At 50.2% G+C, this 41,409-nt stretch carries 42 protein-coding genes and 1 tRNA gene; 14 read left to right on the top strand and 29 right to left on the bottom strand.

Features of this window, described 5'->3' with window-relative positions:
- The coding region (locus KU392_RS14395) for an ESPR domain-containing protein (RefSeq protein ID WP_217735448.1) at positions 1-1,589 on the bottom strand (1,589 nt) is incomplete at its 3' end.
- Positions 1,590-2,426: 837 nt separating this feature from the next.
- Here KU392_RS14395 and KU392_RS12345 point away from each other — a divergent pair.
- Together KU392_RS12345 and KU392_RS12340 are read left to right on the top strand one after the other, a co-directional pair.
- Entirely contained in the window at positions 2,427-3,530 is a 1,104-nt protein-coding gene (locus tag KU392_RS12345) for a branched-chain amino acid aminotransferase (protein ID WP_169295425.1), read from the top strand.
- A 60-nt stretch (positions 3,531-3,590) separates the two neighbouring features.
- Entirely contained in the window at positions 3,591-4,136 is a 546-nt protein-coding gene (locus tag KU392_RS12340) for a hydrolase (protein WP_169295426.1), read from the top strand.
- 88 nt (positions 4,137-4,224) lie between these two features.
- Here KU392_RS12340 and KU392_RS12335 read toward each other — a convergent pair whose 3' ends face one another.
- From KU392_RS12335 to KU392_RS12325, 3 genes are all read right to left on the bottom strand, one after another.
- Positions 4,225-4,632, bottom strand: a complete 408-nt coding sequence (locus KU392_RS12335) for an FKBP-type peptidyl-prolyl cis-trans isomerase (RefSeq protein WP_169295427.1) — start codon at positions 4,630-4,632, stop codon at positions 4,225-4,227.
- Positions 4,633-4,705: 73 nt separating this feature from the next.
- Positions 4,706-5,824 carry an alkene reductase gene (locus tag KU392_RS12330; protein WP_217735447.1) on the bottom strand — a complete coding sequence of 373 codons (1,119 nt, stop codon included), beginning with the start codon at positions 5,822-5,824 and terminating at the stop codon, positions 4,706-4,708.
- A gap of 130 nt (positions 5,825-5,954) precedes the next feature.
- A complete protein-coding gene (locus tag KU392_RS12325) occupies positions 5,955-6,092 on the bottom strand; it encodes a hypothetical protein (protein ID WP_217735446.1) in 138 nt (45 codons plus the stop codon).
- 137 nt (positions 6,093-6,229) lie between these two features.
- On the opposite strand from KU392_RS12325, the gene KU392_RS12320 reads away from it, so the two are divergent.
- Complete coding sequence (locus KU392_RS12320; protein ID WP_246587467.1) at positions 6,230-6,526, top strand: two pore domain potassium channel family protein; 297 nt, start codon at positions 6,230-6,232, stop codon at positions 6,524-6,526.
- A 63-nt stretch (positions 6,527-6,589) separates the two neighbouring features.
- Here KU392_RS12320 and KU392_RS12315 read toward each other — a convergent pair whose 3' ends face one another.
- From KU392_RS12315 to prpC, 4 genes are read right to left on the bottom strand one after another with little or no spacing between them, the layout of a single operon-like run.
- On the bottom strand, positions 6,590-7,450 hold the full coding sequence (locus KU392_RS12315) for an isocitrate lyase/PEP mutase family protein (RefSeq protein WP_169295431.1): 861 nt from the start codon (positions 7,448-7,450) through the stop codon (positions 6,590-6,592).
- A 52-nt stretch (positions 7,451-7,502) separates the two neighbouring features.
- On the bottom strand, positions 7,503-8,693 hold the full coding sequence (prpF, locus tag KU392_RS12310; RefSeq protein ID WP_169295432.1) for a 2-methylaconitate cis-trans isomerase PrpF: 1,191 nt from the start codon (positions 8,691-8,693) through the stop codon (positions 7,503-7,505).
- Between the two features lie 19 nt (positions 8,694-8,712).
- Positions 8,713-11,313, bottom strand: a complete 2,601-nt coding sequence (gene acnD, locus KU392_RS12305) for a Fe/S-dependent 2-methylisocitrate dehydratase AcnD (RefSeq protein WP_217735445.1) — start codon at positions 11,311-11,313, stop codon at positions 8,713-8,715.
- Between the two features lie 22 nt (positions 11,314-11,335).
- Positions 11,336-12,490, bottom strand: a complete 1,155-nt coding sequence (prpC, locus tag KU392_RS12300) for a bifunctional 2-methylcitrate synthase/citrate synthase (protein WP_217735444.1) — start codon at positions 12,488-12,490, stop codon at positions 11,336-11,338.
- A gap of 189 nt (positions 12,491-12,679) precedes the next feature.
- On the opposite strand from prpC, the gene KU392_RS12295 reads away from it, so the two are divergent.
- Positions 12,680-14,146, top strand: a complete 1,467-nt coding sequence (locus KU392_RS12295; protein WP_169295435.1) for a short-chain fatty acyl-CoA regulator family protein — start codon at positions 12,680-12,682, stop codon at positions 14,144-14,146.
- Between the two features lie 63 nt (positions 14,147-14,209).
- Here the strand turns inward: KU392_RS12295 and arsH are convergent, their stop codons facing one another.
- The 5 genes from arsH to KU392_RS12270 form a co-directional block, all read right to left on the bottom strand.
- The gene (gene arsH, locus KU392_RS12290; protein WP_169295436.1) at positions 14,210-14,953 is read right to left on the bottom strand and encodes an arsenical resistance protein ArsH; all 744 of its coding nucleotides are present in this window, start codon (positions 14,951-14,953) and stop codon (positions 14,210-14,212) included.
- The gene (gene arsC, locus KU392_RS12285) at positions 14,937-15,359 is read right to left on the bottom strand and encodes an arsenate reductase (glutaredoxin) (RefSeq protein WP_169295437.1); all 423 of its coding nucleotides are present in this window, start codon (positions 15,357-15,359) and stop codon (positions 14,937-14,939) included. The genes arsH and arsC overlap by 17 nt, the downstream gene beginning before the upstream one ends.
- A gap of 39 nt (positions 15,360-15,398) precedes the next feature.
- A complete protein-coding gene (arsB, locus tag KU392_RS12280; RefSeq protein ID WP_169295438.1) occupies positions 15,399-16,427 on the bottom strand; it encodes an ACR3 family arsenite efflux transporter in 1,029 nt (342 codons plus the stop codon).
- Between the two features lie 77 nt (positions 16,428-16,504).
- Positions 16,505-16,831 carry an ArsR/SmtB family transcription factor gene (locus KU392_RS12275; protein WP_169295439.1) on the bottom strand — a complete coding sequence of 109 codons (327 nt, stop codon included), beginning with the start codon at positions 16,829-16,831 and terminating at the stop codon, positions 16,505-16,507.
- Positions 16,824-16,985 (bottom strand): hypothetical protein, encoded by a 162-nt coding sequence (locus KU392_RS12270; protein ID WP_246587466.1) that lies wholly within the window; start codon positions 16,983-16,985, stop codon positions 16,824-16,826. The genes KU392_RS12275 and KU392_RS12270 overlap by 8 nt, the downstream gene beginning before the upstream one ends.
- Positions 16,986-17,341: 356 nt before the next feature.
- Here KU392_RS12270 and KU392_RS12265 point away from each other — a divergent pair, with 356 nt between their 5' ends.
- The 4 genes from KU392_RS12265 (at position 17,342) to pyrF (ending at position 20,875) form a co-directional block, all read left to right on the top strand.
- Positions 17,342-17,629, top strand: a complete 288-nt coding sequence (locus tag KU392_RS12265) for a co-chaperone GroES (RefSeq protein ID WP_169295440.1) — start codon at positions 17,342-17,344, stop codon at positions 17,627-17,629.
- Between the two features lie 79 nt (positions 17,630-17,708).
- Positions 17,709-19,355 carry a chaperonin GroEL gene (gene groL / locus KU392_RS12260; RefSeq protein WP_169295441.1) on the top strand — a complete coding sequence of 549 codons (1,647 nt, stop codon included), beginning with the start codon at positions 17,709-17,711 and terminating at the stop codon, positions 19,353-19,355.
- Between the two features lie 302 nt (positions 19,356-19,657).
- The gene (locus KU392_RS12255; RefSeq protein WP_169295442.1) at positions 19,658-20,047 is read left to right on the top strand and encodes a diacylglycerol kinase; all 390 of its coding nucleotides are present in this window, start codon (positions 19,658-19,660) and stop codon (positions 20,045-20,047) included.
- A gap of 6 nt (positions 20,048-20,053) precedes the next feature.
- Positions 20,054-20,875, top strand: coding sequence for an orotidine-5'-phosphate decarboxylase (gene pyrF, locus KU392_RS12250; RefSeq protein ID WP_217735443.1), 822 nt, complete (start codon positions 20,054-20,056; stop codon positions 20,873-20,875).
- 25 nt (positions 20,876-20,900) lie between these two features.
- On the opposite strand, the gene KU392_RS12245 is transcribed toward pyrF, so the two are convergent.
- The 6 genes from KU392_RS12245 to ribBA all read right to left on the bottom strand — a co-directional run bounded on the left by KU392_RS12245 (position 20,901) and on the right by ribBA (position 25,271).
- Positions 20,901-21,413 (bottom strand): CinA family protein, encoded by a 513-nt coding sequence (locus KU392_RS12245; protein ID WP_169295444.1) that lies wholly within the window; start codon positions 21,411-21,413, stop codon positions 20,901-20,903.
- A gap of 78 nt (positions 21,414-21,491) precedes the next feature.
- The gene (locus KU392_RS12240; protein ID WP_169295445.1) at positions 21,492-22,052 is read right to left on the bottom strand and encodes a phosphatidylglycerophosphatase A family protein; all 561 of its coding nucleotides are present in this window, start codon (positions 22,050-22,052) and stop codon (positions 21,492-21,494) included.
- Between the two features lie 45 nt (positions 22,053-22,097).
- Entirely contained in the window at positions 22,098-23,072 is a 975-nt protein-coding gene (gene thiL / locus KU392_RS12235; RefSeq protein WP_217735442.1) for a thiamine-phosphate kinase, read from the bottom strand.
- A 6-nt stretch (positions 23,073-23,078) separates the two neighbouring features.
- The gene (nusB, locus tag KU392_RS12230; RefSeq protein WP_169295566.1) at positions 23,079-23,525 is read right to left on the bottom strand and encodes a transcription antitermination factor NusB; all 447 of its coding nucleotides are present in this window, start codon (positions 23,523-23,525) and stop codon (positions 23,079-23,081) included.
- A gap of 26 nt (positions 23,526-23,551) precedes the next feature.
- The gene (gene ribH / locus KU392_RS12225) at positions 23,552-24,088 is read right to left on the bottom strand and encodes a 6,7-dimethyl-8-ribityllumazine synthase (protein ID WP_169295447.1); all 537 of its coding nucleotides are present in this window, start codon (positions 24,086-24,088) and stop codon (positions 23,552-23,554) included.
- A 34-nt stretch (positions 24,089-24,122) separates the two neighbouring features.
- The gene (gene ribBA, locus KU392_RS12220; RefSeq protein WP_169295448.1) at positions 24,123-25,271 is read right to left on the bottom strand and encodes a bifunctional 3,4-dihydroxy-2-butanone-4-phosphate synthase/GTP cyclohydrolase II; all 1,149 of its coding nucleotides are present in this window, start codon (positions 25,269-25,271) and stop codon (positions 24,123-24,125) included.
- A 430-nt stretch (positions 25,272-25,701) separates the two neighbouring features.
- Here ribBA and KU392_RS12215 point away from each other — a divergent pair, with 430 nt between their 5' ends.
- The 3 genes from KU392_RS12215 to KU392_RS12205 all read left to right on the top strand — a co-directional run bounded on the left by KU392_RS12215 (position 25,702) and on the right by KU392_RS12205 (position 29,578).
- Entirely contained in the window at positions 25,702-26,184 is a 483-nt protein-coding gene (locus KU392_RS12215) for a MarR family winged helix-turn-helix transcriptional regulator (RefSeq protein ID WP_217735441.1), read from the top strand.
- Positions 26,185-26,239: 55 nt separating this feature from the next.
- Positions 26,240-27,778: a glycerol-3-phosphate dehydrogenase gene (glpD, locus tag KU392_RS12210; protein ID WP_217735440.1), complete on the top strand. Its 1,539-nt coding sequence runs from the start codon at positions 26,240-26,242 to the stop codon at positions 27,776-27,778.
- Between the two features lie 90 nt (positions 27,779-27,868).
- Positions 27,869-29,578 carry a CYTH and CHAD domain-containing protein gene (locus KU392_RS12205; RefSeq protein WP_217735439.1) on the top strand — a complete coding sequence of 570 codons (1,710 nt, stop codon included), beginning with the start codon at positions 27,869-27,871 and terminating at the stop codon, positions 29,576-29,578.
- A gap of 181 nt (positions 29,579-29,759) precedes the next feature.
- On the opposite strand, the gene ftsY is transcribed toward KU392_RS12205, so the two are convergent.
- A complete protein-coding gene (gene ftsY / locus KU392_RS12200; protein WP_217735452.1) occupies positions 29,760-30,884 on the bottom strand; it encodes a signal recognition particle-docking protein FtsY in 1,125 nt (374 codons plus the stop codon).
- 441 nt (positions 30,885-31,325) lie between these two features.
- Between ftsY and rsmD the strand changes: the two genes are divergently transcribed.
- The 3 genes from rsmD to KU392_RS12185 all read left to right on the top strand — a co-directional run bounded on the left by rsmD (position 31,326) and on the right by KU392_RS12185 (position 32,989).
- Positions 31,326-31,913 carry a 16S rRNA (guanine(966)-N(2))-methyltransferase RsmD gene (gene rsmD, locus KU392_RS12195; RefSeq protein ID WP_217735438.1) on the top strand — a complete coding sequence of 196 codons (588 nt, stop codon included), beginning with the start codon at positions 31,326-31,328 and terminating at the stop codon, positions 31,911-31,913.
- 42 nt (positions 31,914-31,955) lie between these two features.
- The gene (coaD, locus tag KU392_RS12190) at positions 31,956-32,465 is read left to right on the top strand and encodes a pantetheine-phosphate adenylyltransferase (RefSeq protein WP_169295454.1); all 510 of its coding nucleotides are present in this window, start codon (positions 31,956-31,958) and stop codon (positions 32,463-32,465) included.
- A gap of 278 nt (positions 32,466-32,743) precedes the next feature.
- Complete coding sequence (locus KU392_RS12185; protein WP_169295455.1) at positions 32,744-32,989, top strand: YfhL family 4Fe-4S dicluster ferredoxin; 246 nt, start codon at positions 32,744-32,746, stop codon at positions 32,987-32,989.
- Positions 32,990-33,061: 72 nt separating this feature from the next.
- Here KU392_RS12185 and KU392_RS12180 read toward each other — a convergent pair whose 3' ends face one another.
- The 9 genes from KU392_RS12180 to KU392_RS12140 all read right to left on the bottom strand — a co-directional run bounded on the left by KU392_RS12180 (position 33,062) and on the right by KU392_RS12140 (position 41,215).
- Entirely contained in the window at positions 33,062-33,451 is a 390-nt protein-coding gene (locus tag KU392_RS12180) for a hypothetical protein (RefSeq protein WP_217735437.1), read from the bottom strand.
- A 46-nt stretch (positions 33,452-33,497) separates the two neighbouring features.
- A complete protein-coding gene (locus KU392_RS12175; protein ID WP_217735436.1) occupies positions 33,498-36,233 on the bottom strand; it encodes an AsmA family protein in 2,736 nt (911 codons plus the stop codon).
- Between the two features lie 100 nt (positions 36,234-36,333).
- On the bottom strand, positions 36,334-37,425 hold the full coding sequence (ychF, locus tag KU392_RS12170) for a redox-regulated ATPase YchF (protein ID WP_169295459.1): 1,092 nt from the start codon (positions 37,423-37,425) through the stop codon (positions 36,334-36,336).
- 99 nt (positions 37,426-37,524) lie between these two features.
- Positions 37,525-37,893 carry a glycine zipper family protein gene (locus KU392_RS12165; RefSeq protein WP_169295460.1) on the bottom strand — a complete coding sequence of 123 codons (369 nt, stop codon included), beginning with the start codon at positions 37,891-37,893 and terminating at the stop codon, positions 37,525-37,527.
- A gap of 9 nt (positions 37,894-37,902) precedes the next feature.
- The gene (locus KU392_RS12160; RefSeq protein ID WP_169295461.1) at positions 37,903-38,661 is read right to left on the bottom strand and encodes a CPBP family glutamic-type intramembrane protease; all 759 of its coding nucleotides are present in this window, start codon (positions 38,659-38,661) and stop codon (positions 37,903-37,905) included.
- A gap of 2 nt (positions 38,662-38,663) precedes the next feature.
- Positions 38,664-39,263 carry an aminoacyl-tRNA hydrolase gene (pth, locus tag KU392_RS12155; RefSeq protein ID WP_217735435.1) on the bottom strand — a complete coding sequence of 200 codons (600 nt, stop codon included), beginning with the start codon at positions 39,261-39,263 and terminating at the stop codon, positions 38,664-38,666.
- A gap of 123 nt (positions 39,264-39,386) precedes the next feature.
- On the bottom strand, positions 39,387-39,980 hold the full coding sequence (locus tag KU392_RS12150) for a 50S ribosomal protein L25/general stress protein Ctc (RefSeq protein ID WP_169295463.1): 594 nt from the start codon (positions 39,978-39,980) through the stop codon (positions 39,387-39,389).
- 103 nt (positions 39,981-40,083) lie between these two features.
- Positions 40,084-41,034 carry a ribose-phosphate pyrophosphokinase gene (locus tag KU392_RS12145; RefSeq protein ID WP_169295464.1) on the bottom strand — a complete coding sequence of 317 codons (951 nt, stop codon included), beginning with the start codon at positions 41,032-41,034 and terminating at the stop codon, positions 40,084-40,086.
- Positions 41,035-41,138: 104 nt separating this feature from the next.
- Positions 41,139-41,215: transfer RNA gene (locus KU392_RS12140), tRNA-Gln, on the bottom strand.
- Positions 41,216-41,409 lie beyond the last annotated feature (194 nt).

Below are 41,409 nucleotides of genomic sequence, written 5' to 3'. Positions count from 1 at the left end.
CCGCCCAAGAGGCCGCCTGAAGCAGCAGCACCCGTTCCGGGATTGCCGGTTGAGCCACCTAACAGGCCACCCAACAAGCCACCCCCTTGACCACCACCGGTTAAACCGCCTGTCAGGCCGCTTAACAGATTATTAACAGTACCAACAACAGGGGTAAGTGCGCCTTGATCGCCAACCAGGGTATTAACCAAACCACCTACGGGTGCCAATGGGCCATTGGCAGATGTCAAATCGTTAACCAGACCGGTAACAGGAGCCAAAGCGCCGGTTTGAGGATCAACCAGACCATTTACCAGACCACCTACCGGTGCCAGGGCGGTATTGTTTACCAGCCTGCCAACGGTTCCCTGGACATCGGTAATTACGCCGTCACCGGCACTGCCACCACCCAGCAAACCACCGTTGCCACCGGTCAAACCACCCAGCAAGCCGCCCAAGAGGCCGCCTGAAGCAGCAGCACCCGTTCCGGGATTGCCGGTTGAGCCACCTAACAGGCCACCCAACAAGCCACCCCCTTGACCACCACCGGTTAAACCGCCTGTCAGGCCGCTTAACAGATTATTAACAGTACCAACAACAGGGGTAAGTGCGCCTTGATCGCCAACCAGGGTATTAACCAAACCACCTACGGGTGCCAATGGGCCATTGGCAGATGTCAAATCGTTAACCAGACCGGTAACAGGAGCCAAAGCGCCGGTTTGAGGATCAACCAGACCATTTACCAGACCACCTACCGGTGCCAGGGCGGTATTGTTTACCAGCCTGCCAACGGTTCCCTGGACATCGGTAATTACGCCGTCACCGGCACTGCCACCACCCAGCAAACCACCGTTGCCACCGGTCAAACCACCCAGCAGTCCCAGAACAGGGTCAAGCGGGCCGCCTTGGGCACCACCGGTTAAACCACCGGTAACACCACTTAACAACCCATTGACTGTTGCCACCACAGGCGTTAAGGCGCCTTGCTGACCAACCAGACCATTAACCAGACCACCAACAGGTGCCAGTGCACCAGAGGGTGAGGTCAGGTTGTCAACCAGGCCGGTTACCGGTGCCAATGCGCCGGTTTGCGGATCAATAAGACCATTGGCAAGACTGCCTACAGGAGACAGGACGGTATTGTTAACCAAGGTACCAACAGTACCTTGTACATCGGTAATCACGCCGGTACCGGTAGCACCTGTTGCACCGCCCAATCCACCTACCAGGCCCAGAACGGGATCAAGCAGGCCACCCAAACCGGCACCAGCTCCTTGACCGCCGGTTAAACCACCAACGACACCCAGCACTGGATCAAGTACGCCGCCAAGAAGATTGGTTGCTGTTGCCCCCTGGGAGCCGGTTAATCCACCGACAATTCCCATAACGGGTGACAAGGCTGCTGTGGTAGACAGATTTGCAACATTATTGATATTTGGATTTGACTGGGCATTGGCTACACCACCGGTGATGCAAAAACCCAAAATACCAGCCGCCACTGTTTTGAACAGAATACTGCCGCTGCGTTTTCCTTTGGTTTTGGTTTTTTCAGATACGGCAACGTAGGCGCCTGTATGTTCATTCCAAACAGACTTGTAGATATGGTTCATTTGTAGCGCTCTCCAAACAATATATAGAAGTACCGCATCTATACTCATCATCTTTTGATTGCCTAACAAATAACGACGTTGCTATAGCAAAAACAGAAAACAAACTGAATGCGGCCAATATTAAAAAAATAGAAAAACATGTAACTTTGGGGAGACACGATAACACCAGATGATTACTTTAGAAACATTCTCATTCTTTAATCAAACCCCTATTGTTTTGATTAAAATATTAAATATTATTAATTAATAAACAAATAGTTTTAATAATTATTTTTCAAAAACCAAAAAAGTAACAATTTAATTCTATAAACATCAAATCATTGAATTTTGGAAAACAATTAACCCCTTATTTTTAAAGTATCTACAAGATATTTTTCTCTTTAAACAAAATAAGTGGCAGCAAGTTCTTGTGAACAACGCATACGACAGGATTTATTTTTCATGAAATTTTGTAAATAATTGTAATGATGTTGTTTTGATGCATTTTTTTCATTTTATTAATCAAACTTAACATTTCATTAAGAAATTTTATGTGAAGTAAATTACCATTTTTCATTTAAAAAACAGGATGTTCTAGCATAAATACCGCACATTCCCCCTATGAAAATAATGTCAATAGGCAATCCCCCTGAAAACAGAAAAAACCAATAATGAGTACACCGTTATACGGGTAATTTTCATACTTTCCACATCCACGGAATTCGAGTTTGACGGTTGCGGCATATATTGCTTGTCGTCAGTCATTTAACCCCTATAATTAACGTTGTTATCATTTTGTCATACACGGCGGGAACAAATACTGCCGCCTGACCCATTTATACACAAGCCTCATTCATCATGAACACTACTTCTGAACATCAAGTTGAATTTACAATTAACCGCAATGCCAATCCATTACCAGAGGCAGAGCGTAATGCCATTTTACAAAACCCGGGTTTTGGCAAGTATTTTACCGATCACATGGCAACCATTGACTGGACTCACGAACTGGGCTGGCACGATGCCCGCATTGTGCCTTATGGTCCTTTACAATTGGACCCGGCAGCTTCCGTTCTGCATTACGCGCAAGAAATCTTTGAAGGTTTAAAAGCTTATCGTCACGCAGATGGCTCTGTCTGGACTTTCCGCCCCGAAGCTAACGCCCTGCGCTTTCAACTGTCTGCCCGTCGCCTGGCTTTACCTGAACTGCCTGTAGATCTGTTCATTGAGTCATTGAAACAACTGATTAGCGTAGACAAGGCCTGGGTGCCCAGCGCGCCTGAGACCAGCGCCTATATCCGCCCGTTCATGATTGCCAACGAGAGCTTCCTGGGAGTTCGCTCCGCAGAGCGTGCCGCCTATCATGTTATTGTCAGCCCTGCCGGCTCCTATTTTGCCAAAGGTATGCAGCCTATTTCCATCTGGCTGGCTTCCGAATTTTCCCGTGCCGGCAAAGGCGGCACCGGAGAAGCAAAATGTGGTGGCAACTACGCCGCTTCTTTACTGCCTCAACAGGAAGCCTATGCCAATGGCTGTTCACAGGTCCTTTTCCTGGATGCCGAAGAGCACACTTATCTTGAAGAACTGGGTGGCATGAATATTTTCCTGGTTCGCAAAGACGGTACACTCATCACTCCCAAACCCTCTGGCAGCATTCTTAAAGGCATTACCCGCGCCAGCCTGATTCAGCTGGCTCAAGACATGGGCATGAAAGTGGAAGAGCGCAGAGTAGCATTGCAAGAATGGCAAGACGGCATCAATTCCGGTGAAATTACCGAAGCATTCGCCTGCGGTACCGCTGCTGTGATTGCACCGATCAGTGCCCTGAAAAGCAGAGACTTCATTATTGGTGACGAGAACGCACCAGCAGGTGAAGTAACCATTGCCTTACGTAAAAAACTAACCGGTATCCAGTATGGCCTTGAAGAAGACACTCATGGCTGGCTGACCCGCCTGGCCTGATTTCACCGGCGATACCCATCCAACCCGGTGACCGGCACACGCGTTTATCAAGGAGACCACATGCGCATCAAGGCATCAGAATCATTATTACTGGTTATTGATATTCAAAGCCGCATGCTGCCGGCCATTGATAACGGGCAAGAAGTGCTTGCCCAGGCTACCTGGATGGTAGATGTGGCCCAAGCCATTGGCATCCCCGTTCTGGCAACAGAACAGTACCCCAAAGGCCTGGGTCGCACTGAATCCAATCTGCTTTCACGCCTGCCCGAACAGCAGGTACTGGAAAAAATTCATTTTTCGGCCGTAACAGGCCAAGGCCTGCTTAACACCCCTTTTTCAACACGCAGGCAATGGGTTGTTGTTGGCACCGAAGCACATGTATGCGTCCAGCAAACCGCGCTTGACCTGCTGGCGGCCGGCAAAGAGGTTTTTATTGTGGACGAGGCAGTTGGCTCACGCAAACCTCGCGATAAAGCCCTGGCCCTGCAACGCTTGCGGCAAAACGGGGCTGAAGTGGTGTCGCGGGAAATGGTGGCTTTTGAATGGCTGGAAGAAGCCAACACGCCCCTGTTCCGGGACGTGCTGAAGCGTTTTATTATACTTTAGCCTATCCTTCCCCGACCAAGCTCAGCGGCTTCGCCTAAAGGTTGCTGCGCAACCAAATCACTTGGACGAGGTTTGTCGAGCATTCCGATCAATTGACTTTTAGCAGTTCAACTTCAAATTTCAAATCGCTATTAGGCGGTATGACACTGCCAGCACCACGCTCGCCGTAAGCTGAACGCGAAGGACAGAACAGGACGGCAGAGCCGCCTTCTTTCATTTTCTGCAAGCCTTCAGTCCAGCACGGAATAACCCGGCTTAAAGGAAATGAAATAGGTTCGTTACGCTTGTAAGAAGAGTCGAATTCCGTGCCATCAAGCAGGGTGCCCCGATAATGCACCTTAACGGTATCGGTTGATTTAGGACTGATACCATCACCCACTTTGGTATGCTCAACCCTGACACCATTTGACAGGGTATCTACGGCAACGGCTTGCGCCATAGCGGCACCAGTGCCCAACAAAGCGCTGACCGCAAATAGAATCAAAGATTTTTTCATATAAAACAGCCTGTAAATTTTTATTAAAAACACGTTTTTGCCCGCTCCCAAACCCGCAGAGCACGCCTGCCACTTAATCGGCAGCCTGATCGGCAATTTCCTCATATACCGGATAATCAGTATAACCTTCCTGGCCACCACCATAAAATACAGCCGGATCAAACGCTGTTAATGGCCAGCCATTTTTCAGTCTCGCCACCAAATCGGGGTTGGAAATAAACGGGCGCCCAAAAGCGACCAGATCAATCAGGCCTTCCTGCAGATCCCTTTCACCTTCTTCCTTGGTGTATTCACCCGCCATAATCAGGGTACCCGTATAGGCTTTACGGAAGGCTTCAAGAAATGCTTTGCCATTGGTATTATTGATAATGGCCTTGCGGTTGCTAAGATGCACGTATGCCAGGTTTTTTCCCGAAAGCAGGCGGGCCAATTCAAGCCATGTTTGCGCTTCATCATCAAACACCGGCATATCAAAACCCCGGTTAAACGGCGACAGCCGGATACCCACACGCGAACTGCCGATTGCCGCCACAACCGCATCAACCACTTCCAGCACAAAAGTCAGGCGCCCCTCGACAGAGTTGCCACCATAACGATCCTCACGGGTATTAATGCCCGCATTAATGAACTGCTCAATCAGATAGCCATTGGCACCATGAATTTCCACGCCGTCAAAACCGGCCTCAACCGCATTGGCGGCAGCTCTGGCAAAATCCTGCACCACTGCCGCTACCTCTTGAGTCGACAAAGCGCGTGGCTGGCTGGCCTGAACCCTGGCAGCTTGGCCCTGTTCATCATAAGCAAACGCCGTGGTGTTTTCTGCCTTTTTATTACTTGCACCAACCGGTGCTGCACCATTTTCCTGCAACGAAACATGAGAAATGCGACCGACATGCCAGAGCTGGCAGAAAATTTTTCCGTCTTTTTCATGCACAGCGCGGGTCACTTGCTTCCAGCCTTCAACTTGTTCAGGACTGTATATGCCCGGCGTAAACAAATACCCGGCACCCTGACGGGAAATGGGCGAACCCTCGGAAACAATAAGCCCTGCACCGGCCCTTTGCTGGTAATACAGGGCAGTTTGCGCATCTGCAACCGTATTAACCGCCCTGGAACGGGTCATGGGTGCCATCACGATACGATTTTTCAAATGCAGACCAGCCAAATCATAGGCCGAAAAAAGATCACTCATTGATTCAATTCCATTAAAAGCTGAAAAATAACGTGACTGAACATACCAGGAGCGTTCGGAACCTCCCAAGACATCCAATCTTTTACCAATACGCTTAGACTACCATTTTTAAAGCCTAAGAGACAGATTATTAAAAAGGCAGAGGCGAAACATCCGCACCAAAATCATTCAACCAGCCCATGCCTCTTACCTGCCAACCGGCAACAAGGCAAATTCCCTGGCATAATGTATTGACAGGCTCGGACACGGTTAGTAAGATCACAGCCATTACAAGCCCCGAACAAGATGCATCCGGGGAAGCGCCCTGCACACTAACAATGCTTATTCGCATATCCCCACTGTTTTAAAATAATGTACGAATCAAAAAGCCAACCTTTGTTACCGGCACGACATTTCAGACACCGCATGCTGACACACGTCTTTTATGCTCTGCTTGTTATGATTGTTACCTTGGCAATCGGTGTGTTTGCCCATCTTTTGCTAGAGCAGGTAAGCTGGCATGAAGCCTTGCTTAATACGGCTTTCATTATTGGCGGCCTGGGTCCATACATCGTGCCCGAAAGCATTGCCGGCAAACTGTTCTTTGCCTTCTACAGCATGTTTGTCGGATTGGTGTTTATAGGAACGCTGGGCATCATTCTGGCCCCTTTGGCCCACCGTCTTATTCATAAATTCCATCTGGATGATGACGAGGATCTTTAACCGGACCACACATTCTGTCTGCCGGCCACAAATAAAAAACCTGGCCAACAGGCCAGGTCTTGTTCAGGAGTAGCGCTTTTCCAGCTCGTCCCATTCAGGCTTGTTCACCAGGCGCTGCCTTTCGGCAAACGTTGCGACCAGCCCGCTGGACTCTTGCACTTCCTTCTCGTCGCGCAACACCGTCAAGGCTTTCTGCATGCCGGTAACTGCGCCCTGCAAGGCCGCGTTGGCATACAGCACGATGCCAAAGCCCAGTTCGGCCAGCTGATCGGCATTGAAAATAGGTGTACGACCACCAATCACCATGTTCATCAACTGCGGCTTGCCAAGAAGCTGGGGAAGCGCGCGCACTTGCTCGGCTTCTGTGACAGCTTCCACAAACAGAATGTCGGCACCGGCTTCAGCGAACTTCTGGGCACGCTCAATCGCTGCCTCAAAACCATGGGTGGCTGCCGCATCGGTACGCGCCATAATCAGGAAGTCAGGATCCTGACGTGCATCGACCGCCGCCTTGATCTTGCTGACTGCTTCTTCGGTCGAAATCACCTCTTTGCCTGAGAAATGACCGCAACGCTTGGGCGCAACCTGGTCTTCCAACTGAATGCAGTCAGCGCCGGCACGTTCCAGAACCCGGACAGTATGGCGAACATTCAGGGCATTACCAAACCCGGTATCAGCATCGACAATCAGTGGCACATCTACTGCATCACGGATTCTGGCGGTATGCTCGGCGATTTCATGTAAACCCATAAAACCCTGATCAGGCATGCCAAACCACATATTGGTTACACCCGCACCCGTCACATAAATGGCCTGAAAGCCAAGATCGGCAATCACTTTGGCCGACAAAGCATTAAATGCACCGGGAACGATAATACCCTGGCGCGCTTCAACGAGTGATCTGAGTTGCTTTCTTGTCGACATGCAATAAATCCTTCTTTAACAATATTAAAAGTTAATCAATTTTCTGGCGCTTTCAGAACGAATCGGCCGGAATCCGCACATAGCCTTCCATCAGGACACGGGCGCTTCGGCTCATGAGTGCTTTTTTCACAACCCACTGCCCGTTTTCTTCAATCGCCTGTGCACCCACCCGCAATGTACCTGAAGGGTGACCGAAGGTAACAGATTCACGCTCACCACCGCCTGCCGCAAGGTTGACCAGGGTACCGGGAATGGCTGCAGCCGTACCGATAGCAACCGCTGCGGTGCCCATCATGGCATGATGCAATTTACCCATGGAAAGCGCCCGTACAACCAGGTCGATACTATCGACAGATACCTGTTTGCCGCTGGATGCCGTGTAATCAGCCGCCTCAGCCACAAAAGCCACCTTGGGTGTGTGCTGGCGACGGGCGGCTTCCTCGATATTGGCAATGAGCCCCATTCGCAGCGCACCATGCGCGCGAATGGTTTCAAACATGGCCAGTGTATCGGCGTTACCGTTGATATCATCCTGCAGCTCCGTGCCGGTAAAGCCAATATCCCTGGCATTTACAAACACAGTTGGAATACCTGCATTGATCATGGTCGCCTGCAACTTGCCAACACCGGGTACATCCAGCTCGTCAACCAGATTGCCAGTAGGGAACATGGCACCGCCAGCGCCCTCTTCGTCTGCTGCCGGATCCAGGAATTCAAGCCGCACTTCGGCGGCGGGGAAAGTCACCCCATCCAGCTCAAAATCGCCTGTTTCCTGCACCTGACCATTGGTGATGGGCACATGGGCCACAATGGTCTTTCCGATATTGGCCTGCCAGATGGATACGGTGACAACACCATTTTCCGGAATACGGTCGGCATCGATCAACCCATTGCTGATCGCAAAAGGTCCCACGGCCGCCGACAGATTTCCGCAATTGCCGCTCCAGTCGATAAAAGGCTGATCGATGGACACCTGACCGAACAGATAATCAACATCATGTCCGGCACGCTCGCTTTTCGACAGAATCACAACCTTGCTGGTACTTGAAGTCGCACCGCCCATACCGTCGGTTTGCTTGCCATAAGGATCCGGGCTGCCGATCACGCGCAGCAACAGTGCGTCGCGCGCGGCACCTGGCGTCTGGGCGACTTCGGGCAAATCACTCAGCCGGAAAAACACACCCTTACTGGTGCCACCCCGCATATAGGTGGCTGCAATTTTAATCTGTGGCGCTTTTGTCATTGCTTTTTCCATATTTGCATCATTTCTGACTGGTTACGGGTGACTCAAGAAAGTCCTGCGCAAAGCGTTGCAGAACCCCGCCAGCCTCATAGATGGAGACTTCTTCAGCGGTATCCAGACGGCAGGTCACCGGCACTTCCAGACGTTCGCCATTTTTACGATGAATCACCAGCGTCAGTGTTGAGCGCGGTTCTGGCTTACCCACTACATCGTAGATTTCCGTACCATCAATGTTCAGCGTCTTGCGATTGACACCCGGCTTGAATTCCAGTGGCAATACACCCATGCCAACCAGATTGGTGCGATGAATCCGCTCGAACCCTTCTGCAACAATCGCTTCGACACCCGCCAGACGCACACCCTTGGCCGCCCAGTCGCGTGAAGAACCCTGACCGTAGTCTGCGCCCGCCACGATAATCAGCGGCTGCTTGCGTTCCATATAGGTTTCGATGGCTTCCCACATACGCACCACCTTACCTTCCGGTTCGATGCGTGCCAGAGAGCCTTGCTTGACCTCACCGTTTTCCTGCACCATTTCATTGAGCAGTTTGGGATTGGCGAACGTGGCCCGCTGTGCGGTCAGGTGATCGCCACGGTGGGTTGCGTAAGAGTTGAAGTCCTCTGGTGGCAAGCCCATCTTGGCCAGATATTCTCCGGCTGCACTGTTCGGCAAAATAGCATTGGAAGGCGACAGGTGATCGGTTGTGATGTTGTCCCCCAGCACCGCCAGCGGACGCATGCCCTTGAGCGTGCGTTCGCCTGCCAGCGCGCCTTCCCAGTACGGTGGGCAGCGAATGTAGGTACTTTGCGGACGCCATTCGTACAACGGACTGACCGATTCACCATCATCGGCATTGATCGCGAACATCGGTTCGTACACCTTACGGAATTGCTCCGGTTTCACGCTGCTGGCCACAATGGCATCAATCTCTTCGTCGGTGGGCCAGATATCCTTCAGGGTCACTGGCTGACCATTCCGGTCGGTACCCAGCACGTCTTTTTCGATGTCAAAGCGAATGGTACCGGCAATCGCGTAAGCCACAACCAGCGGCGGCGAAGCCAGGAATGCCTGCTTGGCATAGGGGTGGATACGGCCATCGAAGTTACGGTTGCCCGATAAAACAGCGGTCGCATACAGATCACGGTCGATGATTTCCTGCTGAATGACAGGATCCAGCGCACCGCTCATGCCGTTACAGGTGGTACAGGCAAAGCCCACAATACCAAAACCCAGCTTCTCCAGCTCGGGCAAGAGATTGGCCTCTTCCAGATACAGCTGAACTGCCTTGGAGCCCGGTGCCAGTGATGTTTTGACCCATGGCTTGCGTAGCAGGCCACGTGCATTGGCGTTACGTGCCAACAACCCGGCTGCAATCACGTTGCGTGGATTGCTCGTATTGGTGCAACTGGTAATCGCGGCAATAATCACCGCACCATCGGGCATCAGCCCCGGTTCATTTTCAACCACACCGGCAATACCCCGGCTGGCAAGCTCTGAAGTGGGTACGCGACGATGCGGATTGGATGGACCGGCCAGATTGCGTACTACCGTTGACAAATCAAAGGAAAGGACTCGCTCATACTGCGCGGTTTTCAGACTGTCAGCCCACAGACCCGTCTGCTTGGCATAGGTTTCCACCAGCTTGACCTGTTCCTCATCACGACCGGTCAGTTTCAGGTAATCAATCGTTTGCCGGTCAATGTAAAACATCGCGGCAGTGGCACCATATTCGGGCGTCATATTGGAAATCGTGGCGCGATCGCCCAGCGTCAGGCGGGACGCGCCTTCGCCGAAGAATTCCAGGTAAGACGAGACCACTTTCTGCTCACGCAAAAACTCGGTCAGGGCCAGGACCAGATCGGTGGCGGTAATGCCTGGCTGCAATTGCCCGGTCAGTTCAACACCGACAATGTCGGGCAAACGCATCCAGGATGCACGACCCAACATCACGCTCTCGGCCTCCAAGCCGCCCACGCCAATGGCGATAACACCCAGCGCATCGACATGAGGCGTATGACTGTCGGTACCAACAAGGGTATCCGGGAAAGCAACCCCATCACGACTGTGAATGACCGGTGACATACGCTCCAGATTGATCTGGTGCATGATGCCGTTACCCGGTGGAATCACATCGACATTCTTGAATGCCTTCTTGGTCCAATTGATAAAATGAAAGCGGTCGTCATTGCGGCGATCTTCGACTGCACGGTTTTTGGCAAAGGCATCCCTGTCAAAACCGGCATATTCGACGGCCAGCGAATGGTCCACGATCAACTGCGTGGGTACGACCGGGTTGATCTGGGCAGGATCGCCCCCTTGCTTGGCAATCGCCTCGCGCAACCCGGCCAGGTCTACAAGCGCAGTCTGTCCCAGGATATCGTGACACACCACGCGCGCAGGAAACCATGGAAAATCCAGGTCACGCTTGCGTTCGATCAATTGCTTGAGCGAGTCTGTCAGGATGGCAGGGTCGCAGCGACGCACCAGGTTTTCTGCAAATACGCGTGAGGTATACGGTAGCGTATCGTAGGCGTTGGGGGCAATGGCATCAACGGCAGCACGCGCGTCGAAGTAATCCAGCCCTGTGCCGGGCAGTGGTTTGCGGTATTCAGTATTCATAGTAATCAACGCTTCATAAGAATCAACGCTGGTCCAGCGGAACGAATGCTTGATCTTCAGGACCGATATAGTTGGCGGTCGGACGAATAATCTTATTGTCGATACGTTGTTCGATAATGTGCGCTGCCCAGCCTGCGGTACGCGCAATCACAAACAGCGGTGTGAACATGGCGGTAGGCACGCCCATCATGTGATAGGACACGGCCGAGAACCAGTCCAGATTGGGGAACATTTTCTTGATGTCCCACATGACGCTTTCCAGGCGTTCGGCAATATCGAACATTTTCATGTTCTGCTGCGTTGCCGACAGTTTGCGCGCCACTTCCTTGATGACTTTGTTGCGCGGGTCGGAAATCGTATACACGGGATGACCAAAGCCAATGATGACCTCTTTGTTCTCTACGCGACGACGAATATCGGCTTCGGCCTCATCCGGTGTTTCATAGCGTTTTTGCACCTCAAAAGCGACTTCGTTGGCACCACCGTGCTTGGGACCGCGCAATGCGCCGATACCACCGGTAATGGCTGAATACATATCCGAACCTGTTCCGGCAATCACCCGGCAGGTGAACGTGGATGCATTGAACTCGTGCTCGGCATACAGGTTCAGTGAAGTATGCATGGCCTGGACCCACTCATCAGGTGGCGTCTCGCCGTGCAGCAGATGCAGAAAATGCCCGCCGATGCTGTCGTCGTTGGTTTCGACATCAATACACTTGCCATTATGGCTATAGTGGTACCAATACAGCAGCGCCGAACCCAGACTGGCCATCAGACGGTCTGCAATATCGCGCGCATCCGGCAGGTTATGATCATCTTTTTCAGGTAACACACAACCCAGGACCGATACGGCCGTGCGCATGACATCCATGGGATGGCTGGAAGCGGGCAAGGCCTGTAACGCATCCTGCAACTGAACCGGCAGGCCGCGCAAACGGCGAAGCTTCTGTTTATAGGAGGCCAGTTCAGCCTTGTTGGGCAGTTTGCCGTGAATGAGCAGGTGAGCGACCTCTTCAAATTCACAGGCTTGCGCCAGATCCAGAATATCGTAACCACGATAATGCAGGTCGTTGCCGCTGCGGCCCACGGTACATAGTGCGGTATTGCCAGCAATAACGCCAGACAAGGCCACTGATTTCTTTGGTTTGAAGCCCGTTGTTTCGGGTGCTTGTGTCATGGTATTCCTCCGCTACTTTACAATGCAAATAATACGCTATAATCAATATTTGCAGTTTACGCAAAATTACCAAAAATTGCATTAATAACAAGGCGAATATTGGTAAACCCTATGCTGCATATTTGCAAATTTTGCGAATTTTTTTAGTTAATCAGCCTTATCAAGCCGGTATTGGATTCAATGGCCACCATGCGAAAAGTATTTATGGGCGTGCGATTACGCCGGTTGCGCGAGGAACGCAAATTGACCCAGATAGGGCTGGCCCGCATGCTGGGCCTGTCTCCCAGCTACCTGAATCAGATCGAACAAAACCAGCGGCCCTTGACCATGTCGGTCCTGCGCCGTTTGAGCGAAGTGTTCAAGATGGACGTCAACGCGTTTTCAGACGACGAACAAACGCGCATGATCGCTGCCTTGCACGAAGTGGCGGCCACCCTGCCGGCATCAGCGCTCGGCGGACACGAAGGGGACAGAATATCCCAGGCGGAAATACACGAAATCGCAACGAATATGCCGGCGGTAGGTCGGGTTTTGATTGATCTTCACCGCCGTCACCGCGAAGCGGCAGAGCGGCTGGAAGCCATGACTGAAAAAATGACCCATCAGAACCAGAACCCTGGCAGCTCCACCGATGCCCTGCTCATACAAACCCAACCCTACGAGGAAGCCCGCGACTTTTTCTTTACCCATCACAACTATTTCGCGCAACTCGATGCCTACGCGGAGCAATGTCATACCGCCTGGGGGCTGGCTGACGTACCCACACCCGGCCTGGCGGACCGACTGGAGCAGCGCTTGCGCGAACAACATGGCGTCATCGTGAACAACCTGCCCGCAGAAAAGGGCCTGCAACGTGCCTACAACCCGACACTGCGCCAGCTTAGCCTGCCCCCTTACCTTACACCCGGACAACGGGCCTTTCAAATGGGCACACAATTGGCATTTCTGGAGCTGGACACCGTACTTGAACGCATGGTGGACGCACCACGCTTTTCCAGTCAGGCGGTACGCAAATTGGTACGACTGGGCCTGGCCAACTATTTTGCGGCCGCGCTGATCCTGCCCTACCGACAGTTCCTGGCTGCTGCCGAGCAATTGCAATATGACATCGACCTGTTGGGACAACGGTTTGGCGTCAGCTTCGAAACCGTTTGCCACCGCCTGAGCACCATGCAGCGGCCCGATGCAACGGGCGTGCCGTTTTTCTTCATCCGCGTGGACCGCGCGGGCAATATATCCAAACGCCAGTCTGCCGCCCACTTTCATTTCTCCCGTGTCGGTGGCGCCTGTCCTTTATGGAATGTCTACGAAGCCTTTTCCAGCCCCGGGCGGATTCTCCGGCAACTGGCACGCATGCCCGACGGACGCGTGTACCTGTGGATTGCGCGTACCGTATGCCGTCAGACCGGCGGCTTCGGACAGCCAAGCAAAGATTTCGCTGTCGCGCTGGGTTGCGATGTCGCTCATGCCCATCGGCTGGTTTATGCAAAAGGGCTGGATTTCAGCAATCCGGATATTCCCACACCCATTGGCATGGGCTGCCGGGTATGCGAGCGGCCACAATGCGCCCAACGTGCGTTCCCGTATATTGGCCGAGAACTGGACGTCAATGAAAACCTCAGCAGCGTCTCTCCCTACCCCATGAACAACCCTTGAAGTGCAGCACATAGAGCAAGCCTACATTCGATGTCGAATTTCAGATGAGGTTGAATGGGTTGGTTAGATTTCGGTCTGGTTGACGCGCCGGCTCAGTGCTTCGGCGCTTTCCTTGCGCTCACTGTAGCGCTCCACTAAATAGGGAGCAACATCACGCGTAAGCAAGGTGAACTTAACCAGCTCTTCCATCACATCGACTACGCGGTCGTAGTAGCTGGAGGGCTTCATGCGATTTTCGGCATCGAACTCCTGAAAGGCCTTGGCGACCGAGGACTGATTCGGGATAGTCACCATGCGCATCCAGCGCCCCAACACACGCATCTGATTGACGGCATTGAAAGACTGGCTGCCCCCACATACCTGCATCACTGCCAGCGTCTTGCCCTGAGTGGGTCGCACAGCACCTACAGACAGGGGAATCCAGTCAATCTGAGCCTTCATGATGCCCGTCATCGCTCCATGGCGCTCGGGCGAGCACCACACCATGCCTTCGGCCCACTGCGCCAGGCTGCGCAGCTCCTGCACTTTGGGATGGCTCTCTGTCGCATCGTCGGGCAGAGGCAGTCCGCTGGGATTGAAGATTTTGGTTTCTGCTCCCATGGCTTGCAGCAAGCGCTCGGCTTCTTCGACCAGCAGGCGGCTGAAAGAGCGCTCACGCAATGACCCATACAACAACAAAATGCGAGGTGGGTGGTTGGAGCGAATGGGATTAGCCAAGCGTTCGGGGTCTGGAACCCGAAAATGTTCCGGTGCTGCTGCGGGCAAATCAGCCAGTGATTTGGTCTCTTTTTTAAGCACGTTGTCCATCCTTTCCAATCACGACTTCTCCATCCTCTTTGGTGAACGGACCTTGCTGCGGGTTCGGCAAAATTTCCAGTACTCGCTCGGAAGGACGGCACAGGCGCACACCCAGCGGTGTCTTAACGATGGGGCGCTGTATCAGGATGGGGTATTGCGCCACCACATCTAGCAATTGAGCATCCGTCAGCGCTGGATTACCCAGTCCGAGTTCGTCGTAGGGGGTCCCCTTTTGACGCAGCACATCGCGCAAGCTCAGACCAATGGCTTGCACCAAGCTCATCAGCTCCTCGCGACTGGGGGGTGTTTTCAGGTATTCAATGACCTGAGGCTCCACACCGCTGTTGCGAATCATCGCCAGCGTATTGCGTGAGGTGCCACACTGGGGGTTGTGGTAAATCGTGATGTCAGTCATTACAGATATTCCTCGTAAAAATCTTGATACTTTGGGGTGTCAGAGAGGGGCACGGTCAAGTGATGAGGGACGCCAAGCGTTCACCATAGCCACCAAAGACAGCATAACGGGCACTTCCACCAGCACCCCCACCACGGTGGCCAAGGCCGCGCCCGAATTTAGGCCGAACAAAGAAATAGCCACTGCCACCGCCAATTCGAAAAAGTTGGACGTGCCAATCAGGCAGGCAGGACCTGCTACGTTGTGCGGCAGCTTCAGCCTTTTCGCCATCCACCAGCTGATGAAGAAAATGCCATAGGTCTGCAGCACCAAGGGCACGGCAATCAGTCCAATCACACCTGGCTGGGCCACGATGGTTTCTGCCTGGAATCCAAACAGCAACACCACCGTCGCAATCAGTCCGACAATAGACCACGGTTTAAGCGCTGCCACATAAGCAGTCAAGGCCTGGGACGACCGCTGGAGCACCAAGTGTCGTGTCAGCATACCCGCCGCCAGTGGCAGCACCACATACAATACAGTGCTCAGAACCAGCGTTTCCCAGGGCACCGTCACGTTGGTCACCCCCAGCAAAAAGGCTGCAATCGGGGCATAAGCCACCACCATGATGAGGTCGTTCACCGACACCTGTACCAAGGTGTAGTTGGCATCACCTTTGACCAATTGGCTCCAGACAAATACCATAGCCGTACATGGCGCTACCCCGAGCAAAATCATGCCGGCAATGTATTCGCTGGCCGATTGCGGATCCACCCAAGGGGCAAACAGGTACTGGAAAAACAGCACACCTAAAGCCGCCATGGTGAAAGGCTTGATGAGCCAGTTGACCACCAGCGTTAGGAGCAAGCCCTGTGGGCGCTTGCCTACGTCTTTGACGGCGTGCCAGTCAATCTGAATCATCATTGGGTAAATCATCACCCAGATAAATACCGCCACCACAAGGTTGACTTGTGCATATTCCAAGGCGGCCACAGTCTGAAAAAACCCAGGCAACCACAGCCCCAGCACTACACCAGCGCCAATGCCCAAGGCGACCCACACTGTTAAAAAACGTTCAAAAATTCCCATAATCTACCTTTATCTGCGACTCACTAGAAAAATACGTTGTAAGGATGTGATGACACGGGCCCATCCCAAAAGGCCATTCAACCATTCACACAAGCAGACACATTAAGGTCTGCACATCCCTCACCCTGGCAGCACTCTGCGGTCAAAAAAGCCAGCAAAGCATTCATTTTGACCAGTTCTGCCCGGTAAATGACGTAGCGTCCATGGCGCTCACTGGTCACCAGGCCAGCAAAGTGAAGTTCCTTAAGATGAAAAGACAAGGCCGTGGTGGACACTTCCAAAGTCTCCGACATGCTGCTAGGCGTCAAGCCTGTTTTGCCTGCTACCACCAGCAGGCGAAATAACTTCAGGCGGGTTTCTTGGGCCAGCGCTGCAAGCGCCTTGACCACTTCGAGTTCATTCATCACGGCTCCTCAAATCTTTGTACTGTGCGTCCACGACCAAGTTGGTGTTGGCATCATGGATAGTGGTGATTTTGTCATGCCTGATGCCCAGCTTCTCATGAACCACTCGGGCAACAGGCGATAGGCAGCTGTTGGTGCAGCTAGCCACTGTCAAGAAAAAATTCATAAGCAATAGGAAGGTGCAAAACTGCTTGCTACTTACTCCTTTCTTCAGCACGAACCTATAGATAGGAGCATTCAGCCACATACTCACCACTATTCGATAATATTATAATTCAATTATTATTGAATTAATAGAGGTGACAAATAAAGTGACCATTGTAAACTCGTATACTTTCCCCTAAAACGACACAAGCCAACAGCATCCTCGACAAAAATGTAACAATTCAAAATCCCCCTCTTGAAAATTTCAGTTTCATCCTTATAATTAGCACTCAAGGAAGCCGAGTGCTAACAACCGGTTCCTTACTGATTTTTTAACACAACTTAATTAGAGACAGGAGTTTCTCCATGGCATTGCGTCCTTTACAAGATCGCGTCATTATCAAGCGCTTAGACAACGAGCTGAAAACAGCATCAGGTATTGTTATCCCTGACAGCGCTGCTGAAAAACCTGATCAAGGTGAAGTTATTGCTGTTGGACCAGGCAAAAAAACAGAAGACGGCAAAGTATTGCCTGTAGACCTGAAAGTTGGTGACAAAGTATTGTTCGGTAAATATGCTGGCCAGTCTGTAAAAGTAGACGGTGAAGAACTGCTGGTTATCCGCGAAGACGAAATCCTCGCCGTTGTTGCTTAAGCAATAACCACTTATTTTAAATGCATATTTTTGCTATCAGGCACACTGATGGCACTTAAACATAATCAAGGAATTCAAAATGGCTGCAAAGCAAGTATTATTCGGTGACGACGCACGCGTTCGTATCGTGCGTGGCGTAAACACACTGGCAAACGCTGTTAAAACAACATTGGGCCCTAAAGGCCGTAACGTTGTTCTCGATCGCTCTTTCGGCGCTCCTACCGTTACCAAAGATGGTGTTTCCGTTGCCAAAGAAATCGAACTGAAAGACAAATTTGAAAACATCGGTGCACAACTGGTTAAAGAAGTTGCTTCAAAAACTTCCGACAATGCCGGTGACGGTACCACTACCGCTACCGTATTGGCACAGGCTGTTGTAGAAGAAGGCCTGAAATACGTTGCCGCTGGCATCAACCCAATGGACCTGAAGCGCGGTATCGACAAAGCCGTTGGCGCTGCCATTGAAGAACTGAAAAAACTGTCCAAACCTTGCACCACCAGCAAAGAAATCGCCCAGGTTGGCTCTATCTCTGCCAACAGCGATGCTTCTATCGGTGACATCATTGCCAACGCCATGGACAAAGTGGGTAAAGAAGGCGTGATCACTGTTGAAGACGGCAAATCACTCGAAAACGAACTCGACGTTGTTGAGGGTATGCAATTCGACCGTGGTTACCTGTCTCCTTACTTCATCAACAACCAGGAAAAACAGGTTGCTGCCCTGGAAGATCCATTTATTCTGATTTTCGACAAAAAAATCAGCAACATCCGTGATCTGCTGCCCGTACTGGAACAAGTTGCCAAATCAAGCCGTCCTCTGCTGATCATCGCTGAAGATGTTGAAGGCGAAGCACTGGCAACACTGGTTGTCAATAACATCCGCGGTATCCTGAAAACCACTGCTGTTAAAGCACCAGGTTTTGGTGACCGTCGTAAAGCCATGCTGGAAGATATCGCCATCCTGACCGGTGGTACCGTGATTTCTGAAGAAACCGGCATGTCTCTGGAAAAAGCCACGATCGAAGATCTGGGTCAGGCAAAACGCATCGAAGTAGGCAAAGAAAACACCACCATCATCGACGGTGCTGGCGTTAGCGCAAACATCGAAGCCCGCGTTAAACAAATCCGCACCCAAATCGAAGAAGCCACTTCTGACTACGATCGTGAAAAACTGCAAGAGCGCGTTGCCAAACTGGCAGGCGGTGTTGCCGTTATCCGCGTGGGTGCTGCTACCGAAGTTGAAATGAAAGAGAAAAAAGCACGTGTTGAAGATGCCCTGCATGCAACTCGCGCTGCGGTTGAAGAAGGTATTGTTCCTGGCGGTGGTGTTGCCCTGATCCGTGCCAAAAACGCAATCAAAGACTTGACCGGTGCCAACGCTGACCAGGACGCAGGTATCAAACTGATTCTGCGCGCCATTGAAGCACCTCTGCGCACCATCGTTGCCAACGCTGGTGAAGAGCCTAGCGTCGTCGTCAACAACGTTGCCAACGGCACAGGTAACTACGGTTATAACGCAGCTACCGGTGAATACGGTGACCTGGTTGAGCAAGGTGTTCTGGATCCAACCAAAGTAACCCGTACAGCACTGCAAAACGCAGCCTCTGTCGCCAGCCTGCTGTTGACCACAGAAGCCGCCATTTGCGAAATCGTAGAAGACAAGCCTGCTGCTGCAATGCCTGACATGGGCGGCATGGGCGGTATGGGTGGCATGGGCGGATTCTAATCTGTCTGTCCCATAAAACGGAGTCTTCCCTTGCTCCGTTTAGCCACATGAACCCGGGTCTCTGGCCCGGGTTTTTCTTTGCGATAAACATTTGTAAAACAATATCCTCTTGCCCACCATCCAAAATGGCTCATCAAGCCCCTCTCTAACAATAATCCTGCTGCATTCCAGTGACGATTTTTTTCATCCACATCGCTTATTGGCGAGTCAGGCAAGCAAGTTGCACTACAATAACGCCTGTGATGCATTGAACATCAGCCGTACAATTTGCCGGTTGCGAGTGCCTTTTTACTTTTAAAACCATGACCCTACCGAATGAATCGCCGTTTAAAAGCAAAAGTGGCCTACAACGTATTGTTAAAGCAGCGCAATATTCCACACAGGGATTAAAAGCCGCCTTCAAACATGAAGCCGCTTTTCGCCAGGAATTGCTCTTGTGTGCCATCATGATGCCTCTGGCGTTCTATTTGGGCCGCAACTTGCTTGAAATTCTGTTCCTGCTGGCAACACTGGTATGTGTCCTGGTGGTTGAATTGCTCAACTCCGCCCTTGAGGCACTGGCCGATCAAATTAGCCTGGAGCATCATCCATTGCTGGGACGCGCAAAAGATCTTGGTAGCGCTGCCGTCATGCTCACCCTTATATTTACCACCATCGTCTGGATTGCCATTGCAATCGACCCATTTATTTGATTTAGTATGACTTTTACCGAAAAACTGGAAGCCGCCTGGAAAAACAGCAACTCCTTATTGATGGTAGGACTTGACCCCGACCCAAACCGCTTCCCTCCCTGCATCCAACAAAGCAAACAGGCCATTTTTGATTTCTGCAAGGGCATTATTGATGCCACCGCCCCCTATGTATGCGGCTTCAAGCCACAAATTGCCTATTTCGCCTCAGAAAGCGCTGAAGATCAGCTGGCAGCCCTTTGTGACTACATTAAAAAAACCTATCCACACCTCCCACTAGTGCTTGACTCAAAGCGCGGAGATATTGGCACAACCGCCGAACATTACGCCAAAGAAGCTTACAAACGTTACCAGGCTGATGCCGTGACGGTTAATCCTTATATGGGTTTTGATTCAATTGAACCCTACCTGGCCTGGCAAAACAAAGGCGTCATTATTTTATGCCGTACCTCAAATCCTGGTGGATCCGACCTGCAATTTTTTGAGTCATCAAGCGGTGAGCCCTTATACCTGCATGTTGCCTCATTGGTGGCGGAAAAATGGAATCGTCATGGTCAATGCGGACTGGTGGTCGGCGCGACCTTTCCTGAAGAATTGAAAAAAGTTCGTGAACGGGTAGGCGATGATGTACCTTTGCTGGTACCAGGCATTGGCGCCCAAGGTGGGGACATAAACAGCACGGTACAGGCTGGCAAAAACACCTGTTCTACCGGTATGATGATCAATTCCTCACGTGCCATTCTGTACGCCAGCTCTGGCGATGACTGGCAGGAAGCGGCAGCAGCTGTCGCCATGCAAACCCGTGATGCCATTAATGCAGCACGTGGCTGAAGCGACAAAGCAAAATTGCGCGGGACTAATTTTCTTCAAAAATCCTGCTGGCGGCAGTCAGGGCAAACAACACTGACTGCTGACGCACTTGCGCTCTATCACCGCTAAAATGCCGGGTAAAGGGCAAGGTGACAATCCCGTCTTTCTTTCGGTAAGCAAGCGCAAAACACACCATTCCAACCGGCTTGCCCTCGGTACCACCGGTGGGCCCCGCAATACCGGTTGTACTCATTGCACAAGTGGCGGTAATGGTCCGGGTCAACGCCCCTTCAGCCATCTCAATGGCCACCTGCTCACTGACTGCACCAAATTTTTGCAAGGCCTGTTCGTTAACATCCAGAAGCTCTATTTTGGATTCGTTGGTGTAGGTAACGAATCCACGATCATACCACTCACTGGAACCCGACACAGAAGTAATGGCACCCGCCAGCAGACCGCCCGTGCATGATTCGGCAGTGACCAGCAACCAGCCCTTGTTTTTCAATATTTCACCCAGACGGCTTGCCGCCTCAAATTCCTGTTCTGAATATTCTGTCATGACACTTCCCGCAGACAGTAAGTCCGGGCTGGCATGCAAACCGCCATACCAACCTTTACCTTACCAGTATTTAGTTACTTAAACACCCACCAGACGCATCAGGATGGCAATGACAAACAGCGTATAAGCTGAAGCAAGCAAATCATCCCACATAATGCCAAAACCGTTTTTCAGCTTTGCATCAAAATAACGTATTGGAGAAGGTTTGACAATATCAAAAAAACGAAATAAAACAAAAGCAACCAACTGCCAGACCAGGTTCATGGGTGCAATAATAAACAGCACCAACCAGAAAGCCACGAACTCATCCCATACAATACCGCCATGATCATCAGTTTTCAGTTCTTTGGCGGTATAGTGACAGCAGTATGTTCCATATAAAAAAGCAAACAACAAAAACAGGCCCATCAACAACTCGCTACCCAGGACCTGTTGCAAAGGCCACCATAATAACCAGGCAAGCAGCGTTCCCCAGGTACCCGATGCAGGACGCAACAAGCCGGACCCCAAACCAAAAGCACAAAAACGGTGAGTATTACCCGTTATCCATGCAAAACTCGGCCAATTGACCGGATTTTTTTTGTTGTTCAGGGACCTGCGTCGAAAAACAGATTGTTGCTGGGAGTTACTTTGATCCATTAGCGCGTGTATTCTTTTAATGAAAAGTACATAAGATTAATTATATTAACGAAAATGATCAAATCCGGAAGGCAAATCCTGAATTTCAATTAAATCTTCATCCAGTACCTTAAGTTGATTTTCCGATGTAATGGTACCAATCATGCTTAATGAAAGTCCCAATTCTTTACCCACCGCACGGATTTTTTCCCTGCCCCGGACTGGCGCCGTAAAACATAACTCGTAAACATCGCCACCACCCAGTACTGCCTTACGCTTTTGCTTCGCAGAGATGCCGGCAATGGCCGCATTAACGGGTATCTGGCTTAATTGCAGCACCGCACCCTGGTTGCTGGCCTGAAGAATATGACCCAAATCCTGCAGCAGACCATCAGAAATATCTATGACGGCATGAGCGAGATGGCGTAAAGCCAGGCCTAATTCAACCCGTGGCACGGGCATTTCAAGCCAAGGACGGGTTTTCTCGAGCAACTCATGTTCAGGGTCGCTTAGCACCTCACCCTGCCAGACACGCATCAACAGTGAAAGGGCCACATCGGCCGCTCCCAATGAGCCTGAAACCCAAATATCGTCCCCCTCACAGGCACTGCCACGAGTCAGGAACGGAGCGGTAACGGAACCAAAGACAGTAACACTGATAACAATACCCTGCTCACTTCGCGTGGTATCGCCACCAATAAGCGGACAGCCATGTTTGGCAGCCAACGCATGAAAACCGGCTGAAAAACGCGCCAGCCATGCGTCATTGAAATCAGGCAAACCCAGCCCCAAAAGGCAGCCGATGGGTTTGGCACCCATCGCCCCAAGATCGGACAGGTTAACGGCAAGCGCCTTATGCCCTAATTTGAATGGATCAACATCAGAAAAAAAATGCCGTCCTTCCAGCAGCAAGTCTGTGCTGGTTGCTATTTGTGTACCGGGCTCACTCTCAAACACGGCACAATCATCACCTACCCCAACATGTACGGATGGAGCCTGGCGTGTAAAAAACTGCCTGATTAAATCAAATTCCCCAGTCATTAACGCTTAACGGCCAGCATTGACTTCGGCAGACCTGACTTCAGCCGCCAGTTTGTCGAGTACACCATTGACAAACTTGAAGCCGTCGGTACCCCCAAACTCTTTAGCCAATTCAACCGCCTCATTGATGGCCACTTTATAGGGGACTTCCACATGCTTGATCAGCTCGTAACTGCCAATCAGCAAAATGCCGTGTTCAATGGGGGACAGCTCATCAAGTGGGCGGTCTATATAGGGCGTAAACTGTTCACGAAGCATGGGAGCCTCGGCAAAAACACCATGCAGCAAGGTCTTGAACCAAACCCTGTCCGCGTCGCCGAAGTCTTTATCTTCCTGAATATGGGCATCAATAGCACCCGCTTCCCGCAGATCCTTGTCACCACTGATCAGCCACGCGTAAATGCCCTGCAGGGCAAATTCACGCGCGCGACGACGGGCACTTCTGTTGTTCATTTTATTTTTATCAATCACTCGATATCCTATTTATCATCATCTTCATCGTCGAAATCGTCATCATCACGATCATCGTCTTCATAATCTTCATCATCTTCCGCCTCGGGTACCAGGGCAGCAGACAAATTAGCCATTTCAACGGCCACCTGGGCGCAATCCTTGCCTTTTTGGGCTGCACGAACCTGGGCCTGCTCATCATTTTCCGTGGTCAGGATACCGTTTGCAATGGGAATATTGGTATCCAGCGCAACCCTCGTAATAGCTGCTGCACTTTCATTGCTCACAATCTCGAAGTGATAGGTTTCACCACGAATCACCGCACCCAATGCAATCAGGGCATCAAACTCGAAAGTTTCTGCCATTTGTGCCAGCGTAAGACCGACTTCAAGGGCACCAGGAACGGTCACAACCATGATATCACGCTCATCAACACCCAGTTCGCCCAGTTCCTGCAGGCAAGCTTCCAGTTCGGCAAAACCGATTTCCTCGCTAAAACGGGCACATACGATACCAATATGCAGGCCTTCGCCATTAAGATCAGGGGCTAATGTGTAAGGTTTCATAACGCTTCCTATTATTCAGAGTGAGTGGGCAAATTCATTGAGGGGCAGATTCATAACCGGTTACCGTTAGCGAGTAACCGACCATGCTTGGCATTTTACGTGGAACAGCCAGCAAACGCATGATTTCCACGTTTAAATCACGTAATATTTGTGCACCTACACCGTAAGTACGCAAATCATATCGATCTGTCTTTTTGGAGGCAGGTTCTTCTTTGCCCCATTGCGCCATGGTTTCAACCAAAGACTGGGCGGAACCCTGACAATTGAGCAATACCAGCACACCGCATTCCGAAGCGGAAATCGCCTTGAGGGCGTCGGAAACTCCCCAGCTGTGCTCACTGTCTTCAGTATTTAACAAATCGAGTACGGAAAGCGGCTCATGCACGCGCACCAGCACTTCTTTATCGGGGCGGATATCGCCGTGCACCAATGCAATATGGGGTGCGCCCGAGGCCTTGTCTTTATAGGCAACGGCACGGAACTGCCCCCATGGCGTTTTAAGCTGACGCTCACCCAATCGCTGGATCATGGACTCATGTTCGCTGCGGTACTGAATAAGGTCGGCGATCGTACCGATTTTCAGGCCATGCTCCTGGGCAAAAGCCATTAAATCAGGCAAACGCGCCATCGTGCCATCGGTTTTAAGGATTTCACAAATGACAGCGGCTGGCGTTAACCCCGCCATCGCAGTCAGGTCACAGCCGGCTTCAGTATGGCCTGCACGAATAAGCACGCCACCCGAAACAGCCTTGACCGGAAAAATGTGTCCTGGATTGACCAAATCGGACGGTTTTGCATCGCGGGCAACCGCTACCTTGATGGTATGAGCCCTGTCAGCAGCCGAAATACCCGTTGTTACGCCTTCGGCAGCTTCGATGGAAACCGTAAAGTTGGTACCAAAACTGGTGCCGTTGTTACTGGCCATGAGCGGCAATTCAAGCTGCTTGCAGCGCTCTTCGGTCAGGGTCAGGCAAACCAGGCCACGCGCGTGCGTTACCATGAAGTTAATCGCCTCGGGCGTGATGAACTCGGCGGCCATCACCAGATCGCCTTCATTTTCCCTGTCTTCCTCATCGACCAGAATGACCATGCGCCCCATTCTGAGTTCATTGACTATTTCAGAAACGGGTGAAATATCAAATTTTTGTTGTACTGAGGCTTGCTCTGTTGCAGATGATGTCATAACGTGAATTCCGGACAAATACAAATGTTATTGAAAATGCGGGCAATAACGAAAAGAGAGTATTTTACCCATAGTATAGGAAGAAAATATGTAAATCGTACTGCACAACATATTGTAACAAGCATGGAATCCGTTTGTTCCAATATCCATTGCCTTGCTGTCAGTATTGACGGCCTGTTTACCCGATTATGCCCTATTCCGGAACAAAACAAAAACAATTTGACACATAAAACATGCAAGCAAGGTGCATACCACCCTGGCACCCTGTACTTTGGTACCGGTTTCATGATTTAAATTTAAATAATTTGTTTTACGGTTCAATATTATATGTTCCATATTATGAAAGACAGGTTTAAAATAATGCCATGTTTGATTAATCTTAAAACAAGATTATCTTGATCCAACCAATTACCTCTATCAGGGGGGAACTATGCAAAACGACCTGGAAACACGCGCACAAGAATCCGACAACCAAGAACTCAAGCTTTGGCTTCGCCTGCTTACCTGCAGCAATCTTATCGAAAACAAAATCCGCAGTCGCCTGCGCGTTGAGTTTGAAACCACCCTGCCACGCTTTGATTTAATGGCACAACTGGCACAAGAGCCCAAGGGCATGAAAATGGGCAACCTGTCCGAACGGCTCATGGTGAGCAATGGCAACATCACGGCCATTACCGGACAACTCGAAAAAGAAGAGCTGATTACCCGCATTGTCAACAAAGAAGACCGCCGCAGCACTTTCATCAAGCTGACCCCTAAAGGGCGGCGCCAATACAACAAAATTGCCAAGGCCCAGGGCATCTGGTTGCAGGAAATGTTTGACGGCTTGTCCCAATCCAGCCACAAAAGCCTGTACAAATCACTGGCGGATCTTAAAAAACGCATTCTCCTGAATGATGAAAACGAACAATAAGGGCTAACCTGGCTCTCCCCCGTTAACCACCAACACGACTGACACTGGGATGGCTATGAGTACGACGGCAGCACTATATTTGGACAAGGCGGATATTCTTGTTATTGGTGGCGGTATTAACGGCACGGGTATTGCCCGGGATGCAGCGGGCAGGGGTCTGAAAGTATTGCTTTGCGAAAAACAGGACCTGGCGGGCGCCACCTCTTCGGCCAGCAGCAAACTGATTCATGGAGGCCTCAGATACCTGGAACAATACGAGTTCCGGCTGGTACGCGAAGCACTGGCCGAACGCGAGGTCTTGCTTGGCAATGCACCACACATTGTACACCCCATGCGTTTTGTCTTGCCCCACAACCAAAATCTCAGACCAGCCTGGATGATTCGGATTGGCCTGTTTTTGTACGACCACTTGGCCAAACGCTCCCGAAATCTGCCCGGTTCACGGCAAATTTCCCTGGCTGAAACCTCGGTCTACGCCACTCCCCTTAATGACAGCATTAAAAAAGGGTTTATTTACTCAGACTGCAATGTTGATGACTCTCGTCTGGTCATTCTTAATGCCATGGACGCTCGGGCCCGTGGTGCACAAATTTTAACCCGTTGCGAATGCATCGGTCTTCAAACGCAAGATAATACCTGGCTGGCCACCTTACGACACCAGGATGGTACAGTCCGGAACGTACAGGCAAAGATTCTGGTCAATGCTGCAGGACCATGGGTGGATGATATCCAGAACCTGGCGGCCCAGCACGGCAACAAAACCGCCGGCAACAGCAAACTGCGTCTGGTCAAGGGCAGCCATTTGGTCACACCCAGGCTTTATGACGGCACGCACGCCTATATCCTGCAAAACCAAGACAAGCGCATTATTTTTGTCACCCCTTACCAAAATGATTTTTCAATGATTGGCACCACCGATGTCGATTTTCACGGAGATCCGGATAAAGTCGCCATTTCTGCCGAAGAAACCGATTATCTGCTGCAATCGGTCAATGCCTATTTCAAACAAACCATCCGTCATGAAGACATTGTCTCCACCTGGTCTGGCGTACGCCCCCTTTACGATGATGCCCAGGGCAATGCCTCAACCACAACACGTGATTACGTATTTGACGTGAGTGGCGGCACGGGTTCCTCACCGCCCCTGCTGTCTATTATTGGTGGCAAAATAACCACCTATCGCAAACTGGCCGAACACGCCCTTGAAAAACTGGCCCCCTTCACTGGCAAACATCAGCCTTGGACCCATGCAGCCCCCTTGCCTGGCGCTGATATGCCCAATGCAGACATCAATCTTTTCATATCACAACTGCAAAAACAATACCCGTGGCTGCCCGAAAACACAGCCCGTCGATATGCCCGCACCTATGGTACGCTTGCCTTGAGTTTTCTGGCAGAAAAAAACAATATCGAAAGTCTTGGGCAACACTTTGGCCATGATTTATATGAAGCTGAAGTGAAATGGCAGCTAGAACACGAATGGGCACGCTATGCGCAAGACATTTTATGGCGCAGAACACGACTGGGCCTGCATTTCACCCCGGAACAAACGCTTGCCTTGCAAAAATGGCTTGAAAAACAGACATTTAGGTGACATAAACGCTCACTGCCATCACTTGTCATTTAATACCTCCATTTCAAATGTTAAGATAGGGTACTCTGAATTTTATAAAGTCAATCCCCTATGTCTGAACAGGAACTTAAACTGCATGTGCCCATTCATGCGCAAAAAACAGTAGAAAAAGCCGTGCGCACGGCGCGGGCTGAAGAACTTCCTTTGCGGGCCATGTATTTTGATACGCCTGCCCGTGAACTTGCCAAGGCCAAAGTCGCGATCAGACTGCGTCTGGAAGGTACCCAATGGGTTCAAACCCTGAAAATGCCCGGCAATAACGCCATCAGCAAACTGGAACTCAATCACGACCGTCCGGGTCCCATTCTGGACCTGTCTCTATACGTCGGGACACCTGCACAGGCCGTATTAACCAACCTGGACAACCCACTGGAACTACGCTATGAAACCGATGTTGTCCGGGTATTCCGAAAACATCGTGTTGCCAAAGGCATTATCGAAATCGCCTATGACCGTGGTGTTATCCGCTCTGGCGATCTTGAACTGCCCGTTTCCGAAGTGGAGTTTGAACTGCAAAACGGTTCACCCGAAGCTATTTTTGAAGTGGGCTTGCGCTGGCTGGAAAAATACAAACTGCAGCTGGATTTACGCAGCAAATCACACCGTGGTGATGCGTTGGCTACCGCCGCACAAAACATCAAACAGGCAAAAACCTCCACATCACCACAAATTGTTCGCACAAGCGAAATTGACCGTTTCTGGGCACCCCGCAAAGCCCGCCCCTATCAAATAAATAAAAACCAGAACGCCACCCAGGCGCTCATTGCCACCACCGAGGAATGCCTTGAACAAATCTGCCTCAATGCAGGTCCACTGGCTGAAATAGACACCCTGGGTGTGGTTTCTGTTGGCCGGCCAGAACATGTGCACCAACTGCGCATTGGCATGCGACGCCTGGCAAGCAACTGGAAACTTTTTGGCAAAATTGCCACCCTGCCCGAACCCGAACTGCGGGCAGAGTTAAAAATACACCTTGGCCATTTTGGTGCCACCCGTGACCTGGACGTCATGCTGGAAACCATTGTGCCCAAACTGGAAGCGGCAGGCATGCCTCATATCCAATTTGAACAGCATGAGAGCGTCCGTACCGCACAGGAAATCGCACAAAGCGTTGCCTTCCAATCATGGCTGGTTAAATTGCTAAAGTGGACGGTATTGACACCCGCCATCGATCCCATCCCCGCAACAGACGAAGCGGCAGAAGTAACAGAAGCCCCTGCGGCCATGGATATGGCAATTGATGTCGAGGATGTGGATAAACATACCCCGCTCCAGGAAAGCACAACCAAAGCAGCGGAAAAATCACCTAAGGAAAACACGGCCAACAGCCAGCCTCCCCTGCTGATTATCCCCCTGATTCCATCCACACAGCCTAAAGTCACGCTGCGCAAACAACTGGAAGCACAGCTTAACAAATGGAACAAGGATATTGTCAACCACTGGAAAACCGAGGATAAAAACGATATTGAGGCCTATCATGACCTGCGCAAAAAAATCAAGCGAATGCGTTACGGCCTGAATGTCTATGAGGCACTTCATACCGACAGCAACCTGGGTTTTTATGTGAAGCGACTGGCCACGGCACAGGAAACGTTTGGCATTCTCAACGACTACTCAACCGCCCATACGTTTTACCGTCAGTACACCGATGCTTACCCTGAAACCTGGTTTGCCGTGGGCTGGCTATCCGCCAATCTGGAAACCTGCAAAAAACACGCTGATGAAGCATTGAAAGAACTGCCAAAGCGCATCAAGTTTTGAACCATAAAGCCGTTCATGCCTCCTTTCCGCAAGGGGAGGGCAATAAATCCTGGAACAACAAGCCTTATACTTGAATAGACCAGCACAATCCGAAAAAACCACCCTATGAACTTTTAATGCCAGCTTGCATTATCTTCATAGGGTGGTTTTCATTTAAGCCGAATGGCCATATCGCAACGACCTAGCCTTCTCCGAGCAGTGCAGCGGCAAATTCCGAAGCAACAAACGGCTGCAGATCATGCAGGGATTCACCCACACCAATCCAATAAACCGGAATCGGGCGTACACCATGACTGCCTGCGGCAACGGCTGCCAGCGTACCACCTTTGGCCGTACCATCCAGTTTGGTCACGATAAGACCGGTTAAATCCAGGGCCGCGTCAAAAGCCTTGATTTGGGAAATGGCATTCTGACCCGTATTGCCATCCACCACCAGCAACACTTCATGCGGTGCGGAAGCATCCGCCTTGCCAATCACACGCCTGATTTTTTTCAGTTCTTCCATTAAATGAAGCTGGGTGGGCAAACGTCCGGCGGTATCAACCATGACCACTGATGCATTACGCGCCTTGCCGGCATTGACGGCATCAAAGGCAACTGCGGCAGGGTCACCGCCATCCTGGGCAATAACGGCCACATTGTTGCGCGAACCCCATTCAATCAGTTGCTCGCGGGCAGCTGCCCTGAAAGTGTCACCTGCAGCCAGCAGGACGCTGGCGCCCTGGACCTGAAAATGATGGGCCAGTTTGCCAATAGATGTGGTTTTACCGGCACCATTCACGCCTGCGATCATGACCACCAACGGAGAGGCACGCTTCAGATTAAAATCTTTTTCCAGCGGTTTAAGGTGCTCGGTCAACAGCTCTTTCAAGGCGGCTTTCACTTTTGCGGCATCATCAATCCGCTCTTTCTTGACCTTGGCGCGCAAAGCTTTAAGCAGTGATTCCGTGGCTTCCATACCCGAATCAGCCATGATCAGTGCCGTTTCAAGCCCTTCAAACAGGTTTTCATCAACCTTGACACCGACAAAAATGGCACTAATACTTGAACCGGTTCTGGACAACCCCTGTTTAAGACGCGAAAGCCATGATTTCTTTTCAGGGGCCGGGGCGGGCTCTGGCTCTGGCTCTGGCTCTGGCTCTGGCTCTGGCTCTGGCTCTGGCAAAGAGGATAGCACCGGTTCTGGATCGCTTGTGGCCGGTGATGCCAAAGGTGCGGCAGGTTCAGATTGTTCAACAACAGGCTGACTGGACTGCTGCTCGGGTATTTGTGCATGCTCTATATCCTGGCCCTGCCCCAAAAGCATGGCATCCTGATCCGATCTGGCCTGTTCATTTACCTGAACAGGCGCTGGTGTGTGTTCGGGCAACACGGGAGCATTCTGAACAGCCTCTGAAACAGAAGCCTGATCATTGGCCGTCGGGCTTTCTGCCTCATCACCACGTGCCGTCTGCTCAACAAGACTTTCCTGGTCTTTATGATCCTGCGGCTTGGGTTGCTTTTTTTTCCTGAAGAAACTGAACATATGAAATTCGATATATTAAAAATTTGATTCTGAAGAAGTATTTTAACAGTCCTGTTTTTTATTTTTGCTTTTCTGCTTGCGCTTATAATCTTATCCACGCAAACCACAGGAAGATGCCGTTATTTTGCCCAAACACGTTTATCCTGTACAAGCACAGACAAATATGGCGCTCAACGCCACCATTTTTGATCATAGTGGGTTCAATGCAGCAATACAAAAATCATGAATACAACTTATAAAAAAACCAGCGGGACACCGCATAAAGTCCGTATTATCGGAGGCCATCTCAAGCGCACGATCCTTCCGGTGGCCGACGTTCCGGGGCTGCGCCCCACGCCTGACCGCGTTCGGGAAACCGTTTTCAACTGGATTAACCACTTATGGGACAGTGATTACAGTAATAAATCGGTTCTGGATCTGTTTGCCGGCACAGGTGCCCTGGGCTTTGAAGCCGCCTCACGTGGCGCAAAACACGTGCAAATGGTTGAAAACAACCCCCAAGCCATGCTCAATCTGCGACAAATTCGCGACAAGCTCAATTTGCAGCAAGTACGGATTAACAATGGTGACGCCATGCTGGTTCTAAAACGCATGGATGCCAGCCGCTTTGACCTGGTTTTTCTGGATCCCCCATTTCAAAAGGATTTAATCCAGGAAGTTTTGCCTTATCTGCCCCAAATTTTGAAACCCGGCTCATTACTTTATACAGAATCCGAAAAAAAAATCACCTTAAGTCCCCCTTTCAAATTAATGAAGGAAGGAAAGGCCGGTGCCGTGTTTTTTCAGCTACACCAATTTAATGAAGTGTAGTAAATTACCTTATAATCCCTTTTTTTTCAAAAGATATTTGCCATGATCACTGCCGTATATCCAGGTACCTTTGACCCACTCACCAGAGGCCATGAAGATTTGGTTCGTCGGGCAGCAGGCCTGTTTGACAAAGTTGTTATTGGTGTTGCCTCAAGCGCGGGTAAAAATCCTTTGTTTACGCTTGAGGAAAGACTGGAAATCGCCAATGAAGTATTGGGTCACTACAGTAACGTGACGGTCAAAACTTTCGATGGTCTGCTCAAAGACTTTGCCCGCCAGGAAGAGGCACGTGTCATTATCCGTGGCTTGCGCGCAGTCTCCGACTTCGAATACGAATTCCAGATGGCTGGCATGAACCGCCACCTGCTGCCCGATGTCGAAACCCTGTTCATGACGCCCTCAGACCAGTACCAGTTTATTTCCGGCACTTTTGTACGTGAAATTGCACTGCTCGGTGGCGACGTGAGCAAATTTGTTTTTCCGTCCGTAGAGCGCTGGCTGCAAGAAAAAGCCAGGGCCAGGAAAGAAGCCAAAGCCGCACAATCTAAATAAGCCATATCGTTAAGTACCGGCTTACCGATACGGTTAACGATATTCAAAACACCCTGTCATGACCTGATTTTGCAATAATACAAATTCAGGTCATTTCATTCTGGCATATTTTTTACAGCCTGCAGATGCGCACCAGTTCAGCAGGTTGCATTTTGCCGCCCCGGATTTATTGATTGATGCAGCCCTAATATCCCTAGTAAAATAGTCCGTATATGCCGGTCAGCCCTTAAAATGGAATATAATGTAAGGGTAAATACTTAACAGGCAAATTCAATATCATGGCTTTATTAATTACTGAAGAATGTATTAACTGTGATGTCTGTGAACCGCAGTGCCCTAATGATGCCATCACCATGGGCGATGAATATTACGTCATTAACCCGGAAAAATGCACCGAATGCGTGGGTCACCATGACACGCCGCAATGCATGCAAGTTTGTCCGGTAGACTGTATCGAGCCCGATCCACAATGGCAAGAAGATGCCGGTCAGCTAATGGAAAAATACAAAAGGCTTACGGCCTGAGCAGCATGTTATGAACCACCGCCACCTAACGTCCAGCGTTCAGGTGGGGTGTGCCTTCTGCGCTTACATGTTTCAGGCTGTCGCCTGCAAGGCTTGGTGATCTTCCGGGTGCAATTTCATTAAATGAATGGTTTTGCCATAATAGTTGGAAAACCAGGCTGTGGCCAACTCTCCCTCATTCACTGCCCGTAATGATTGCCCATTCAGGGTAATTGACTCAAACGCTTCCTCATCATCTTCCAGGACATCCATGGGGATATCCAGCCGCAACATGCCCGGGGCCCTGAAAACCAGATAAGAAAACCGGATGGACAATGAAAGCTCTGCTGTCTTTCCCTCCGAGTCCTCTAAAACCTGGGCGTTTTCATCCATCAGAAACCAGCGATTCTGGTACTCAGGCTGAACACTATCCCTGACTGCCATACATGAAAAAACCGGGGTGAATTTTGCTGTTTCATTCATAATAAAACGGATGAGAAATAATTAATAAAACAAAAAGAAGAAACCATTATGGTTGGACTTCAACAGGGACAGCGGCTTCGGTTTCTGTTGATGGAACAGGGGCCGCCTCTGGGGCGCCTGACTCGTCGGGTGCTGCCGGAGAGGCCATTTCACTTGCATCGGATGCCTCCAAAGCAGGCGCCTGCTTCTGCTCTGTAACAGACTGTTCTTTTATTGCCTGCTCTTTTATTGCCTGCTCTTTTATTGCCTGTTCTTTTTCAGCCTGCTCTTTTTCAGCCCGCTCTTTCGCCACCTGTTCTTTTTTCTTTTCCAGCAATTTTCCCAATGGCGAATTTTTAACTTTATCCCATTGCAGCTGAACGCTTAACGACTGACCGACTCTTGAAACAATGGCTGGCATGTTTATTTCCTTGATCGAAAGCGTAACAGTACCTTGACTGATGTTAACCGGCTGACGTGTCTTCAAGGTGACAGGAAGCGTGAAATCTCCCTTGTTCAAATTAACCAGCATTTCATCCGCCTGCCCCTGAACCACAAATTTCTCACTTTCAAATAACAAAGAAGACAGCTGTGCAATGCCGTTGTCAACTTGCGCATCCGCAACAATCCGGGAGTAAGGACTGGAGGCATTAAGATCGACCGTAAATGGATATGTTGACGTATCAGGATCCAGGTATGTCAACGGGTCATTTTCCAGCCGGTTGAGATCAAAACCCTTGACAAGACCATTTTCAGCCTTGACCTGGACCTGTCCCTTGATATTATCCAGGATAGTTTGTTCATTGGATCCCTTGCTTTCAAGCTGTAGCCTGATAAAGGCACGCCCACTTACCCAGGGAGTCCAATTGAGCGCCTGCAACATTTGGGACACGTCTATGGCTTCCAACTCCACACCGGTTTTGATATCTTCATTGGCCAAATCAAACTTTGCATCTGCCCGTACCTGCCCATCAAAAACCCAGGATTTGAACGAAGTCATTTCAAGATTATCGCGATCGAAACGAAAAATAGCCTGTACATCATTGAAAGCGATATCCTGATAGCGCATCTGCTTCAGATTAATCGTTCCCATGCCACGCAATGCCTGGAGCAACTCTCGCTTCAGGCTGCCAGCGGGCGCGGATACTTGCTGGGGTTGGGACGATTGCCCCACAGTGTTTTCAGCTGCCTGGACAGTTACGGCTTTGTTATTTTTTTCCGGCACTGATTCAGGAGACGCTACGGATTTTTCAGCTTTTCCTGTTTCTGCAGTGTTGTTTTCTTTCTTGGCTACTGCCGCAATCGGCCCCAGAATCTGATCAAGACTGATGGAATCTGCCATTAAATCAAAATTTACATTTGGCCTGGAAAAATTATGCAGCTCGCCATCCAGATTAAATTTACCGGCATTCACCACTGCATCCAGCTTGAAGCTGGCCCGATCTTTCTGGAAATCGGCATTGATACTGCCAATCAGAGGAACCTGTTGCTCTTCTAACCCTTGATCCTTGAAACTGGCATTGCCACTAATCGCGGAAAGCATCACGATCCGGTCAATCAGATTCATCTGTGCCGGTGAAGAAATATTCAAACCAATCACACGGTTATTGGGCTGCGCATACTTGCCATCAATTTTGACTTCCGAAATTTTCAGGTTATCGGCAGAGCCACTAATACCCTTGAGCGATAAATTCACCCCAACCTGTTCACGCCCCTTCATCCGAAGAAAACCAATCAGCGGTTTACCACCAGCCACGGTAGAGGAAATATCCAGTTCCGGTGATTCAAAAGACCACTCATAAGACTGCTCATTGACGTGCTGCGCATTGCCCTTGAACGAAAAATTTTCAAGCTGCAGCAAGGGTGCGGAAGAATCGAAAATCAATTTTGGTGCCGTCACACTCACATCAATTTTTTTAAGTGATGCACCTTCGGCTCCATTTCCAGCCAGCACCAACTCCATGCCAGAGCCGGTAATCGCATGGGCAAAACTATCTATGTTGAAACTGCCTTTAAGGGTTGCACTGCTGGCATCAATATCGCCCAGTCTGCCTTTTAAGGCAACCTCCAGTTTCTGGGCATTATAAAGTTTGGTTACCGGGTCCAGCTTGAGCAGCCCCTGCACATTCAATTGTGCATTCACCCGGGGATGATCACCTTCCAGCCGTGCGGCCAGTGAAATATCAAAAGGCTGGTCAAAGGTGACCCTGCCCGTATTAATTGACATGCCTTGCAAACGCATATCCAGCTGATTGGCCAGATCCTTGAAATAAACCTCGCCATTCTGGAGCTCAAGCCCGGCAATATCAATTTTAAAATCGGCATTATGGGGCTGAGGCAATACGGTATCGCCATCGGCCTCGTCTTTAAGATGATCAACGACTACTTTTTGTTCAAACAGGTCTTCAAAGTTCAGATCGCCGGCTTCATTACGTACCACCCAGGCCTTGAAACCACTGACCGCGACATGATCAACCACAAAACGATTGGAAATAAGTGGCCAGATAGCCACCGCAAAACGGGCACTGTTGATAGAAACAAAAACATCATCCCTACCCGGCTCGGACAAAGACAGTTGATTGACCGACAGGCCAATGCGGGGAAAAAGTGATAATTCGATATCGCCTTTTATCTGAAGATCACGGTCATAATTGGACCTGACTATTTCTTCGAGTTTATATTTATAGGCATTTGGATCAAAAGTAAGCAAAAAGACCGCACCACCCACAAAGGTGACAAGCAGAAGCACAACCAGACTCACCAACACGCGCTTGAGCCATTTTTTCATGACGGATTTTTTCACTCACTTTATTTTAAAGACCGGCATTGGCGCAAAATGCACCAATGCGTACCCAAGTCCTTAATACTACCCCAAGTTTTACTTATCTGGTAGGGAAATTAGATCACACGTTGAACAGGAAGTTCAGGACATCACCATCCCTGACGACGTACTCTTTACCTTCAGCACGCATTTTTCCGGCTTCTTTGGCACCTTGCTCACCCTTGAACTTGACAAAATCATCAAAGGCAATGGTTTGTGCACGGATAAAACCACGCTCAAAATCGGTATGGATAACACCCGCCGCTTTAGGAGCCGTATCACCCACCCGAATTGTCCAGGCACGAACCTCTTTGACACCGGCGGTGAAATAGGTTTGCAAACCCAGCAAGTTATAAGCGGCACGAATCACACGATTCAGACCTGGCTCTTCCATGCCCATATCCGCCAGGAAGACTTCTTTGTCTTCATCATCCAGATCGGCAATCTCGGCTTCAATCGCTGCACATACCGCCACCACGGGTGCATTCTCCGCCTTGGCATATTCCTGTACCGCAGCCAGATGAGGATTATTTTCAAAACCGTCTTCTTTCACGTTAGCCACATACATGGCACGTTTGGCGGTAATGAAGCAATAGGACTTGATCAGGGCCTGCTCTTCCTCATCAAGATCCAGCGAACGGATTGGACGGGCCTCGTTCAGGACAGGAATGATTTTCTCCAGCACCGCACACAGTTTTTGTGCGTCTTTATCGCCAGCACGAGCGGTTTTCTGGGCTTTTTGCAGTGCTTTTTCTGCTGAAGACAAATCTGCCAGTGCCAGTTCGGTATTAATGACTTCTATATCTGAAATGGGATCCACCTTGCCGGCCACGTGCACCACGTTTTCATCCTCGAAGCAACGCACGACCTGCACAATGGCATCGGTTTCACGAATATTGGCCAGAAACTGGTTACCCAGGCCCTCACCTTTTGAAGCACCGGCAACCAGACCAGCAATATCAACAAATTCGACAGTGGCTGGCAGGACGCGCTCGGGCTTGACAATAGTGGCAAGTTCATCAAGCCGTGGATCGGGCACTTCCACAATACCTACGTTGGGCTCGATAGTACAAAACGGGTAATTTTCGGCGGCAATCCCCGCTTTCGTTAACGCATTAAACAAAGTTGATTTGCCTACGTTGGGTAAACCAACGATGCCACATTGAAGAGCCATTGAAAATCCTTAATAAATCAAAGCACGAAACCCGCTATTGTACCTCTGGGAAAGGTACAATTTCAGGAAATTTAACCGTTTTTATGAAGAATAAGCCGCTTAATCCAGTACGCGATAGCCGCGACCAATCATACAGTTGCGGATTACCTGTTTTTGAGAAGCCGCTGTTGATACACCCCCTGCCGCTGCGCCTGTCACCGCACCAACACCTGCCGCCTGGGCGATACCCGTGCTATTGCCCCCCCCCACCAGGCCCAGCACTGCGCCAAAGGCGGCACCCGCCAGGGCCCCACCGCCCGTCCGGCCAGCACCATCTACCTGTCGGGCGTAATTCTGACAGTCACGAAGATCATATTCATAATTTGACATATCCCGGCCTTGCCCATCGACGACAGGACGATAGCCGGTGCAGCCTGCCACCAATACGGCCAGAAACACTGTTGAAGAAATCAATTTTACGCTTTTCATATTCACCTCTCAATTTGTGGCCAGTTCAGGACTGAACTGCAATAAAAACCAAACCAGCAAGATAGGACCGGAATTAAAAATCATATGCAGGAAAATAGACGTGCTTATTCCATCACGCACCCGCATCCAACCAAGCACCATGCCTGTAAACCATTGTGGCAACACCAATAATGGCATCAACCACCAATTCATTTCGGTAAACCTGAAATTCCATAAATGCAGGCCGGCAAACACCAGCACCGAACCATGAAAAAACAGGGGAAAAAACCGTTGGTAATTGACACGCCAATGCCATTTTAAAGCATGTTCATTGGTGGTAAGCCCCCGGATATCCAGTATTACAATCAACATCAGTACCAGCAATAGCAACACTATACTATGAAGCTCTGGCCCCATTACAACAACCCAGGTCATTAATGGAATCAACCAAATGCTTAATCGTGGTCTGCGCAAAGAATAACGAAACAATAACTCTTCGGCCACAGGCGCCCACAACACCGCTGTTAAAAAGGGAATATTATTGATATCGAGACGATGGGCTGCACCTGTTTTACTGGCCACCATCAGGGCGATAGGCGCAAACACAAATATATTGATGATCCACAGACACCCCGCCCATTGCAGCATTCGTCCGACAGAAGTCGCAGGCACCCAGTCTTTCCACCAACCATTGCCGCCACCCCTGCCCGGCTTGCGCGGTGACAATGCCGGACGTCTGATATAGCGAAAAAACTCGGCAAACTCCTGTCGAAAACTAGGTGACTTCATTATTAGGCAATTCCTTTTGATTCCTGCAAGGAACTGGAGGCTTTCGAAAACTCTCCTTGCAGCAGCAAAGGAACAATAACACGAGAACGACGGATTTCATCATCAATCAGGGGCATATCTTCCTTACGTGGCATATGCAACACGTAATCGGCCACATTTTGTGCCAGTCCCTGTGTACGGGGATGTCCTATTCCCAAACGCAAACGCCAGAAGTCGGGGCTACCCAATGCGGACTGAATGTCACGCAAACCATTGTGGCCCGCATGACCTCCCCCTTTTTTCAGCTTCACCTGGCCTGGCGGTAAATCCAGCTCATCATGCAACACCAGGATTTCTTCCGGGGCTATTTTATAAAACCGCGCCAATGCACCCACAGCCTGTCCCGAACGATTCATGTATGTAGACGGTTTCAGTAAGAAAATATTGTTTCCCTGATATTTTGCCTTGGCAACCTGCCCAAAAAAAGCAGGCTCCGGATTGAAGGTGGCATTCAGGTCATCGGCGATATGATCGGCCAGCCAAAACCCGGCATTATGCCGCGTGGCTTCATATTGACTGCCCGGATTGCCCAGGCCCACAATCAGACGAATGGATAAAGACATGCTCAGCGACCCTATAAAACAATAGCCCCCGAACGGCAAAAAGCATTACGGGGGCTATTCATGAACAAAACATCACAGACAAGATACAACATTGCCTGTTCATTTCGAACGTAATGTTACGACTTACTCGGCAGATTCGCCATTTTCAGTGTTGTCAGCAGCTACTTCAGCAGAAGCAGAAGCCAATACAGGATCATCACCGATCACAACAAACTGCACGCCTGCAGGCGCAACCAACTGGCTCAGGTGGAACACACCGCCTGCCTCAAGGCCGGCCAGATCCACTTCGATAAACTGCGGCAAATCTTTAGGCAGACAAGTAATCTCTACTTCGTTGGCGACAGTGGTGATTTTTGCGCCTTGCAGCTTGACGGCTGGAGACACGTCTTCGTTTTTGAAGTGCAAAGGCACTTTGGTCGTGATGGCCTGGTCAGCGCTAACACGTTGGAAGTCAACGTGCAAAACCTGAGGCTTATAGGCGTGCCATTGAACAGCACGCAACAATACATTTTGTACTTTGCCATCCAGTTCCATGTCAAGAACTGAAGCGTGGAACTCTTCTTTACGCAAAGCGTGGAAGATTTCGTTATGATCAAGTTCAATACTCAAGGCGTCGCCTTTACCACCGTAAACGATGGCTGGCACGCGGCCTGCGCGGCGCAGGCGGCGGCTCGCACTCGATCCCTGTACACTACGCGAAGTGGCTGTGAATTTCATGGAATACTCCAAAATAAACGTAATTAATACGTATAGATAAAAAAATCAAACCGGAAACGGTTTAATCACGAAATCCGATGCCGCGACCAGCACCGGATAAAAATTAGTCTACGAACAGGGAGCTGACCGACTCGGCGTGAGCGATACGCAAAATGGTTTCGCCCAGCAAGGCGGCAGTTGAAAGCTGACGGATTTTAGCACAACCGGCAGCCTGCTCGCTCAGGGGAATGGTATCGGTAACAACCAGTTCATCCAGTTCGGATTCTGTAATACGCTCTATGGCGCTGCCTGACAAAACAGGGTGGGTACAATAAGCATAAACAGCACCGGCTCCGCGCTCTTTAAGGGCGGCGGCAGCCTTGCACAAGGTACCGGCGGTATCAACCATATCATCCATAATGATACAGGTACGGCCATCTACCTCGCCGATAATATTCATGACTTCAGAAACGTTGGCACGTGGGCGGCGTTTGTCAATAATCGCCAGGTCAGCTTCCAGCTGTTTGGCCAGGGCACGTGCACGCACAACACCACCGATATCAGGGGATACCACAACCAGATTGTTCAGATTACGCTGATCGATATCTGCCAGCAAAACCGGCGCTGCATAAATATTATCAACAGGAATATCGAAGAAACCCTGAATCTGGTCAGCATGCAAATCCATGGTAAGGATACGGTCAACACCCACACCTTGCAGCATATTGGCGACCACTTTGGCCGAAATGGCAACACGGGCGGAACGCGGACGGCGATCCTGGCGTGCATAACCAAAATAAGGAATGGCAGCGGTAATACTACCGGCTGAAGCACGACGCAAGGCATCAACCATGGTCATGATTTCCATCAGGTTATCATTGGTGGGGGCACAGGTAGGCTGCAAGACAAATACATCACGGCCACGGACATGCTCGAGAATTTCAACCATCACCTCCCCGTCTGAGAAACGTCCGACAGTCATTTTTCCAAGAGACATGTCAAGATGATTCACTACATTGACAGCCAAACGTGGATTCGCTGTTCCAGTGAAAATCATGAAGTTGTTGTTAGTCATGATAGAGAGGATTTTTTTGAGAGATGAAATAAAAAAAACCGCGAAACCTTAACCCAACTTATAGGCCAGGCCCGACGGCTCCGATGATGTACTTAACGAGATTTTGGCTGGGGCGGAAGGATTCGAACCTTCGCATGCTGGAATCAAAATCCAGTGCCTTAACCAGCTTGGCGACGCCCCAAAATTTCATGTACCGCTAACCAAGAAAGCTTGTGAAAGATTGCTTGTTAACTGAAAGATGAAATTATAGCTGTTTTTCTTAACTTGTGAACCCCTTTCTTCACTTTTTTAATAAATTTGTTGTTTTTGTATCAAATACACGACAAAAAAATTTTTCCTCTTGTTTGATATTGTTTTTTACATTGAAAACCCAAA

The organism is Advenella alkanexedens (genome assembly GCF_019132845.1).
GTDB classification, from domain to species: Bacteria; Pseudomonadota; Gammaproteobacteria; order Burkholderiales; family Burkholderiaceae_B; genus Advenella; species Advenella alkanexedens.
The sequence above is the reverse complement of the archived record's forward strand: the minus strand, read 5'-3'. Positions and strand labels throughout refer to the sequence as shown.

What these genes read in the sequence shown, in the direction of transcription:
- KU392_RS12345 (WP_169295425.1), top strand. Translation starts at nt 2,427, where the DNA reads ATGAACACTACTTCTGAACATCAAGTTGAATTTACAATTAACCGCAAT.
- KU392_RS12340 (WP_169295426.1), top strand. Translation starts at nt 3,591, where the DNA reads ATGCGCATCAAGGCATCAGAATCATTATTACTGGTTATTGATATTCAA.
- KU392_RS12335 (WP_169295427.1), bottom strand. Translation starts at nt 4,632, where the DNA reads ATGAAAAAATCTTTGATTCTATTTGCGGTCAGCGCTTTGTTGGGCACT.
- KU392_RS12330 (WP_217735447.1), bottom strand. Translation starts at nt 5,824, where the DNA reads ATGAGTGATCTTTTTTCGGCCTATGATTTGGCTGGTCTGCATTTGAAA.
- KU392_RS12325 (WP_217735446.1), bottom strand. Translation starts at nt 6,092, where the DNA reads ATGGCTGTGATCTTACTAACCGTGTCCGAGCCTGTCAATACATTATGC.
- KU392_RS12320 (WP_246587467.1), top strand. Translation starts at nt 6,230, where the DNA reads ATGCTGACACACGTCTTTTATGCTCTGCTTGTTATGATTGTTACCTTG.
- KU392_RS12315 (WP_169295431.1), bottom strand. Translation starts at nt 7,450, where the DNA reads ATGTCGACAAGAAAGCAACTCAGATCACTCGTTGAAGCGCGCCAGGGT.
- prpF (WP_169295432.1), bottom strand. Translation starts at nt 8,693, where the DNA reads ATGACAAAAGCGCCACAGATTAAAATTGCAGCCACCTATATGCGGGGT.
- acnD (WP_217735445.1), bottom strand. Translation starts at nt 11,313, where the DNA reads ATGAATACTGAATACCGCAAACCACTGCCCGGCACAGGGCTGGATTAC.
- prpC (WP_217735444.1), bottom strand. Translation starts at nt 12,490, where the DNA reads ATGACACAAGCACCCGAAACAACGGGCTTCAAACCAAAGAAATCAGTG.
- KU392_RS12295 (WP_169295435.1), top strand. Translation starts at nt 12,680, where the DNA reads ATGCGAAAAGTATTTATGGGCGTGCGATTACGCCGGTTGCGCGAGGAA.
- arsH (WP_169295436.1), bottom strand. Translation starts at nt 14,953, where the DNA reads ATGGACAACGTGCTTAAAAAAGAGACCAAATCACTGGCTGATTTGCCC.
- arsC (WP_169295437.1), bottom strand. Translation starts at nt 15,359, where the DNA reads ATGACTGACATCACGATTTACCACAACCCCCAGTGTGGCACCTCACGC.
- arsB (WP_169295438.1), bottom strand. Translation starts at nt 16,427, where the DNA reads ATGGGAATTTTTGAACGTTTTTTAACAGTGTGGGTCGCCTTGGGCATT.
- KU392_RS12275 (WP_169295439.1), bottom strand. Translation starts at nt 16,831, where the DNA reads ATGAATGAACTCGAAGTGGTCAAGGCGCTTGCAGCGCTGGCCCAAGAA.
- KU392_RS12265 (WP_169295440.1), top strand. Translation starts at nt 17,342, where the DNA reads ATGGCATTGCGTCCTTTACAAGATCGCGTCATTATCAAGCGCTTAGAC.
- groL (WP_169295441.1), top strand. Translation starts at nt 17,709, where the DNA reads ATGGCTGCAAAGCAAGTATTATTCGGTGACGACGCACGCGTTCGTATC.
- KU392_RS12255 (WP_169295442.1), top strand. Translation starts at nt 19,658, where the DNA reads ATGACCCTACCGAATGAATCGCCGTTTAAAAGCAAAAGTGGCCTACAA.
- pyrF (WP_217735443.1), top strand. Translation starts at nt 20,054, where the DNA reads ATGACTTTTACCGAAAAACTGGAAGCCGCCTGGAAAAACAGCAACTCC.
- KU392_RS12245 (WP_169295444.1), bottom strand. Translation starts at nt 21,413, where the DNA reads ATGACAGAATATTCAGAACAGGAATTTGAGGCGGCAAGCCGTCTGGGT.
- KU392_RS12240 (WP_169295445.1), bottom strand. Translation starts at nt 22,052, where the DNA reads ATGGATCAAAGTAACTCCCAGCAACAATCTGTTTTTCGACGCAGGTCC.
- thiL (WP_217735442.1), bottom strand. Translation starts at nt 23,072, where the DNA reads ATGACTGGGGAATTTGATTTAATCAGGCAGTTTTTTACACGCCAGGCT.
- nusB (WP_169295566.1), bottom strand. Translation starts at nt 23,525, where the DNA reads ATGAACAACAGAAGTGCCCGTCGTCGCGCGCGTGAATTTGCCCTGCAG.
- ribH (WP_169295447.1), bottom strand. Translation starts at nt 24,088, where the DNA reads ATGAAACCTTACACATTAGCCCCTGATCTTAATGGCGAAGGCCTGCAT.
- ribBA (WP_169295448.1), bottom strand. Translation starts at nt 25,271, where the DNA reads ATGACATCATCTGCAACAGAGCAAGCCTCAGTACAACAAAAATTTGAT.
- KU392_RS12215 (WP_217735441.1), top strand. Translation starts at nt 25,702, where the DNA reads ATGCAAAACGACCTGGAAACACGCGCACAAGAATCCGACAACCAAGAA.
- glpD (WP_217735440.1), top strand. Translation starts at nt 26,240, where the DNA reads ATGAGTACGACGGCAGCACTATATTTGGACAAGGCGGATATTCTTGTT.
- KU392_RS12205 (WP_217735439.1), top strand. Translation starts at nt 27,869, where the DNA reads ATGTCTGAACAGGAACTTAAACTGCATGTGCCCATTCATGCGCAAAAA.
- ftsY (WP_217735452.1), bottom strand. Translation starts at nt 30,884, where the DNA reads ATGCTTTTGGGGCAGGGCCAGGATATAGAGCATGCACAAATACCCGAG.
- rsmD (WP_217735438.1), top strand. Translation starts at nt 31,326, where the DNA reads ATGAATACAACTTATAAAAAAACCAGCGGGACACCGCATAAAGTCCGT.
- coaD (WP_169295454.1), top strand. Translation starts at nt 31,956, where the DNA reads ATGATCACTGCCGTATATCCAGGTACCTTTGACCCACTCACCAGAGGC.
- KU392_RS12185 (WP_169295455.1), top strand. Translation starts at nt 32,744, where the DNA reads ATGGCTTTATTAATTACTGAAGAATGTATTAACTGTGATGTCTGTGAA.
- KU392_RS12180 (WP_217735437.1), bottom strand. Translation starts at nt 33,451, where the DNA reads ATGAATGAAACAGCAAAATTCACCCCGGTTTTTTCATGTATGGCAGTC.
- ychF (WP_169295459.1), bottom strand. Translation starts at nt 37,425, where the DNA reads ATGGCTCTTCAATGTGGCATCGTTGGTTTACCCAACGTAGGCAAATCA.
- KU392_RS12165 (WP_169295460.1), bottom strand. Translation starts at nt 37,893, where the DNA reads ATGAAAAGCGTAAAATTGATTTCTTCAACAGTGTTTCTGGCCGTATTG.
- KU392_RS12160 (WP_169295461.1), bottom strand. Translation starts at nt 38,661, where the DNA reads ATGAAGTCACCTAGTTTTCGACAGGAGTTTGCCGAGTTTTTTCGCTAT.
- pth (WP_217735435.1), bottom strand. Translation starts at nt 39,263, where the DNA reads ATGTCTTTATCCATTCGTCTGATTGTGGGCCTGGGCAATCCGGGCAGT.
- KU392_RS12150 (WP_169295463.1), bottom strand. Translation starts at nt 39,980, where the DNA reads ATGAAATTCACAGCCACTTCGCGTAGTGTACAGGGATCGAGTGCGAGC.
- KU392_RS12145 (WP_169295464.1), bottom strand. Translation starts at nt 41,034, where the DNA reads ATGACTAACAACAACTTCATGATTTTCACTGGAACAGCGAATCCACGT.